Origin of the sequence: Bradyrhizobium sp. U87765 SZCCT0048 (assembly GCF_018131225.1) — a bacterium.
Lineage (GTDB): Bacteria > Pseudomonadota > Alphaproteobacteria > Rhizobiales > Xanthobacteraceae > Bradyrhizobium_A.
Genome location: NZ_JAFCMM010000001.1, coordinates 2942501 through 2996071, shown reverse-complemented (window position 1 = coordinate 2996071; position 53571 = coordinate 2942501). Strand labels below are relative to the sequence as shown.

Here is a 53571-nt window from a genome sequence, read left to right as displayed (position 1 = left end):
GGCAGGTCAGCCGCGAAAGCAGACGAACCCAGCGCGATCAGCGCCACGGTGCCCAGCAGGATCTTCTTCATCACGTAATTCTCCACTACATCCCCACGCACACTGAGACGGCGCGCTTGAATGGCCGGGTGATACAGGGATTCCATTAAAAAAGCTGTGACGCGGCAGCAACACCAAGACGGAGTCGTGCGGTCGAATGGAACCGCTAACTCCTTGAAAAAGACATCAAATTTCCAAATTTGCTGGAACCATTCCAAGTTCCGGAAACCCGCAATCGTTACGTCCAAAAGTTCAAATTGAGCGGATCTGCCAAGAGTTTGAAAACACACGCGGAAATAGTGAACGCCGATTGCTGCGACATTTTGCGCACCTCCCATGCATCTGGAGATCGCAGAGGCGCGGTCGAAAAAACAAATCAGGGGCCGCGCCGATGCGCAGGCCCCTGTTCACAGGAACGTGAGTGACGACGGCGTTCAGGAGCCGGACAGCGCTGCAATCAGGCGCGTGGCGTGATCTTCCAGCACCTTCGGCGATTCCTTGTGACTCATCGGCGGCAGCAGCGCGACGCCGGTGGTGCGCGGCATCACGTGCATGTGGAGATGAAACACCGCCTGGCCGCCGGCGTGTTCGCTGAACTGCTGCACGGTGATGCCATCAGCATTGAAGGCGCGGCGCGCGGCGCCAGCCATCCTGTGCGCGGTGCGGGCGACATGGGCGAAATCGTCGGCGGAAATGTCGAGGATGTTGCGCGCCGGCGTCTTCGGGATCACCAGCACATGGCCGGGTGAGCGCGGCATGATGTCGAGGAAGGCGAGGGTGTGCTCGTCCTCATAGACCTTGTAGCAAGGCACTTCGCCGCGCAGGATTTTTGCAAAGATGTTGTCGGGGTCGTACGCCGTCATCGGGACCTCTTGCTTGCGAACGTCGCGCGGCGTCACTGTCGCCGCGGTGCCAACGGCGGTCAAGCCGCTCAATCCTGACCGGCGGCGGCTTTGCGGAACGGGCCGGCTTCGGTGATCTCGCTGATATCATCAGCGATATGGCTGCGCTCCTGCGCCAGATATTCGCGCACCGCGCGGCGGAAACCGGGGTCGGGGATATAGTGAGCGGAGTGGGTCGTCTGCGGCAGATATCCCCGCGCCACCTTGTGCTCGCCCTGGGCGCCGGCCTCGACGGAGGCGAGACGGTTGGTGATGGCGAAGTCGATGGCCTGATAGTAGCAGACCTCGAAGTGCAGGAAGGGGTGATGCTCGATCGCTCCCCAGTTGCGGCCGAACAGCGTCTGCGAGCCGATGAAGTTGATCGCGCCGGCGATCCAGCGGCCCTCGCGCCTGGCCATCACCAGCAGCACGTGGTCGCGCATCGTCTCGCCGATCAGCGCATAGAACTTGCGGTTGAGATAGGGCCGGCCCCACTTGCGCGAACCGGTCTCCATATAGAAGTCGAAATAGGCGTCCCACGCCTCTTCGGTGATGGCATCGCCGGTGAGGTGATGGATGGTGATGCCGGCGGCGAGCGCGTCGCGGCGTTCGCGCCGGATTGCCTTGCGGTGGCGTGAGGCGAGGTTGCCGAGGAAATCCTCGAAGGTGGCGTAACCTTCGTTGTGCCAGTGGAACTGGCGGTCGGTCCGCTGCAGGAAGCCGTGCGTCGCAAGACGCTCCCATTCCGCTTCCTGGGCGAAGGTGACATGCACGGACGAGGCGTCGGTGGCCTCGCACAGCCCGATCAGGCCACGGGCGAGGATGTCGCTGACCGCATCGCGGTCGACACTGTCGCGGATCAGCAGGCGCGGGCCCGTAGCGGGCGTGAACGGCACCGTCGCCTGCAGCTTGGGATAGTAGCGGCCGCCGGCACGCTCATAGGCGTCGGCCCAGCCGTGATCGAACACGTATTCGCCCTGCGAATGGGACTTCAGATAGCAGGGCACGATGCCGACGATGGCGCCGTCGCGCCGGGCCACCAGATGGCGCGGTCCCCAGCCGGTGCGCGCGGTGGCCGATCCGGACGCCTCCAGCGCGGCGAAGAATGCATGGCTCACGAACGGATTGAAGACGCCGCCGGCCGGGGTGGCGCAGGCATCCCAATCCGCGGCCGGGATCTTGGCGACGGTCGGATAAGCCTCGAGCGTGAAGTCGGGATCAGGCATTCAGCGGGCGGGTCGGTTGCGGGCCGGGGACACGATCGGCGATGGTCATGGGAAGGCTGTCCTTCTCAGATCGGGACGCAGGGCCCACTTTGCAAGCCGGTGCGCCCGTCATGGCTCCGGCAGGAACCCCTCGAAAATCATCTGGTCGGCGAGCTGCGCCGCACGGCGGCGCTGTTCGTCGGTCCGCACCGTCCAGGTCAGCAGCGGGCAGCCGAAGACGTTGCGGGCGATCCACGGCGCTGGCGCCGGCAACTGGTCGATCCAGTAGGCGACGAAATGCGGCTGAGTCTGGAAGCCGTGGCGCAGCCCGACCATGGCATCGCGCTTCGCCGGAGGAAGATGCTGCCAGTAGTCGTGGTCATAGGTCCGTTGAGCGACGATGCCGCGCGGCAGCGCCGGGGCGATCTCGCGTACCGCCAGCACCTGGTCGGGGTCGAACGACATCGCGACCACCGGACCACGATAGTCCGCGAGCACCTGTGCCATCCGATGCACCAGCCGCCGGTCGCCGGTGAACGCGCTCTTGACCTCGACCACCAGCGGCACGCGCCCGGCCACCAGCGTGCAGAGATCACTGAGCGTCATCATGCGGTCGGTGGTGCCGCGAAAGACGACCTGCTTGAGCGCCGCCGCCGTCATGTCGGCGATCCGCTCCGTGCCGCCTTCGGTCAGCCGGCCGAGCACGGCGTCGTGGTGGACCATCGCCTCGCCATCGGCGGACAGCTGGATATCGACCTCGATGGCGAAGCCGCGATCGGCCGCGGCCGCGACCGCCGACGGCATGTTTTCGATGATGCCGTGCGCGCGGTCATGGAGGCCCCGGTGTGCGACCGGGCGTGCCGTCAGCCAGTCGGGAGCCCGCATCGGCGTCAGGCGATCTCGAAGATCGCTTCGACTTCCACGGCCGCGTCCGAGGGCAGCGCGGCGACGCCGACCGTGCTGCGCGCGTGGCGGCCCTTGTCGCCGAACACCTCGACCATCAGGTCGGAAGCGCCGTTCAGCACCTTGGGACCATCGATGAAGTCGGGCGCGGCGTTGACGAATCCGCCGAGGCGAACGACGCGCGTCACCTTGTCGAGGTCGCCGACTGCGGCCTTGACCTGGGCAAGCAGGTTGATGCCGCAGGCGCGCGCCGCGGCGACACCCTGTTCGATGCTGACGCCGGCGCCGAGCTTGCCCTTGGCGACGAGCTTGCCGTCGGCGCCGAAGCAGACCTGGCCCGACACCACCAGCAGGTTGCCGGTGCGCACGGAGCCGACATAATTGGCGACGGGCGCCGCCGGCGCGTGCAGGGTGATGCCCAAGGTCGCGAGTTTCTGCTCAACCGTTCCGGCCATTGCTCTGTCCTCGATTTCCAAAAAAACACGCGTCGGTCGGCTGCGATGTGCGCAAGGGTTGTCCAGGGCATTGGGCTCGACAGGAGCCCGGGCTCTCAAGCCGATTTGACCGGCGCTGGCCATATTTCGCCCATCAAGCAGCGTCATGCAAGCGTTGCCATGAAGGCCAACATGGCCGTTTTTTAATGGGGTCGCCCGGGTTTTGGAAGGCTGTGCGATTGCGGCGTCCGGGGGCGGCATCTATGGTTGATTCGTCTTTTCAAGGAGGCGGCATGCGTCGCTCGCAGCTTTTCGTTCGCCCAGGTGCCGTGACCGTGCGCAAGTTGGCGCCTCTGCTCGCCGCCGTGGTCGTCGCCTTCGCCGCCGGTGATACGGTGCGGGCGGCACCGGCCGGCGCGACCGTTGCGGCCAGCGTGCCCTTCCTCGCCCATCAGGCGGTCTATGACCTCAGCCTGCGCAAGGCGCGTGGCAACGCCGCCATCAACAGCGCGCGGGGCCGCATTCTCTACAGCTTCTCGGGCAGCAGCTGCGAGGGCTATACCACCGACTTCCGGCAGGTCTCCGAGCTCGACAGCGGCGAGAACAAGACCACGATGAGCGACCTGCGTTCGACCAGTTGGGAGGACGCCGACGGAAAGAGCTATCGCTTCAAGGTCGAGACGCGGATGAACGACAACGCGCCCGCCGCCGTCGATGGCATCGCGGAACGCACCGGCCACGGCATCACCGTCAAGCTCAAGCTGCCGAAGCAGAAGACCTTCACCCTCGGCGAGGAGACGGTGTTTCCGACCGAGCAGGTCAGGCGCATCATTGCTGCCGCAAAAGAAGGCAAGAGCATTCTCGAACTCGTTGTGTACGATGGCTCCGACGATGGCGAGAAGGTCTACAACACCCTGACCGTGATCGGCCAGCCGATCCCGGGCGAACGCAAGCCGGCGCAGCCCGATGCCGGCACCGACAGCGATGCGCTCAAGAGCATGACACGCTGGCCGGTGACCGTGAGCTACTACGACCGTGCCGCCAAGTCGGACATCGGCGAGCAGACGCCGGTGTACGCGATGTCGTTCGAACTCTACGAGAACGGCGTGTCGCGTGCGCTGGTGCTGGACTACAACGATTTCGTCATCGCCGGCGCGATGGGCAAGATCGACGTCAAGGACACCAAGCCCTGCAAGCCCTGATGGGAACGCCCGAAGGTGCGTCGTTGCGCGCTGCTCAGGAATGCCTTTCGTAGAGGCCTTCCACATATGAGTGCCCGAAACAGTTCGGACGCTAATCCGTCTTCGCCGGGCCGTTATAGGCGATGCCTCGGATCACCGCAGCGGCGCCGAATTTCTTCCTGAGATCGTCCATGGCGCGCTCGGCATGGGCGCTGCGGCGGTCGAGCAGGTCGCTGTCGCCAGCGGCGCCCGCGCCAGGCTTCAGCGCGCTGACGCCGGCGCCAATCAGGCGGAAAGGCGTGCCGTCGATCTCCCGCGCCAGCATGTCGCGGGCGGTCGCGAAGATCTTGCCGGCAAGCTGTGTCGGCGCGTTGATCGACTGAGCGCGCGTGCGCTGGCGGAAGTCCGCTGTCTTGAGCTTGAGCGTGATGGTCGAGCCGGCGAGTTCGCCGTTCTTGAGGCGACCCGAAACCTTCTCGCACAGCCGCCACAGCACCTTCTCGAGCGTGGCGAGATCGCGGATGTCGGTTTCGAATGTGGTTTCGCTGGAGATCGTCTTGGCGTCGCGATCGGCGACGACCTTGCGTTCGTCCATGCCACGCGCGAGCCGCCACAGGCGGCGGCCTTCCGGGCCGAACTGGCGCATCAGCTCGATCTCGTCGGCGCGCTGCAGGTCGGCGATCAGGCGAAAGCCGCGTTGCGCGAGCTTCGCCTCGGTCGCGGGACCGACGCCATAGATGAATCCGACGGGTTTCTTGGCCAGCATCTCCGCCGCCTGCGCCTGGTCGAGGGCGGCGAAGCCGCGCGGCTTGTCGAGGTCGGAGGCGATCTTGGCGATGAACTTGTTGACCGAGAGGCCGATGGAGACGGTGATGCCGACATCGCGTTCGATATCGCGGGCGAAGCGCGCAAGCACCTTCGCCGGAATCATGCCATGCAGCCGCTCGGTGCCGCCGAGGTCGAGAAAGGCCTCGTCGATCGACAGCGGTTCGACCAGCGGCGTCAGCGCCAGCATCGCTGTGCGCACTTCGCGGCCGACACGGACATACTTCGCCATGTTCGGGGCAATGACCACTGCGTGCGGGCAGTTTTCGAGCGCCTGGAACATCGGCATCGCCGAGCGCACGCCATAGGTGCGGGCGATGTAGCAGGCCGCCGACACCACGCCTCGCTTGCCGCCACCGATGATCACCGGCTGATCGGCGATGTCCGGATTGTCGCGCTTCTCGACGGTAGCATAGAACGCATCGCAGTCGATGTGGGCCAGTGTCAGGCCGGCGAGGCCGTCATGGCGGACGAGGCGCGGGGAGCCGCAGGCCGTGCAGCGCGTGGTTGTGCGGGGCAGGTCCGACAGACAGTCACGGCAGAAGCACTGCGGCCCCGTGGTCACGGATCCTCACGCTCCCATGTCGGCCCGCCGAGCACCTCGCGCGCGTTGGAGACGATTTTGGCGTCGAGATGCGACGATTCGCAGAAGGCCTTGAGAATTCCCTCGTCGCGCAGCAGGAAATCGAGCACGCCGGTGAGGAATTGCGGGTCCTTCGCAGCCGAGCGCAGGGTTTCCGGCCCGATGCCGGTCTCGGCCAGGAACAGGCCCAAACGCTCGGCGTCGCCGGCGACGAAAGAAAGCGCCTGAATCGCCACGATTTCAGCGACTTCGCGGGGATCGTGGGATCGCTTTGTCATCAATTCTGTTTGCCTTTCCGTAACTTATCGTCTCTATTTTGAATCATCATGCCCGAGTCAGCGGAGCCTTATCAAGCGATGAGGCGTTGTGATTTTGGGGCGTGATCGCGCTGTCCACTTGGTTCGAAGATCTGGCTGGCGGTGCGAAAGTGAATTGTTTGCCGATGACGGATGGATTGCACCGGATAGGAGGGACGGGATGGCCAAGACCGTCCTGATCGTGGAAGACAACGAGCTCAACATGAAGCTCTTCCGCGACCTGCTGGAAGCCCATGGCTATCAGACCGTCGGCACCAACCGGGGCACCGATGCGCTCGATCTCGTGCGCCGTCATCGCCCCGATCTCATTCTCATGGACATTCAGCTGCCCGAAGTCTCCGGGCTCGATGTCACGCGCTGGATCAAGAACGATCCGGAATTGCGCGCCATCCCCATCGTCGCCGTCACCGCGTTCGCCATGAAGGGCGACGAGGAGCGGATCCGCGAAGGTGGATGCGAAGCTTATTTGTCGAAACCGATCTCTGTCGGCAAGTTCATCGAAACGGTCCGGCAGTTCATCGGATAGGGTGAGGTGCGATGTCCGCGCGCATTCTGGTCGTCGACGACATTCCAGCGAACGTCAAGTTGCTGGAGGCACGCCTGTCTGCCGAGTACTTCGACGTCCTGACCGCCAGTTGCGGCGCGCAGGCGCTGGAGATCTGCGAGCGCGCCGAATGCGACATCGTGCTGCTCGATGTCATGATGCCGGACATGGATGGCTTCGAGGTCTGCCGCCGCCTGAAGTCCAATCCCAAGACCCATTTCATTCCCGTCGTGATGGTCACGGCGCTCGACCATCCGTCCGATCGCGTCAAGGGCCTGGAAGCGGGCGCCGACGATTTCCTCACCAAGCCGGTGTCCGACGTCGTTCTGATTGCCCGCGTGCGGTCGCTGACGCGGCTGAAGATGATGACGGACGAGCTGCGCATGCGCGCCATCACCTCGTTCGAGATCGGGATCCAGAGCCCGGAGCGCGAGGCGGTAGCCGATGTCGGCAAGGGCGGCCGCATCCTGCTGGTCGACGATCGCCCGTCGTCCTACGAGCGCCTCGCGCCGGTGCTCAGCACCGAACATACGGTGGATGTCGAAGCCGATCCGAACGAGGCGCTGTTCCACGCCGCGGAGGGCGGCTACGATCTCCTGATCGTGTCGCTGAGCCTGGAGAATTTCGACGGCTTGCGGCTGTGCAGCCAGGCGCGCTCGCTCGATCGCACCCGTCAGGTGCCGATCCTCGCGCTGGCGGATGCCGATAACAATGCGCGGCTGCTGCGCGGCCTCGAGATCGGGGTCAATGACTACCTGCTGCGTCCGGTCGACAAGAACGAGCTGCTGGCCCGTGCGCGCACCCAGATCCGCCGCCGCCGCTACACCGATCACCTGCGCGACAACGTGCAGAGTTCGATCGAGATGGCGATCACCGATGCGCTGACCGGCCTGCACAACCGCCGCTACATGGAGAGCCACCTCGCGACGCTCGCCGAACAGGCCGGAACGCGCGGCAAACCGCTGTCGCTGATGATGCTCGACATCGACTTCTTCAAGTCGATCAACGACACCTATGGCCACGACGCCGGCGACGACGTGCTGCGCGAGTTCGCGGTGCGCATTCGCAAGTCGATCCGCGGCATCGATCTCGCCTGCCGCTATGGCGGCGAGGAGTTCGTGGTGGTGATGCCGGAGACCGATATCAATGTCGCGGCGATGGTCGGCGAGCGGCTGCGCCGTTCGATCGCCGGCGAACCGTTCGCGATCGAGAAAGGCGCCAAGCGCATCGACGTGACCATTTCTATCGGCATTGCGGTGCTTGATCGCAAGGGCGAGCCGATCGGCGACGTCATGAAGCGCGCCGACCAGGCGCTGTACCGCGCCAAGCACGACGGCCGCAACCGCGTCGTCGCCAACGCCGCCTGAGCGGCGCAAACACCTTCCCCGGCAGGTTCGTCGTTCAGCTCGCGTGACCGCGCGATGCGCGCCCGAGACGCGCCGCCTTGCGCGGAGTGGCCGCGGCGCGCGCCACCTGCCGCGCCATCGCGGCGGGCGCATCGACGCGCACGCCGGCATTGCGCAGCAGCACCTGCGCCGCGGCCTTCGCCGCCTGCGCCATCGCCGGATCCCGCCGCACGAGGTCGGTGGTGATCGCGCCGTCGATCAGCACCACGATCTGGGTAGCGAGCGCATCGGCATCGGCGGCGCCGAGCTGGATGAGGAGGCCGCGCACCCACAGCCGCCGGCTTTCCTTGAAATCGAGGGCGATGCGTCGCGCGGTATGGTCCTCGTTGCCCAGTTCGGCGACCGCGTTGACGAACGGGCAGCCGCGATAGTCTGCCCGGCCGGAGGCGCGCGCGAGGCGGTCGAACGCGCCGAGCAACTGATCGAGCGGCGACTTGTCCGAGGGCGGCACCGGCACGGAGCGGCGCGACAGATAGGCCGCGACCAGCGCATCCTTCGACGGAAAGTGGTTGTACAGCGTGCGCTTGCTGATGCCGACTTCGGCCGCGACGGTGTCGACGCCGATCGCGCGAATGCCCTGCAGGTAGAACAGGCGGTCGGCGGCAGCGAGGATGCGCTCCTTCATGGCCTGACCGGGAGCTGCGGGACGTGCAGGGGTGAGCGGCATGACACAGACCTGTGTAGTTTTTCCTTGACGATCGGGGCGCGCCCCAATCTAATTACACCGATCTGTGTAATCAAGCCGCGCGAATGTCGCGGCTGGGGGAGGCCGCGGACTGTATCGGGTCGCGTGGGCACAACAACAAGAGCTCGGGAGAACGAGAACCATGCCGTCGGCCATGCTGCGAACCCTGCGCCCCGCGCTTCCCATCCTGATCGGCGCCTCGCTGATGCTGAGCCTCAGCATGGGGCTGCGCCAGAGCCTCGGCATCTTCATGCAGTCGCTCACCCATGACATCGGCATTTCGGTGTCGGACTTCACGCTGGCGATCGCGGTGCAGAACCTCGCGTGGGGTTTTCTGCAGCCGCCGGCCGGCGCGCTCACCGTCCGCTACGGGTTTCGGCCGATCATGATCGCCGGCGCGCTGTTCTACATCGCGGGGCTGGCGCTGATGGCGGCGTCGCACGGCCTCGTCACGATCATGCTCGGCGCCGGCGTGCTGATCGGCGTCTCGCTGGCCTGCACCGCGTCGGCGATCGCGATGTCGGTGGCGACACGGGCGACGCCGCCGGCGGTGCGCAGCACGGTGCTGGGCCTCGTCTCCGGGGCGGGCTCGCTCGGTGCGCTGATGGCGGCGCCGCTCGGCCAGATCCTCAACCAGACCCAGGGCTGGCGCATCGGGCTGATCGGTTTCGTCGTTCTTTCGCTGGCGCTGATTCCGGCGGCATGGTTTGCGGGCAGGATCGATCGCGTGCCGCTGCCGCGCGCCGCAGGCGCTGAGATTGGCGACGTGTCGGCGGGAGCGGCGCTGCGCGGCGCGCTCGGCAATGCCTCGTTCCTGGTGATGATGTCGGCCTATTTCGTCTGCGGCATGCAGCTGGTTTTCATCACCACGCACCTGCCGTCCTATCTGCAGTTCTGCGGCATGGACCCGATGCTGAGCGCGCAGGCGCTCGGGGTCATCGGCGGCTTCAACGTGCTCGGCAGCCTGTTCTTCGGCTGGGCCGGCGGGCGCTGGAACAAGCTGATGCTGCTCGGCCTGATTTATGTCGGGCGCTCGCTGGTGCTGGCGTGGTATTTCATGTCGCCGCCGACGGCTGGCAGCACGCTGGCGTTCGCCGCGATGATGGGCTTCCTGTGGCTCGGCGTCAGCCCGCTGGTCGCCGGATCAGTGGCCGAGATGTTCGGGCTGCGCTGGCAGGCGATGATCCAGGGCGTCGCCTTCATGAACCACCAGATCGGCAGCTTCCTCGGCGCCTATGGCGGCGGCGTCATCTACGACATGCTGGGATCGTACACGCTGGCCTGGCAGCTTGGCCTCGCGCTGGGGCTGACCGCCGGCGTCGTGCAGGTGGCGTTTGCGCTGGTGCGCCCGTCGGAGCCGCCGCTCGTGGCGGCGGGGCGCAGCTGAGGGCAGGGGCGGCGCTGACGCCCAAACGAACCAGGGCCAAATAAAACAGCGCCAAAATAAAAACGGGGCCGCAAGGCCCCGTCCCATCGATCGGCGGATGGCTCGCGCCGGAGGCGCGATCCGCGACCGCTTCCTTGAACTCTTACTTGATCTTGGCTTCCCGGAACTCGACGTGCTTCTTGGCGACCGGATCGTACTTCTTCTTGACGAGCTTGTCGGTCATCGTGCGCGAGTTCTTCTTGGCCACGTAATAGAAGCCGGTGTCGGCGCTGGAAACCAGCTTGACCTTGATCGTGACCGCTTTGGCCATGGCGAAACCCTCGGGTGTTCTGAAAAAGCGAAAAGCGGGCCAGCCACGCCGGACCCGCGTTTGGGCGGCAAACTAGCCGGGAACGCCGCAAAGTCAAGCTTTTGGCAATAAAATCGCGGTCTTTCCCGGCCGCCATGACGGGGAACCGGCGCGGGGGCGGATTCTGCGGCGGATTCAGGGGGTTGGCGAGCCGATTTGCCGCATCATCCGCGGCACGATCAGGCGGTGGAACGGCAGCACCAGGCACAGATAGGCGCGACCGAGTCGGTTGTGGGTGCGCACGAGAGTGGTTCCGGTGACCTCGCCAGTGCCGGGGGCCTCGATCACCAGGCGAAAATCGAGATGCCGGTCGTCGATTCCGAGCACGACCCGGTCGGGTGCTTCGCTGAGCACGGGGAAGATGCCGAGGCGGGTCATGCTCTCAGGCAGCGGCTCGCGGCCATGCTTGAGCCCGAACGGCGACACGAGGAGGTTGCGCAGCGCCAGCAGCGCCGCGACCCACGGCAGCGGCTGCGTGGCGCGCCGTGCGACGGTGAAGGCGTCGAGCTGCGGATCGACGGCGTCGATGCGGTAGGCATCGGCGAAATCGGCGCCCTGCAGCAGCGCCGCATGTCGGGGATCAGGAGATACGGGCTGCACCTTCATGATCTCTCTCCTCGCACCGGCCGGGGGAGCGCCGCGACATGCCGCGCGCGTCCGGACCGGGGTTTGCCGATCGTAGCAACCCTGGCGGGGCGCGCGCCGGACAAATTGTCCAAGGTGACAACCCACCGCAGACGCCCGTGAACGGCATTGTCACGATTCTGTCGTCGACGGGGGACTAGTGTCCGCGCCGTTTGCCGGCTTGCGGCGAGGGGAATGGATCCCGCGCGACCGGCTGCGCCAGGGAAGACTGCGTGCGTTGCGAATCCGAGCGGCCGTGTCGGGCCATTCCGCCCGCCTTCAATCGCGGCCGTGCCGGCTGGGCGGCCCTCTGGCTGATGCTCGCGCTGACGTCCGGGGCGATGCGGTCCGCCGTCGCGCAGCACGATGCGGCCGCGCCGTTCGATATTCCCGCCCAGCCACTCGCCGCGGCGCTCGACGCCTACAGTGCTGCGACCGGTCTCGTCGCCGTCTACAATGGACGTCTCGCCGAGGGGCGAATCTCCAACGCCGTCCGCGGCACCTTCGCGCCCGAGCAGGCGCTCCACCTGCTGCTGCGGGACAGCGGCCTCGTTGCCCAGTACACCTCGGCGGGGGCTTTTGTCGTCGTCGTCGCGCCGGACGATCCGGGACTGATGCGGACGCCCGCCGCGATCGCGCGCGCCGCATTGTCGGCGCAGGACGCCGTGGAGCGACGCTATTCTGCGCTGCTGCAGCAAAGCGTCAACGAAGCGCTGTGCGGCAGGCCGCTGACGCGGCCCGGCGACTACCGCGCCGCGCTCAGCCTGTGGGTCGGCGCGGATGGCGCGGTGACGCGGGTTCGCCTGTTGAGTTCGACCGGCGACGTGCAGCGCGATGCGCAGATCATTGACGGCGCCACCGCGGTCGCGGTCGGCGAGCCGCCGCCGGCACGGATGGCGCAGCCCTTCACCATGGTGCTGCTGCCGCGCGCCTCGGGCGGCGTCGTCGCCTGCACGGCCACGGAGAACCATCGCCGTGGCTGACGAGCGCGACGAAGCCGATGCGGCCGGCACGGGCCATGGCACCCCCGCGCTGCGTGCGCTGCTGACCGAGCGCTATGGCGACCTGAAATCGCGTCTGGCGCGGCGGCTGGGCTCGACCGAATGGGCGGAGGACGCGCTGCAGGACACCTATCTGCGCCTCGATGGCGCCGAGGCGGTCGGCAAGGTCCGCAATCCCGTCGCCTACCTGTTTCGCGCAGCCTTCAACATCGCACTCAACCAGCGCCGCGCCGAAGTCCGCCGTCTCGGCGCGGCGGAGGTCGAGGACCTCCTGCACATCGCCGACGACGCGCCGGACGCCCAGCGCATCATCGAGGGCCGCTCGGATATCGAGCGGCTGAAGCGCATCATGGCGGAACTGCCGCCGCGACCGCGCGCCATCCTGCTGGCCGCGCGCCTCGAGGGGCTGTCGCGGCAGGCGATCGCGCAGCGCTTTCGGATTTCCGTCAGCCTCGTGGAAAAGGAGCTGCGCCGGGCGCAGGAATATTGCGTCACCCGTTTTCGCCAGGGCCGCGGGAGGCGTTGACGATGATCCTTCAACAAATTGATGCGGGTTTGAGCATCCACAGGTGTCTATGCAACGGAGGGGTCTTGAGCCGCTCCGCCGGCAGGATTGCGACGGCCGGGGTGGACGCGAGAGGGCGATGGTGGTGACCGACGGGCAGACGGAGGAGCTGGCGGCCTTGCAGGCCGAGGCCCTGGCGTGGGTCCGGCGCCTGACCTCGGGCGAGGCGACGACGGCCGATGCGGCGGCGCTGCGGCAGTGGTGCGCGCGCAGCCCGGCCCATGCGGCGGCGTTGTCGGAGGCGCGCCAGTTCTGGGATGCGTTCGGTCCGGCTGGCCGCAGCCTGCTCGATGACGAGCGGGCGGCGGCGGATCGCGCGCGGATTGCGACGGCCTCCCGCCGCATCGGCCGGCGGGCGCTGATCGGCGGTGCGCTCGCGGCGTCCGCGGCGGGCGTGTTGGTGGTGCGGCCACCGCTCGGACTGTGGCCGTCGGTGTTCGAGCTGCGCGCCGACTATCGCACCGCCACCGGCGAGCAGCGTCACGTCACGGTCGCCGAAGGCATTTCGGTACAGATGAACACCCGCACCAGCCTGTCGGTCGGTGCCGGATCTGACGCCCGCACGGTGGAGCTGATCGCAGGCGAGGCCTCGTTCAACCTCGCGCAGCAGGCGCGAGCCACAGGCGCAGAGAGCGAAGGGCTGTTCCGCGTCGTCGCCGCCGGCGGCCGCACCACGACGCGCGGTGCGAAGTTCGACGTCCGCATGACCGGCGCGACGGTGTGCGTGACATGCTTTGCCGATGACGTGCGCGTCGAGGTGGGCGCGCAGGCGGTGACGCTGTCATCGCGTCAGCAGGTCGTCTACGGCGCCGACGGCCTGCGCCCGGTGGCGGCGATCGATCCCGCCGTCGTCGCGGCCTGGCAGCAGGGCCTGATCGTCTGCAACATGCAGCCGCTCGCCGAGGTCATCGACGAGCTCAACCGCTATCGTGCCGGACACATCGTCCTGCTCAACGCGGACGCGGGGCGCCTGCCTGTCAACGGCCGCTTCCGCATTGACCGCCCCGACGAGGCGCTCGCGCAGATCGAGCAGGCCTTCGGCGTGCGTCGGCGCGCGCTGCCGGGCGGGGTCGTGCTGCTGTCGTAACGGCGCACGCGATCCCCGCGAGCTGGTTCCCGCGGCGACATCGAACTTTCACAAAACTCCTGTGAGGCTTTGCAGCTCTTGCGGTGTCTCAGCATTGAGGCGTGCGTCGCGCACGCGGAATTGCTGAAAGGACGCGTTATGCCGCTTGTGAATGCAACCTTGCGTGTGAGGCGCTCGCGTCGGTTGCAGCGTCGCGGCCTGGGGGCTGTCCGGCCGTGCAGGGCGACGCGCCCGACGTGTGGCTCTGATCGTTGCTTCGGATGGGGCGCCGGGGCATGAACGCCGTGCCCTCCGTGACCCGAAAGAGTGAAGCTGTCGCCGAGGACGTGAACCCGGCCGAGGCGATCGACTATCAGGTGACGCCGTCGTTCGTGGCTCTGCTGGAGCGGCTCGGCTGCTCGCTGGTGATCACCAATTATCAGTCGAGCACGGTGATGACGTTCTCCAGCCTCGGCGAGGGGCGTCCGCTGCAGATGTTCGCGCGCTTTCCCGCGGCGATGGGGCTGGCGCTCGACGGCGATCGGCTCGCGGTCGCAGCGCGCACCGAGGTGGTCGTGATGACCAACATCCGCAAGCTGGCGCGGGCTCTGCCCAAGTTTCCCGGCGTCTTCGATGGCTACTTCGTGCCGCGGGCGCGCTATCTCACCGGCGAATGCAAGCTGCACGACATGGTGTTCGATGCCAGCGGCATTCTGGCGGTCAACACCGCTTATTCCTGCATCTGCCGGATCGACGGCTTTCACAGCTTCGTGCCGGTGTGGCAGCCATCCTGGATCAGCGAGATTCGTCCCGGTGACCGCTGCCATCTCAACGGCATGGCGGTGGTGGACGGGGAGGTGCGCTATGCCACCGCGCTCGGCACCACCGATACGCCGCGCGGCTGGACCGAGCGCCGACTCGACGGCGGCGTGCTGATGGAGGTGCCGAGCGGGCGCGTGCTCGCCACGGGTTTGTGCATGCCGCATTCGCCGCGGCTGATCGGCGACGACCTTTATATTCTTGAGGCCGGGACCGGCACGCTGCTGCGGATCAATCGCGCGAACGGCGCACGCACGCCGATCGTGACACTGCCAGGATTCGCGCGGGGCGTGGCCGTGCATGGCGGCTACCTGTTCGTTGGCCTGTCGCTGATGCGCGGCAGTCTGCCGTTCGAGGGCCTACCGGTCGAGCGCAGCGGTCGCGAGCTGATCTGTGGCGTGGTGGCGATCGAACTGTCGAGCGGACAGGTGGTGGGCACGCTGCGTTACACCGGCGGCTGCACCGAGATCCATGACATCCAGGTTGCCGCCGGTTTGCGCCGGCTCGGCATCAGCGGCCTCGACACCGATACCGCGACGCTGGCGATCGACATGCCGGAGATCGGCCTCTGGCTCGATCCGCCGCCCAACGATGACGACGCGGCCGTGTCGTCGCCGGCTTCCCTTTCATCTTGACGGGCGCCCGAGCGCCGTCCCTCGCACTGCTTGCCCAGAGGATTTCTCCCATGTCGTTCCGCGCCAAAGCCACCACGGGCGATGCCAAGGTCCGTCGTTCGCGCCGCGTCGTCTCGCGCAGCGCGCCGTTACCCCTGGCGCGGCCGACCGGGCTGATCTCGCGGGCCGCCTTGCTGGCCGGCACTAGCCTGCTGACGCTGCTGGTGGCCGCCGAGCAGGTCTCCGCGGCGCAGCTCGGCGGCGGCGTCGGCATTCCGGCGACGACCTATGTCACGGACGCTGCGGCGCTGGCGGCGCAGCAGGCGGCCGCCGCGGCCCAGCAGGGCCAGAGCGCGATGCGGCGGTCGATCGAGGCGATCCAGGCAATGCAGGGCGCGCAAGCCGCCGCGCGTGCTGCTGCGGCGGCTGCGCAGCGCTCGGCGACGCTGCCGCAGATCACCGTGCCCAATGGCCTTGGTGCAGGCGGCCTGCAGGTCGCGCCCAATGGAACCTGGAGCGGCGCCAATGCGCCGGTGCAGAGCGCGAATGGCAACGGGACAACCGTCACCATCAACCAGACCGCGCCGCAGGCGATCCTGAACTGGCAGACGTTCAATGTCGGCGCGCAGACCACGGTCAACTTCAACCAGCAGGCGGCGAGCTGGACTGCGCTGAACCGCGTCACCGGCAACACGGGCCCGAGCCAGATCCTCGGCCAGATCAATGCGCCGGGGCAGGTGCTGGTGATCAACCAGAACGGCATCATTTTCGGTGGCGCCAGCCAGATCAATGTCGGCTCGCTGATCGCCTCGACCGCGGGCATCACCGACCAGCAGTTCCTCACCAAGGGCATCTATTCGGATACGGGCGGCAGCAATGGCTATCTGCCGAGCTTCACCGGCGCGGGGGCCAAGATCATCGTCGAGAACGGCGCGCTGATCAGCACGAACGCCCCGGCGTCCGTGACCGCCGGCGGCGGCTTCGTGGCGTTGCTCGGCACCGAGGTGCGCAACGGCGGCACCATCGCCACGCCGAAGGGCCAGGCGCTGCTCGCGGCCGGCGACGACTTCGTGCTGCGCGCCGGCTACGGCACCGCGGGCAACCAGTTCTCGACCACCAACGGCAACGAGGTGGCGCCGATCCTCTATGCCGGCAGCGCGAGCGGCACCGTCGGCAACGCCGGCCTGATCCTGTCGCAACAGGGTGACATCACGCTGGCCGGCCGCACTCTGATCCAGGATGGTGCTCTGGTCTCGACGACGTCCGTCAACCAGCGCGGCACCATCCACCTGCTCAACTCGGCGAGCGATGCCAGTGGCAGTGTCACGCTCACCGGCAACAGCCTGAGCGTCATCCTGCCGGAGCGGAGCTCAGCCGATACCGCGCTGAACTCCCAGCGCGATGCGCTGATCGCAGCGTCCGGACCCAACGGGGCAGCCATCGGTCTGTTCGACAATCTGTCGACGGTGAGGGATCGCAAGGACCAGTCCCGTGTCGAGATCGTCACCGGCGGTCTTGTCAACTTCCAGAACGGCTCCGTCACCATGGCCCAGGGCGGCCAGATCGCCGTGTCGGCCGGCAAGCGCGTGTTCACCGAGAACGGCGCGACGCTCGACGTCTCCGGCGTGCGGGGCGTGCTGCTGCCGATGGACGCCAACGCCATCAGCGTCAACATCCAGGGCAACGAGCTGCGCGACTCGCCGCAGAATCGCGACAGCGGGCTGCTGTTCAACCAGAACGTCTGGATCGATGCGCGCAACCTCACGCTGGTGCCGGCCGGCACTGGCGGCTACGCCACGGATCGCTATTATACGGCTGGTGGTCTCCTTGAGGTCTCGGGCTATCTCAGCAACACGCGGCACACCATCGGCGAATGGACCGCGGTCGGCGGCACCATCACGCTGTCGGCGCCGGAGGTGGTGGCGCAGCAGGGCTCGATCTTCAACATCTCCGGTGGTTCGGTCACCTACCAGGGCGGTTTCCTGTCGCAGACCTATGTGCTCGGCAGTGACGGCCGCGTCTACAACATCAACAGTGCCCCGGCCAATCTGACCTATTCCGCGGTGGTGAGCGGCTTTGTGGTGCTGCATAACCAGGGCGGCAAGAACGATCCGAAACTGACCGAGATCTATGCCAGCCCGCTCGGCGTCGGCGGCGGCATCTGGCAGGACGGTTACACCATCGGGCGTGATGCCGGCCAGCTCATCCTGTCGACGCCGACTTCGGTGTTCGAGGGCAAGATCGTCGCCGATGTCGTCACCGGATTGCGGCAGGCCAACGCGCGCGCCGCGGCCGTGACCGACGGCTATAAGCAGACGCAGAACAGCGCACCGCTCGCGGGCACGCTGGCGCTCGGCCAGTACAATACCTACGGCCTGGCCGGTGCCTACAACACCGACGTGAAGTTCGACCGCGTCACGCCGGCCACCAGGCAGATCGGCGCGACCGATGCGCTGTCGGCAGATCGCGCCAACACCGCGTATTTCGATGCGCCGACCCTGAACAGCTATGGTCTCGGCGGCCTCAACATCAACACCGGCAACAAGATTGCGGTCGATGCGCCGCTGAACCTTGCGCCGGGCGCGCAAGTCAAGCTGACCGCGCCGGTCGTGGACATCGCCGCCAATGTGACCGCGCCCTCGGGCAGCGTCCGGATCAGCAACATTCTCAACGGCGCCCAGGGCGATACCGTGCTGACGCCAGCGGTCGGCAACGTCCAGCTGACCCTGGAAACCGGCGTCACCATCGACACGCGCGGCCTGTGGGTCAATGGCGCGGCGGATCCCGCCAGTCTTTCGCAGCTTGCCTTCCTCAACGGTGGCAACGTCACCTTCGACGCCACCGGCAACGTCACGCTCGCGGGCGGCAGCACCATTGACGTGTCGTCCGGCGGCGCCATCCTCGCCAACGGCAAGACGCAGGGCGGCAAGGGCGGCAATGTCACGGTCATCGCCGGCGATACCTTCGGAGGCGACCCAGGGAACGTGACTCTCTCGTTCGGCAGCGCGATCCGTGCCTATGGCGTGACGGGCGGCGGCACACTCACCATTTCCTCGCCCGGCAACATCCTGATTGGCGACAATGCCTCATTGGCGGGCGGCGTGCTGGCGGCCGGCACGGCGGCGCCCGTCGCGCTGAAGCTGACCGCGCCGCTGACCATTCCGGCAGGAACGCCGCTGCCGTTCACGCTGATCGATCGGCACACGGTCCTTACCTACGACGTGCCGACGCCCATCGCTATCGCGATAGGCGACCTGCCCATCGGGCCGACCGCGAAGGGCTGGACGGTGCCGAAGGGCATGCAGTTCGATGCAACGGTCAACGGCGTAAGGCAGACCTATCCGGAGGGCTCTTGGCTGCCGGCCGGTGCGACCATCGTCTATTACCAGGGAAATTTTTCGACCATTCCAGCCGGAACCACTATTCCTTCGAGCGTCTTCTCGAGCGGCTTTCCGATCCAGCCTTATCAGTTGGTCTACACAGCCGGCTCGGTGCAGACGCAGCCCATTACTTACATCACGGGCACCGTGATTCCGATCGGGATAGTCTTGCCGCTGGCAGCCAATGTTGCGCCGGCCAATGTGCTCGGCGTTTCGCTGTTCAGCTCGGGCTTTGCGAACTACGACATCAATGGCGGGTTGGGCGTGCTGGTGAGCGCCGGCACTGCTGTCGCACCCACGATGCCGGTCTACCGCTTCACGGATGCGAGCTTCAGCACGCGCGCCGGCAGCGATCCGGCGTCCGCCCTATCGGTGTGGCTACCTCCGCTGTTCTTGGAAAATCCACAGGCCGCGGCGCTCACGCAGCGCGCCGGCGCAAGCATCGCGCTTCGTTCGGTGGTCAAGTCCGGTAACGGCAGCGGCGGGGCGATCGTGATCGGCGACCGGGCATCGATCGCCGTCGATCCGGGGCAAGGCATCACGCTCGATGCCTTCGGGCAGATCACGGTCAACGGCAATCTGACCGCGCGCGGCGGGACCATCACCATGGTCAACGAGGCCAATGGCGCCGTGGACGCGACACGCAATTTCGACGTGGACGGCAACGCCCGCGGCGTGTCGATCTGGATCGGCGCCGATGCCACACTTGATGTCTCCGGACTGGCCTATCGCGCGACTGACGCCGCGGGGCGGCCCTATGGTGTCGCATCCGATGGCGGCACGATCAGCCTGAACGGCGGCGGCGCGTTCGTGGTCCTGCGTCCGGGCGCCGAGCTCAATGCCGACGGGACGCAGGTTGCGATCGATCTGTCCGCCGGCACGAGGGGCAGCACGCCGTCTCAGCCGCTGAATCTTGCCAGCAACGGCGGCTCGATCTCACTCAGCTCGTGGAGCGGCCTGTATCTCGATGGCGACATTCATGCCGGCGCGGGCGGTACGGGCGCGGCGGGCGGCAGCCTGTCGATCGCGCTCATCACGCCGGTGTTCCCCGACACCAGCTTTCCGCGCGATTCAAGCTGGTCGTTGATCCTGCCGCCGAATGCGATACTTCCCAGCGTGATGACCGTTCAGACGGAGCGGCCGTCGCCATTGTCGGTGGCAAGCATGACGCCGGGGATGCCGACGTCCTCGCTCATCTTCGGCCAGACCACGGTCAGCACCAAAATGGTGAAGGATGGCGGGTTCAGCTCGCTGTCGCTGAGCTCCGGCGACTACATGCAGTTTGCGGGCGATGTCTCGCTCACGCTCGACCGGAGCCTGACGCTCAACGCGGCCGCGTACACGTCGGGACCGGCCGTGGCCGGTGGCCCCGCTCCGTCCGCGCCGCCCGCAAGCGGCACCGTGCGGCTGTCGGCGCCTTACATCCGGCTGCAGGGCAATTACGTCGGCAATCTGGACAACAAGGTAACCGGCACCATTCAAAACCCGCCGCCGTCCGGATCACCGACCATCGCCACCTTCGAGGCGGATGCCAACCAGATCGACATCCAGGGCCTGGTCGCCTTCTCGGCGGCGGCGCCGAACAGCATGCGCGCGCCCGGCTTCTCTTCGGTCAGGCTGGTCAGCCAGGGGGACATTCGTTTCCTGTCGACCACGGCTCCGCAGGGGACGATGCTCCAGACGGACTGGAATCTGGATCTGATTGCGGCGCAGATCTATCCGGCGACGAACGTCGTCGCCACGGTCTATGTCGGACAGAACAATATCAGCTACGACCCGGACAGTCCGCCGACCCTGACCATCGGCCGGAGCACCGCGACCATTCCGGATGCACCTCTGTCCGTGTTCGGCAGCCTGACGCTTGGCGCGCGGGTCATCGAGCAGGGGGGTGTCCTTCGGGCTCCGTTCGGCAGCATCCAGCTCGGCCAATTCATGTCGGGGTCCGCGCGGGCGATGGTGTCGCAACGGGTCGACCTGCTGCCGGGCAGCCTCACTTCCGTCTCGATGGCGGGCGTGACCATTCCTTACGGCGGCACGCAGGACGGCGTGACCTATACCTACAACGGGGCCGGCGCCACGTCGAAGCCCCTGACGAACATGGGCACCCAGGCGTCCGGCATCACGATCGACACGCAATTCGGCAACGTCCAGAGCGGGGCGATCCTGGATCTGTCGGGGGGCGGCACGCTTGCCGGCGCCGGGTTCGTCTCGGGACGCGGCGGGTCGGTCAACGTGCTGAACACGCCGCTGGCCAGCGCCAATCCGGCGATGACGCTGAGCAAGGCCTCGGACAAGGTCTATGCCATCGTGCCGGGCTATGGTTCGGCATACGCCCCCGTTGCTTCCGAAAACGGTGCGGGCGACCCGGCGATCGGCCAGCAGATCACGATCCCCGCGGGCGTGCCGGGCCTGCCGGCCGGCACCTACACGCTGCTGCCGTCCAACTACGCGCTGCTGCCGGGCGCCTATCGCGTCGAGCTTGGCGCGCCCACCACCACGCCGGTCCCGGGGGCGGTCGCCACCGGCAACGGCACCTATGTGACCTCGGCCTATACCGGCATCGCCAACACCGGCATCCGCAGCAGCCTGACGTCGCTTGCCCTGGTCACGCCGGGAACGTCGGTTCGCCGCTATTCCCAGTACAACGAGCAGAGCTACAGCGACTTCATGGTCGCCCAAGCGGCGCAGTTCGGCAACATACGCCCGCTGCTGCCCGCCGACGGCAAGACCTTGTTCCTGCAGTTCGAGACGCCGACGCAACAGCTTTCGGGATCCGCGCTGGCGTTCGACGGCACCGCTCTGTTCCAGGCCGGAGCAGGTGGCGCCGCAGGGCAGGCGTTGCTCAAGAACGTCGGTGAAATCTATGCGGATGCGCCGACGCAGGGCTTTGCCAATCCGTCGGTGCGTGCGTCCGATCTCAATGCCATCGCGGCGCCGCGCCTCCTGATCAACGGCCTGGCGGCGATCATCGATGGCGTCATGGTATTGTCGGGTGGCAGCGATCTGTTCATTCGCGATGGCGTCACGCTCAGGGCTGGCGAGCTGTTCCTGATCGGCGGAAATATCAGCATCGGCAACAATGTGGCGCTGACGACCGTCGGCCAGGGGCCCGCGCCTTACGATTCCGCCTCGCTCGGCGTCGGCTATGGGACCAGCGTGGGCACGACCGTGCTGGCGCTGTCGAATGGCGACCTCCAATTCCTGGGTTCGAAGGGAACAGGAGCGATCACGGTCGGGGCCGGATCGCAGCTCTATTCCGAGGGAACGTTGGCGTTCGCCACCAATGGCGTGTCCACCCTCGATCCATCGGCCCACTTCGGCTCGCGCAACATCACGCTCGCGGTCGGCACGATCAACATCGGCGATGATGCCACCATCGCGGCGGCCGGATCTCCGGCGGGGCTGCTGTTCAACCAGGCGCTGTTCAACACGCTGGTCAATGGCGACCCGACCCACGGTGCGCCGGCGCTGCAGACCATCACGCTGGCCGCAGCCAATGCCATCAATGTGTTCGGCTCGACCGGCCTCGATGCGACCGCGGCGGGGATCAACCTCACCTTCAACACGCCGGCGATCTACGGCTATGGCTCGGCCGGCGACAGCGCGACCATCGCCGCCGGCAGGATCGCCTGGAACGGCATCACCGGCGCGACGCTCCCGCCGGTGCTTGCGGGAGGGGCAGGGACCGGGAGCGGGACGCTCAATCTTGTCGCGAATGAGATTGACTTCGGCAAGTTCGTCTCACTCGACACCACCTCGGCGAGCCGGGTCATCTACGGCTTCGGCAACGTCAACCTTGTCGCCCGCACGCAGATCGTCTCGGCCGGCAACAGCTCGCTGTTCGTCTACCAGGCGCCAAGCACCGCGGCAGGCGCGGTGTTCGGCCAGAGCGGCACCGGCGGCAACCTGACCTTGTCGACGCCGCTGCTCACCGGCGTGCAGAAGTCGATCATGGCCTATGCGGCAGGCGGCGCGCTCAATGTCGTCACCCCCGCGGGTCTCGCGCCGAGCACCGCAAGCTCCACGGTGTCGGGCGCCGAGATCGACCTTAGCGGTGACAGCGTCGCCATCGCCAGCACCATCCTGCTGCCCAGCGGCAAGCTGGTGGTCAATGCCACCAACGACATCACTCTGAACGCCGGCAGCCGCCTCGACTTGTCAGGCCAGCCGTCGATGATCCAGCGCGCGACCGTCTACGGTTTCGGCGGCGCCGTCATCCTCAACAGCGTGCAGGGCAATGTGACCCAGGCGGCTGGATCGGTGATCGATGTCTCGGCGATCCATGCCAATGCCGGCTCGATCACCGTCAATGCCGGCAATGGAGCGGTCGCGTTCGGTGGCGCTTTGAACGGTGCCGCCACCGCCGGGGCCACCAGCGGCGCGTTCAGCGTCACCGCCGGTACGCTCGCCGATTTCGCCGGCCTCAACGCCACGCTCAACCAGGGCGGCTTCTTCGACAGCCGCAGCTTCGATATCAAGTCCGGCGATCTTGTCATCGGCGACGGCGTCAGGGCGCACAACATCACCGTCTCGGTCGATGGCGGCAGCCTCACCGTTGTCGGCACCATCGATGCATCGGGCGCGATGCCCGGCACCATCCGCCTGTCGGCCATCAACGGCCTGACGCTGGCCTCGACCGCGGTGCTCGACGCCCACGGTACCGTGCTGCAGGTCGACAGCTACCGCCAGCCGATCGAGGCCAAGAACCGCGGCCATGTCGAACTGACCGCGACCCGCGGTCAGCTCGTGCTGGCGGGCGGCGCGACCATCGACCTGTCAACGCCGGACGGCGTCGCCTATGGCGAGATCAATCTCAATGCCTCGCGCACCGGCGAAACATCGGGCGACATCAACATCAATGCGTCTGGTCTGCTCAACATCCGCGGTGCGCAGAGCATCGCGGTCAACGGCTTCTGGACGTATGCGCCGACCGATGCCTACGGCACCATCGTCCAGGACAATGGCGACACCAGTCCGGTGTCGGTCTCGACGGGCTTTGTCGGCCTCAACCAGATCGACGTACAAAATCAGGCTTTCATGACCGCGGCGCTTGCCAACGGCGGCCTGCAGGGGCGTCTTGCGGGATTGAGAGCTTACACGTCTGCCTTCCATCTGCGCCCCGGCGTCGAGATCGACGGTGTTCCCAGCGCAGCGAACCCGACCGGCACCCTGACAGTGGCCGGCGATCTCGATCTCGCCGGCCTGCGCTACCAGAGCATCAACCCGAATTTCCAGAAGACCGGCGTTTATGGCTCAGGTGAGCCTGGCGCGCTGGTGCTGCGGGCCAGCGGCAATCTCGATATCGTCGGCAGCGTTTCCGACGGCTTTATGCCTGCGCCGACGCCCGCATCGCCGGACGACAACAGCTGGCTGCTCTGGACCGGCGTGCAGAGGGGCAGCGTGGAGACGTTGCTGCCGTTGGTGCTCAGCAGCGGCACCAGCTTCCCCAACACTGCAGGGTTGTCGCTGCGCTATGCGATCAATATCAACCCGGCGACCATCAGCGCCAATACCGCGATCCCGGTCCCGGTGACGCTGGCGGCCGGTGTGACGCTGCCCGCGGGCACGCGGCTCACCGGTAACGTGCTCGATGGCAGCGGCAACGTGCTGTATCCGGCCGGCACGGTGCTCGGATCGGCGACGACGATCCCGGCGGGCGCGCAGCTTGCTTCGGGTTCTGTGCTGCCGACAACCGTCAGCATCACCGCGATGACCTGGCCCGCCGGAGTTTCGCTTGGCGTGTTCACGGCGGCGGTGACGACCAACAGCGACACCCATGTGCCGTTCGAGGGGATCATCCCGGTCGGCACCAACGTGCAAATGGCGAGCTCGACCGCTCCGACCCGCCTGCAAGGCGGGCTCGTGGCCATCGCGCCGATGCTGCCACAGGGCTCACTGTCATGGTCTGTCCGCGGCGTTGCCGGCGCCGACCTTGCGGCTGCCGACACGCGCATCGTCCGCCCGGCGAGCGGCCTCAAGGCGTCGGGTGTCAGCGGCAATCTCACGCTCACGGACGCTCATAGCGCTGTCAAGCACACCAAGAGCTATTTCTACTATTATGGAGGCACCAGATATAGCGCGAACGGCCCTAACGACTATGGGTGCTCGCACTACGGCAACACGGCTTGCGTCGTGGTCGACAATTCGACATTGCTTGGCATGGTGCCCAGTGTGCTGCGGACGGGGACGGGAAATCTCGACCTGATCGCCGGTGGCAGCTTCAGCGAGCAATCGCTCTATGGCGTCTATACCGCCGGCACGCAGTCGGCGCCGGTCACGGCGTCCGATGGCAGCAATCCCTTCAACCAGCCGCGCGGCTTGCAAAACGATGGCACGTTGCTTGGCGCAAGCAACGCCGGCAAGGCGGCAGTCGCACAGGCCGCATATCAAGCCTGGTATCCCGAGCATGGCGGCGACGTGCTGGTCTCCGCCCAGGGCGACGTCACCGGCAACATCGCGGTCTCCGATAACACCATCCGCTGGGCCGACACCGACCGAACTGGCAACTGGCTGTGGCGGCAGGGCGGTGGCGGCTTCGCCACGCAGCCGACGTCGTGGTGGATCAATTTCGGCACCTATGCCGCGACAAACGGCAGTGCGACGTCCCCGGACGCCAGCGTGGTCGGCTTCCAGGGCATCGGTACGCTCGGCGGCGGCAACCTGACGGTTATCGCGGGGCGAAACGCGGGGGTGCTGAACCTCAATAGCGTCAACGGTTCGACTGGCCTCGATCTCGCCGTCGCGTCCACCGGACGCGTGCTGTCGGATGGAACGCTGGTGCAGACCGGCGGCGGCGATCTCGTCGTGAAGATCGGTGGCGTGCTCAATCCAGTCATTCCCACCGGCCCGTCGGGTCTGCGGGCCGACTATTTCGGATCGATCGCCGATTTGCGCGGCAACATCACGATCACTGCGGGTGCGGTCGGCGCGCTCGCTCAAGCCACCAGCGGCGCCTATTTCTCGTCGCTGGATCCGCGCGCGCTCGACGCCAACACGTTCAGACGTTCGCTCAAAACGCCTGGTCCGATGGTGACGCCGGGCGACGGCAACGTCAGTATCGTCACCCGCGGGGATCTCGTTCTCGGCGGTGCTGCGGATGCCGGCATGGGCGTGCCGGTCGACCAGAACGGCACGCCCTACACGCTCAGCGCGAACGGGACGTTCTATGCCGGCGGGGGGGCTTCGAGCTTTGCCTTGTGGACCCCCGCGACGTCGATCAGCCTGTACGCGGCTGGCGGCGACGTCGCGCCCTTGAACGTCAACAATGCGGGGCAGGGCGCCACGCAGAACGGCAATGGCTTCTATCCCGGCACGCTGATCGTGGCGGCTGCCAATGGCAATATCCGCTTCGCAGAGCCCTGGTCCGGGCTCTCCTTCCCGGCCATCGAGCTGATGCCGTCGCCGTTCGGCCAGCTCGAATTGCTGGCGGCCGGCTCGATCTATGGCTCGACCCAGGTCGTGGCCATGTCCGGTGCGGCGATGAGCAGCGTGGCCACCCCGTTCCATCCGGTTTTTGCCCAGACCTTTGGCAATGTGGCCGCGGGCACGACCAACGCCAGTCCGGACTCGGGCTATGCCATGACCGGGACCAGCCCGATCGCGTTCGGGCCGGATACCGCGACCAACCTGCATGCCGGTGACACGCGGCCGGCGCTGATCTACGCCGGTGTCGATATCGTCGACCTGATTGTTGGCCAGGCCTTGCAGAACTTCCCGACGCTCGACTTCAGGCCGGCGCTGACGACATGGTACACGGTCGCCAAGCCGTTCCAGATGATCGCGGGGCGCGACATCGTGGGCACAGGGACGACGCCGGATGTGTTCTTCAACGTCGGACCGAACGACATTTCGCTGATCCGGGCCGGGCGCGACATCATCTATCAGTCGGTGACGATCGCCGGTCCGGGATTGCTCGATGTGGAAGCGGGCCGCAACCTGTATCAGGGATATTACGGCACGCTGGCGAGCGTCGGCGACCTGCTCAACAGCTCGCTGAGCAAGTCCAACGGTGCGGGCATCACGACAGTCGTCGGCGCCGGCGCCAACGGTCCTGATTATGCCGCCTTCGCAAAATTGTACTTCAATGCAGCCAATCAGTTGCCCGGCGATGGCACGGCGCTCGCCGGCAGCGGCAAGGTGGTGCACGCCTACGACCAGGAGTTGCTGACGTGGCTGCAGCAGCGCTTCGGTTACAAGGGAACAGCAGCTGACGCGCTGAGCTATTTCCTGGCCCTCCCGGCGGAGCAGCAAGGTGTATTCGTCCGGCAGGTCTATTACGCCGAGCTGACCGCCAGCGGTCGCGAATACAACGACCCGACGAGCAAGCGCTACGGCAGCTATCTCCGCGGCCGTGAGGCCATTGCAACGCTGTTCCCGAGTGTCGACGGCCAAGGCAAGCCGATCACCTACGCCGGTGGCATCACGATGTTCAGCGGTCTGGCACCCAACGGTTCGGGCGGGACATTCCTCGCCGATGCCGGCATCCGGACGGAGTTCGGCGGGGACATCCAGATCCTGGCGCCGGGCGGGCAGACGCTCGTCGGCGTGGAAGGCGTCACGCCCGGCGCCAAGGCCGGCCTCATCACCCAAGGCGCGGGCAGCATCGACATCTACTCGCTCGGCAGCGTGCTGCTCGGACAGAGCCGTGTCATGACCACGTTCGGCGGTGACATCCTGGTGTGGTCGGCGACCGGCGACATCAACGCCGGCCGCGGCTCGAAGACGACGACGATCTTCTCGCCGCCGAAGCGCGTCTACGACGGCTATGGCAATGTGACGCTGGCGCCGACGGCGCCGGCATCCGGCGCCGGGTTCGCGACGCTGCAGCCGCTGCCGCAGGTGTCCCGCGGCAATATCGATCTGGTGGCGCCGCTCGGCACCATCGACCTCGGCGAGGCGGGTGTCCGCTTCTCCGGCAATCTCAACCTCGCTGCGCTGCAGGTGCTGAATGCCGCCAACATCAGCGGGCAGGGGACGGTTACCGGGGTCGCCACCGTTCAGGGACCGCCGACCGCGGCGCTGACGGCAGCTTCCAATACGACGGCTGCAACCCAGCAGGCGGCGGCGCCGCCGCCGCGCAACGATGGCCAGCCATCGATCATCATGGTCGAGGTGCTGGGCTATGGCGGCGGTGACGGATCGGCGTCGCCGAAGCGCGATGACGATGATCGGAAGCGTTCGCGCGACCAGAGCTACAACACCAACAGCGTGCTGCAGCTGGTCGGCAACGGTACGCTGTCACCGATCCAGCAGGAGGCGCTGACGGAGGAGGAGCGGCGCAACCTCGCCGCGCGCTGATCGATCAAGACGCAGGGCCGGACGTGCTGCGTCCGGCCCTTTGGAGCGTCGTCGAGGGATGGTGTTCGGCTGACCGGCAGCAACGCCGGCTGACGATCAGTCGAAAAAGCGGTTCTTCGGCCGCGGCAGGCCGAGATGCTCGCGCAGCGTCGCGCCCTCGTAGTCGCGGCGGAAGATGCCGCGGCGCTGCAGTTCCGGCACGACGCGATTGACGAAGTCGTCGAGGCCTTCCGGCAGGTAGGGGAACATGATGTTGAAGCCGTCGCTGGCTTCGCTCACCAGCCATTCCTCCATCTGGTCGGCAATGGTCTTCGGCGTGCCGATGAACTTCAGGCCGGAATAGCCGCCGAGCCGGCGGGCTAGCTGGCGCACCGTGAGATTGTCGCGCCGCGCTGCCTCGACGACGCGGGCGCGGCCGCTCTGGCTGGCGTTGGTCTCCGGAATCTCGGGCAGCGGGCCGTCGGGATCGAAGCCCGAGGCGTCGTGCCCCAGTGCGATCGACAGCGAGGCGATGCCGGAATCGTAGTGCACCCTGCTGTCGAGCAGGGCGAGCCTTTCACGCGCCTCCTCGTCGCTGTCGGCGACCAGCACGAAGGCGCCGGGCAGGATCTTGAGATGGTCGCGGTCGCGGCCGAGCTTGTCGAGGCGGCCCTTGACGTCGGCGTAGAACTGCTGGCCGGCGGCAATGTTGGCGGAAGCGCCGAAGATCACTTCCGCGGTCTCGGCGGCGAGCTGCCTGCCGGCTTCCGATGCGCCGGCCTGCACGATCACTGGCCAGCCCTGCACCGGGCGCGCGATGTTGAGCGGACCGCGCACTGACAGATACTTGCCCTTGTGATTGAGGACATGCATGCGCTGTGGATCAACGTAGATGCCGCTCTCGACGTCGCGGACGAAGGCATCGTCGGCGAAGGAATCCCACAGGCCGGTGACGACATCGTAGAACTCGCGGGCGCGGCGGTAGCGCTCGTCATGCTCCATGTGGTCGTCGAGGCCGAAGTTCAGCGCGGCGTCAGGATTGGAGGTGGTGACGATATTCCAGCCGGCGCGGCCGCCACTGATATGGTCGAGCGAGGCGAAGCGCCGGGCGATGTGATAGGGCTCGTCAAATGTTGTTGATGCTGTGGCGACGAGGCCGATGCGCTCGGTCGCGCCCGACAGTGCCGAGAGCAAGGTGAACGGTTCGAACGACGTCACCGTGTGGCTGCGCTTGAGCGCGTTGATCGGCATGTTGAGCACGGCCAGATGGTCGGCCATGAAGAACGCATCGAATTTTCCACGCTCGAGCGTCTGGATGAAACGTTTGATGTGCGAAAGGTTGAAATTCGCGTCGGGAAACGCGCCAGGATAGCGCCAGGCGCCGGTGTGAATGCTGATCGGGCGCATGAACGCGCCGAGGTGCAGTTGACGTTGGCCGGCCATCCAGAATTCCCCCGCGAAATGATCACCTCAGTGACGATGGGAACTGATCTATGCCGTCGGCGGTTGCGCGCAAGGGTGTGCCCCGGCATCGCGATGCAGGGTTGCACGAGGCTTTTTCATCGCGCCGAAAGGCGAGGGTGTCAGAGCGTCGCGGTCAGCGTGTCCATGCGCATGGCGCCGTCGTACCAGTGGAAGAACGGGATCGGTGCGTCGTGGCGCAGCGGGCCATTGGCGAGGCGAATCTCGAGCTGGCGCAGAACCGCCTTGGTCATGTTGTGCGCATCCGCCAGCGGCTCCGACCCGATCTCCACCCATACCAGCTCGACGAGCTCGGCGTCGGCATGCACGACGCCGGGAATGCGATGGGTGATGGCGGAGGCCTCGGCCGAGAAGAAGCGGGTGTCGAAGCGCCGCACGCGTCCCGGCGGGGTGATGGCCCGGGCGATCAGGAACAGGCCCGACGGATCGGGCAGCAGGCCGTTGTCGGTGAACGACTTCCACACGCCGTCGAGTTTGACGGCGCGGCTGTCGTCGACCTTGCGGCCGAGGCAAAGGCCGGTCTCCTCGCAGGCTTCGCGGATCGCGGTGACGGCGAGCGAGCGGGCGCGCGACGGCTCGGTCTTCGGCCGGCCGCGCAACAGGCTTGCTTCGAGCGCGGGCGGGATCGGCGCGGCCACCGGCACGCGGTTGTCGGTCTTGTCGACGCGGCCGCCGGGAAACACGTACTTGCCCGGCATGAACACCACCTTGTCGTGGCGTTTGCCGACCAGCACCTTCGGCCGGCTGCCGCTGCGATCGATCAGGATCAGCGTCGCGGCATCCTTGGGGCGGACATAGGGATGGCTGTCGTCTTCCTTGTCCTTGTTGTTCGGAAAAGCCAGTGGCGCGTTCATCCCGGATCCTGCGTGTTGTTCTTGAAGTGTTGTCTTTTTTGAATTGCCGTCCTCGGGCATGCCGGCGATCGCTAATTCTGCGAGGCGGAAGCGTCCGGCTTGGCCTCGTCGTCGAAGCCGTGCATCCGGAACGCCCATTGCAGCGCCACCACCGCGCCCTTGACCGGCTGCAGCAGAGCAAGCGAGGCGATCACCGTCAATGGCAGATAGATCGCGAGCTGCAGCGCCACCGGCGGCGCATAGTCGGTCTCGATCCACAGTGCCAGCGGCACCACGATGTGGCCGACGATGACGATCACGAGATAGGCCGGCAAGTCGTCGGCGCGATGATGGCTGAAGTCCTGGCCGCACACCGAGCAGCGGTCGGCGACCTTGAGGAAGGCGCGGAACACCTTGCCTTCGCCGCAGCGCGGGCAGCGGCAGCGGAAGCCGCGCTTGATTGCGAGCCAGGCGTCGCGCCTGGGAGGCTCGGCGTCTTTCGGGGTCCAGGTGGACAGCGGGTCCGGTGTCATCGCTTGCCCTTCTTTGGCTTGCCCTTGCGCGCAGTATGCTTGCCGGCCTTGCTCTTCGGCTTGCGCTTGCGGTCGGTTTTGTCGTTGTGGCCGGCCGCCTTGCGGAACTCGGCAGGGCGGGCGTCGGGCGCCCGGCCGCGTTCCGGCCGGCGGCGGCTCCTCGCTGTGGTGCCTTCGGACAGCAGCTCGAAGCGCAATGCACCGGCGACCGGTGCGGCTTCGACGAGGCGCACCTCGACGACATCGCCGAGGCGATGCATGGTTCCGCTGCGCGAGCCGATCAGCGCGTGGCGGGCCTCGTCATAGTTGTAGAACTCGGTGCCGAGCGTGCGGATTGGAATGAGGCCGTCGGCGCCGGTGTCGGTCAGCTTGACGAACAGCCCGGCGCGCGTGACGCCGGAGATCCGCCCCGTAAAGGTCGCGCCGACGCGGTCGGCGAGGAAGTGTGCGATCAGGCGGTCGGCGGTCTCGCGCTCGGCCTTCATCGCGCGCCGTTCGGTCAGCGAGATGCTGGCGGCGATCTCGTTGAGGGTCTCGACGGTTTCGTTATCGGGCAGGGCGCCGGCGCCGAGGCCGAGCGCGCGGATCAGGCCGCGGTGCACGACGAGGTCGGCGTAGCGGCGGATCGGCGAGGTGAAGTGCGCGTAGCGGCGCAGGTTCAGGCCGAAATGGCCGTAGTTCTCCGACGCATATTCGGCTTGCGACTGCGACCGCAGCACCACTTCGTTGACCAGCGGTTCGGCGTCGTGTCCCTTGACCTGCGCCAGCACGCGGTTGAACATTTCGGGACGCAGCGCGCCGCTCTTGGCGAAGTTCATGTCCAGTGTCTTGAGGAATTCCTGAAGATTGTGGACCTTCTCCGCCGTCGGCTGGTCGTGCACGCGGTAGATCAGCGGCAGCGACTTCTTCTCCAGCGTCTCCGCGGCGGCGACGTTGGCGAGGATCATGAATTCCTCGATCAGGCGGTGGGCGTCGAGGCGCTCGGGCACCACGACACGGTCGACGGTGCCGTCGGCCTTCAGCAGGATCTTGCGTTCCGGCAGGTCGAGATCGAGCGGGTCGCGCGCGTCGCGGGCCTGCTTGACGCAGGCATAGGCGGCATAGAGTGGCTCGAGGATGGTCTTGAGCAGCGGGCCGGTGATGTCGTCGGGCCGGCCGTCGATCGCCGCCTGGGCCTGTGCATAGTTCAGCTTCGCCGCCGAGCGCATCAGCACGCGGTGGAAGGTGTGCGAGATCTTGCGGCCGTCGGGGCCGATCACCATGCGTACCGCGAGGGCGCCGCGCGGCTCGGATGGCTTCAGCGAGCACAGGTCGTTGGAGATGCGCTCGGGCAGCATCGGCACGACGCGATCGGGGAAGTACACCGAGTTGCCGCGCTTGAGCGCTTCGCGGTCGAGCGCAGAGCCCGGCCGCACGTAGAACGCGACGTCGGCGATGGCGACATGGACGATGAAGCCGCCGCGGTTGGCCGGATCGGGATCCGGTATCGCGTGCACGGCGTCGTCATGGTCCTTGGCGTCGGGCGGATCGATGGTGACCAGCGCGATGTCGCGCCAGTCCTCGCGGCCTTCCAGCGTCGCAGGGCGCGCGGCCTCGGCTTCGTCCAGCACGGGCCTCGGAAATTCCAGCGGAATCTCGTGGGCATGGATCGCGATCAGGCTGACGGCCTTCTCGGTGCTCAGCGAGCCCAGCCGCTCCTTGACCCGGCCCGCGGGCAGGCCATAGCCGCGGCTGCGCAGCAGGTCGACGCTGACGAGGTCGCCATCCCTGGCGCCGGCGCTGTCGGCCTCGGCGATCGACAGCTCGCGGCCGGCCTGCTTCTTGTCGACAGGAATCAACCGGCCGCCGCCATGGGGCAGGGCGCGGTAGATGCCGAGCACGCGGTTGCGCGCCTGGTCGAGGATCTTGATGACGCGGCCGCGATAGGCGGCGACGTCGTCGCCCTCGATGCGATCGATGCGCAGCAGGGCGCGGTCGCCGACGGCGGCCGCGGTGCCCGGCTGGGGCCGCCGGGGCAGGTAGAGACGGATTTTCGGCGGTTCGCCGTCCTCGCTCCATTCGGCGGGTACGGCGAGCAGCTCGCCGTCCTCGTCCTTGCCGGTGACGTCGGCCACGATGGTCGGCGGCAGCGTCGCCGTCTCGTGCAGGGCCTTGCCCTTCCTGGCGATGACGCCGGTCTCGCGGAGTTCGCGCAGGATGCGCTTGAGCTCGACGCGGGCGGCATTCTTGAGCCCGAATTCGCGGGCGATTTCGCGCGTCCCGACCTTGCCGGGCTGGGCGCGAATGAACGCGACGATGCTGTCCCGGTCAGGGAACGCATCGTGCGCGCGAGGGGTCTTCTTCAATGAGGTCTTGTCTTTCGTTGCTTTGGACATGCGCCGAAAACCGATTCCCCGATTTTCGGATCATGCCTCATCCGCGGGCTTTTCCCGCGGCTTTCTTTGCAATGGGTTTGGCCGGCGCCTTGACCGCCTTCGGCGCCGCAGCGGTGCGGGGCTTGGCCGTCTTGGCGGCGGATTTGGCCGCCGGCTTGGCCGTGGACTTGCCCTTGGCGGCCGGCTTGCCGTCCTCGCCGTCGGCGGCCTTGGCGGTCTTGCCCTTGGCCGGGGCCTTGGCCTTGGCGGCCTTCTTCGGCGCGGCCTTCTTGCCGCCGCTCTTGCCGCCACCCTTGGCCGCGCGCTCGTCGATGAGCGCGATGGCCTCGGCCAGCGTCAGCGCGTCCGGCGCCTTGTCGGACGGGATGGTGGCGTTGATGCCGGCAGCGGTCACATAGGCACCATAGCGGCCGCTCTTGAGGCTGATGGTGCCGTGCTCGGGATGCTCGCCCACGGGCTTGCCGGGATCGGCGCCGAACCGGCGCTTGCTCGGGCCCTTGGCGATCTTGTCGGCGATCAGCGCCACCGCCCGGTTGAGGCCGATGGTGTAGACGTCGTCGCCGGCCTCGAGGCTGGCATAGGTCTTGTTGTGCTGGACGTAGGGACCGAAGCGGCCGATGCCGGCCTTGATCGGCTCGCCATCCTCGGGATGGATGCCGACCTGGCGTGGCAGCGCCAGCAGCTTGAGCGCGAGCTCGAGCTCGACATCGCCCGGCGACATGCCCTTGGGAATGCCGGCGCGCTTGGGCTTCTCCTCCTCGGCGTAGTCCTTCTGCTCGCCGAGCTGGATGTAGGGTCCGAACCGGCCCGACTTCACCGCGACGTCGAAGCCGGTGTCCGGATCCTGGCCGAGCACGCGGTCGCCGCCGCCTTCGCCGCCAGAGGCGAGCGGGCGGGTGTAGCGGCATTCCGGATAGTTCGAGCAGCCGACGAAGGCGCCGAACTTGCCGGCCTTGAGGTTGAGCCGGCCGGTGCCGCAGGTCGGGCACTGGCGCGGATCGCCGCCGTCCTCGCGCGGGGTGTAGATGTGCGGACCCAGCATCTCGTCCAGCACGTCAAGCACCTGCGAGACGCGCACGTCCTTGATGTCGTTGATGGCGCCGACGAAGTCCTGCCAGAAGTCCTTGAGGACCTGCTGCCAGGAGATCTCGTTGTTGGAGATGCGGTCGAGCTGCTCTTCGAGGTTCGCGGTAAAGTCGAACTCGACATAGCGCGCGAAGAAGTTTTCCAGGAACGCGATCACGACGCGGCCCTTGTCCTCGCCGTGCAGCCGCTTCTTGTCGAGCTTCACATAGCCGCGGTCCTTGAGCACCTGAATGATCGAGGCGTAGGTCGAGGGGCGGCCGATGCCGAGCTCTTCCATGCGCTTGACCAGCGAGGCTTCGGAGAAGCGCGGCGGCGGCTCGGTGAAATGCTGGTTGACCGCGAGGCCCTCGCGCTTGAGCGCTTCGCCCTCGCTCATGGCAGGCAGGCGGCGGCTGTCGTCGTCGTCGCCGGCGTCGTCGGTGCCTTCGGTATAGAGCGCGAGGAAGCCGTCGAACTTGACCACCTGGCCGGTGGCGCGCAGCTCCAGCGTGCGGGCGCCGGCCTTGGCGGTGATGTCGACGGTGGTGCGCTCGAGCTCGGCCGATTCCATCTGGCTGGCGATGGTGCGCAGCCAGATCAGCTCATAGAGCTTGGCCTGGTCCGGATCGAGCTTCTTGGCCATGTCGCGCGGACGGCGCGACAGGTCGGTCGGGCGGATGGCTTCGTGCGCTTCCTGGGCGTTCTTGGCCTTGGTCTGGTACTGGCGCGGCTGCTCCGGCACGTACTCGCGGCCGTAGTCCTCGCCGATCACCTTGCGCGCCTGGACGATCGCCTCGTTGGCGATCTGCACGCCGTCGGTACGCATATAAGTGATGAGGCCGGTGGTTTCGCCGCCGAGATTGACGCCTTCATAGAGGCGCTGGGCGATGCGCATGGTAATCGCCGGCGCGAAGCCGAGCTTGCGGCTCGCTTCCTGCTGCAGCGTCGAGGTCGTGAACGGGGCGTAGGGGTTGCGGCGCGCGGGCTTGGCTTCCACCGTGGACACGGTGAAGTTCGCCGCCTCGATCGCCTTCTTGAAGTCTTCGGCTTCCGCGCCCGAGCCGATGTCCAGGCGCTGGATCTTCTTGCCGTCGGCGCCGACGAGGCGAGCCTCGAAATTGTCGCCGCGCGGCGTCGACAGCGTCGCGACCAGCGACCAGTACTCGCGGGCGACGAACTTCTCGATCTCCAGCTCGCGGTCGCAGACGAGGCGCAACGCCACCGACTGCACGCGGCCGGCGGAGCGGGCGCCGGGCAGCTTGCGCCACAGCACCGGGGAGAGGTTGAAGCCGACCAGGTAGTCGAGCGCCCGGCGCGCCATGTAGGCGTCGACCAGGGCGCCGTCGATCTGGCGCGGATGCTTCATCGCCTCGGTGACGGCCTGCTTGGTGATGGCGTTGAACACCACACGCTCGATTTCCTGGTCCTTGAGCGCGCGCTTTTCCTTGAGCACCTCCAGGACGTGCCAGGAAATGGCTTCTCCCTCGCGATCAGGGTCGGTCGCCAGGATGAGCTTGTCGGCGCCCTTGACGGCGCGGGCGATGTCGTTGAGCCGGCCGGCCGCCTTGGCGTCGACTTCCCAGATCATCTTGAAATTGGACTCTGGATCCACCGATCCATTCTTGGCCGGCAGGTCGCGAACATGGCCGAACGAGGCCAGAACCTCGTAGGACGACCCCAAATACTTATTGATCGTCTTGGCCTTTGCGGGCGACTCGACAATAACGATATTCATGTCTTTCCAATAACTTATGGGAAGAATGCAAGCCGATTCCGCGAGAGTCGCGCCGGCCACGCTGGCCGATACATGGGTAAATCGGCCGGTCCTGTCAAATGGACATCCGGTGATCGCTTAAGGAACCGGCAAGGCTGCAGGCCGATTTCAGGCCAATTTCATATACATATGGTTTTGCGTTCAGAGATTCACAACCTGTGGACGTGTCGTTTTTAGCGGTATTTTAGCACCGCAGATGGGCCGGGGGTATCCGTCCGTCAGCTGCGCTCGTCCGTGGCGAGCGGCAAAACTGCAGCTGCCTGAATTGTCGGGCCACAACGCGGCAGCATCTTTCTGGCGTGATGACGACAGCCGGGGCAGTCCGCGATCAGCCGCGCAGTGCGGCGAGGCTGCCGCCGGGCCGTTCGAGCCGGCCAGCGAGCTCGAGCTCCAGCAACACCGTACGCACCACGGCGGGCGAACTGCCCGACAGGCGGATGAGATCGTCGATGCTCACGGGCGTGGGACCGAGCAGGGCGACGATGCGGCTGCGCTCGCCTGTGTCCGGATCGATGCCGGGCGGATCGGCGTCGGGCTCGCGCATCGCCGGCTGCCACTGCCCGAGGATCGGCTGCACGACATCGATGACGTCGGCGGCCGAGGTGATGAGCGCCACGCCCTGCTTGATCAGGCCGTTGGTGCCGGCGCAGCGCGGATCGAGCGGCGATCCCGGCACCGCGAACACCTCGCGGCCCTGTTCGGCGGCGAAGCGTGCGGTAATCAGCGAGCCGGAGCGCTCCGCCGCTTCCACCACCACGACGCCGAGCGACAGGCCCGAGATCAGGCGGTTGCGGCGCGGAAAGTCGTGGGCGCGTGCGGTATGGCCGAGCGCCATCTCCGAAACAGCGCATCCCGCCGACCGCGTGATTGCGGCAAACAGGTCGGCATGCTCAGGCGGATAGATGCGGTCGAGGCCGCCGGCCAGCACCGCGACCGTGCCGCCGGCGAGCGCGGCGCGATGCGCGGCCTGGTCGATGCCGCGCGCGAGTCCCGAGACGACGACGAAGCCCGCGTCGCCGAGATCGTGGGCCAGCGTCTGCGCGAACTTCTGCCCGGCAGCGGAGGCATTGCGCGCGCCGACGATGGCGAGCATCGGCCGCTGCAGCGCCTCGATCGCGCCGTGCACGGCAAGCAGCGGGGGCGGATCGTCGATCTGTACCAGGCGGGACGGGTAGGTGGTCTCGGTGCAGGCGAGCAGGCGTACGCCGAGCCGCTGCGCATCAGTGAGCTCGCGGTCCGCGTCCGCGACGCTGCAGACCCGGCCCGCCCGCACGGCGCCGCCGCGGCGTGCCAATTCAGGCAGGGCGCCGAGCGCGGCGGATGCGCTGCCGCAGCGGCGCAGCAGCATGTGGAAGGTCCGGGGGCCGACATGCTCGCTGCGGATCAGCCGCAGCCAGTCGCGCCGCTCCGTGTCGGTCAGCGATGAAACGTCGAGCGGCTGGCTGTCCACGTCGATCTCCCCGGCGGGAGATCAGTGTCGCGCAACTTTGTCATGGCGACAATCGCTTCGGGGAGACCAGGTCAGCCCTTGCCGCCGATCCGGCTCTCGGTGCCGTTCATCAGGCGCTCGATGTTGGGGCGGTGCTTCCACCACAGCAGCAACGTCAGCACCACGAACAGAACCGCCAGCGGATAGTGGCCGAACCACCACAGCGACAGCGGCGTCACTGCGCTGGCGACCAGCGCCGCGAGCGAGGAGTAGCGGGAGGTCGCGGCGGTGGCCAGCCAGACCACGGCGAAGGCGAGAGCCGCCGGCCAGAACAGCCCGAGCAGCACGCCGATATAGGTGGCGACGCCCTTGCCGCCCTTGAAATTGAGCCACACCGGGAAGAGATGGCCGAGGAAGGCGCCGAGCGCCGCCGCCATGGCGGCCTCCGGCCCGGCCGTGAAGCCGGCGATGATCACCGCGACCGTACCCTTGAGCAGGTCGCCGACCAGGGTGGCTGCGGCGAGGCCCTTGCGGCCGGTGCGCAGGACGTTGGTGGCGCCGATGTTGCCGGAGCCGATGGCGCGGATGTCGCCGCCGCCGGCGAGCCTGGTCAGGATCAGCCCGAACGGGATCGATCCCAGGAGGTAGCCGAGCGCGAGAGCCGCCAGCAGCATCAGTTCACGCGACATTGCATTTCCTTGCGGTGGAGCCGAGCGATCGGGACATCCTGCCACATCATTGGATATTTCTCCTCATGATTGGTGAGGAGATCTGGTTCACTGCGCACCGCAGCACATGTCCGGCCGCGTCAGACCAGCTCGAACACCGTGCGGCCGCCGATGATGGTGCGCTCGACCCGGCCTGAGAATTTCGCCTCGTCGAAAGGCGTGTTCTTGCAGGCCGACTTGAGGTCGGCGGGATCGAGCACCCACGGCACCTCGGTGTCGATCACGATGATGTCGGCCGGCGCGCCGGGGCGCAGCGTGCCGCCGGGCAGGCCGAGCAGCTCGGCCGGCCGCGTCGACATGGCGCGGATCAGGGCGGGCAGCTTGAGGCCGTCATTGTGCACGAGGCGCAGCGCCGCCGGCAGCATGGTCTCGAGCCCGATGGCGCCGGCCGCGGCCTCCGCGAACGGCAGGCGCTTGGTCTCGACATCCTGTGGATTGTGGTCCGACATCACCACGTCGATCAGGCCCGACGCCACCGCGGCGGCGAGGGCCAGGCGGTCGTTCTCGCTGCGCAGCGGCGGCGCCAGCTTGAGGAAGGTGCGATAGGGGCCGATGTCGTTCTCGTTCAGCGTCAGGTGGTTGATCGAGACCGAGGCGCTGACGTTGAGGCCGGCGTCGCGGGCGCGGCGCAGGATCTCCAGCGACTCCGCGCAGGAGATCGAGGCGGCATGGTAGCGGCCGCCGCTCAGCGCCACGAGGCGCATGTCGCGCTCCAGTACCACGGCCTCGGCGGCCGTGGGGATGCCGAGCAGGCCGAGGCGCGAGGCGAATTCGCCTTCGTTCATGACGCCGTCGCCGACCAGCTGCGGGTCCTCGGTGTGGTGCACGATCAGCGCGTCGAAGTCGCGGGCGTAGGTCAGCGCGCGGCGCATCACCTGGGCGTTCATCACGCTGTGGCTGCCGTCGGTGAAGGCGACGGCGCCTGCGGCCTTGAGCAGGCCGATCTCGGTCATCTCCTCGCCGCGCATCCCCTTGGTCAGCGCCGCCATCGGATGGATGTTGACGATCGCGGTGTCGCGGGCGCGGCGCAGCACGAAGTCCACCGTCGCCGAGTTGTCGATCACCGGCGAGGTGTCGGGCTGGCAGATGATGGTGGTGATGCCGCCGGCGGCAGCGGCGCGGCTCGCGGACGCAAAGGATTCGCGATGGCTCGCGCCGGGTTCGCCGACGAAGGCGCGCATGTCGATCAGGCCGGGGGCGACGACCTTGCCGGCGCAGTTGACGATGTCGGTGCCCTCGGGGACGCCGGCGGCGCCGATGCCGCGGCGAGCGTCGCGGATGACGCCGTCGGCGATCAGCACGTCGCCGGGGCCGTCGAGGTCGCGCGACGGATCGATGATGTGCGCGTTGGCGAGCAGGATGGGGCGGCGGTCGGTCAGCATGGCATCACGCGTTCGGCAGGTTGCGGGCGAGCGCTTCCAGCACCGCCATGCGCACGGCGACGCCCATCTCGACCTGTTCGCGGATCAGCGACTGCGCGCCGTCGGCCACGATGGAGTCGATCTCGACGCCGCGGTTCATCGGTCCGGGGTGCATCACCAGCGCGTCCGGCTTGGCGTAGGACAGCTTCTTCTGGTCGAGCCCGAAATACTGGAAGTACTCGCCGCTGGAGGGGATCAGCGAGCCGTTCATGCGCTCGCGCTGCAGGCGCAGCATCATGACGATATCAGCGCCGTTGAGGCCCTCGCGCATGTCGCGCGCGACCTCGACGCCCATGCGCTCGATGCCCGGCGGCAGCAGGGTGGAGGGGGCGACGACGCGCACCCGCGCACCCATGGTGTTGAGCAGGATGATGTTGGAACGCGCCACGCGCGAATGCATGACGTCGCCGCAGATCGCGATCAGCAGGCCCTCGAGCCGGCCCTTGTTGCGGCGGATGGTCAGCGCGTCGAGCAGCGCCTGGGTCGGATGCTCGTGGGCGCCGTCGCCGGCATTGATCACCGAGCCGTCGACCTTGCGGGCGAGCAGTTCCACTGCGCCGGAGGCGTGGTGGCGCACCACCAGAATGTCCGGGTGCATCGCGTTCAGCGTAACCGCGGTGTCCATCAGGGTCTCGCCCTTGCGCATGGAGGACGATGACACCGACATGTTCATGACGTCGGCGCCGAGACGCTTGCCGGCGATCTCGAACGACGACTGGGTGCGGGTGGAGGCCTCGAAGAACAGGTTGACCTGGGTGCGCCCGCGCAGGTCGGAGCGCTTCTTGTCGACCTGGCGGTTGAGCTCGACATACTCTTCGGCGAGGTCGAGCAGGCCGGAAATGTCGTGATGGGAAAGGCCTTCGATCCCCAGCAAATGCCGGTGGGCGAAGACAAAGGACGATTTCGGTGCTGCGGTCATTAAAGCAAGACCTATAGGGACAGTTGCAAAGCGGGGCAAGGTGGAATTCCCGGCCGCCGACTTATCCCCCGTTTGCGCGCCGCAAGGGCCGCCGCCGCGCCGGCTTGCTTTTGCCGGGCCTGCGTGGTCGGTGACTTTTCCTTGATCGGGAGATGAAAATGGAACGCGCCGCAGTCCACGGTTTCGCCGCCGTTTGCCGGCGGTGGGGCGCATGGGCGGCGCTGGCGGTGGTTCTGGCCGGCGCGACCGGCGCGGCGACCGCCCAACGGTTGCCGGATGACTTTATTTATCTGCGCGCCGTCGCCCCGACCATCCGCCAGGATATCCGCTATGCCGGGGTCAACAATTTCGTCGGCCGGCGGCTGCCGGGCTACGAGGCCGCCGAATGCATCGTGAAGCGGCCGGTGGCGGAGGCACTGTCACTGGTGCAAGGCGATCTCGCGCGCCAGGGGCTGTCGCTGAAGGTCTACGACTGCTACCGGCCGGTGCGAGCGGTGCAGGCGATGGTGGCGTGGTCCCGCGATGGCGTCGAGACGCCGGCCCAGCACGCCTACAATCCGGCGTTCCGCAAGGCGGACCTGTTCCGCCTCGGCTACATCGCCGAGCGCTCCGGTCATTCCACCGGCGCCGCCGTCGATCTGACGCTGGTGCAGCGCGCCGCATCCGTGGCGGCCCCGTTCGATCCGAACCGCCTCTACGGCGATTGCACGGCGGACGCCGCCCGCCGCGCGCCCGATGACAGCGTCGACATGGGAACCGGCTACGACTGCTCGGACATCAAGGCGCACACGGCAGCCGCCGGCATCACGCCGGCGCAGCGGCGCTGGCGGCAGCTGCTGGTCGCGGCCATGGCGAAGCACGGCTTTGTCAACTACGCCAAGGAGTGGTGGCACTTCTCGCTGCCGGGGGCGGCCGGCGCGGCGCAGGATTTCGCCATCAGGCCGGCCACGCGCTGACCGCGCCCGTTCGCCGCGAGCGGTCCTGATGCAAAGCGGGCGCGAAAGGCATAGTCTCCTGCAACCATTCGTTTCGACAGGACCCAGCTTCATGACGAACGCGCCGTTCGCGACCCACGAAGTCCTCAACCAGTCCCCGCCATTCGAGGACGTCAACCTGTTCGCGCTGGACCGGCCGCTGGTCGAGGCGGTGCGGGCGGCGGCGGGCGATGGCGCGCAGGACGAGCTCGCGGCCTTCGGCGGCCACTGGGGTTCGGCGGCGATGGCCGAGCGCGGTCGCATCGCCAACGAGAACGGTCCGAAGCTGCGCCTGTTCGACGCCAAGGGCTTTCGCCGCGACGTCGTCGAATTCCACCCGGCCTACCACGAGCTGATGGCGCACAGCGCCCATGGCGGCCTGCATAACTCGACCTGGAGCGCACAGGGCGGCCCGGCGGGCGGCAGCGCGGAGGTGATCCGCGCGGCGAAATTCTTCATCGCCTCCCAGGTCGAGACCGGGCACCTGTGTCCGATCACCATGACGCGCGCCGCGGTCGGAGCGCTGGCGACCGACCCGGCGCTGCTCGCTGCGGTGATGCCGGTGCTCGGCACCCGCAGCTACGATCCGGCGTTCGCGCCGTGGCCGCAGAAGCGTGGCATGACCATGGGCATGGGCATGACCGAGAAGCAGGGCGGCACCGACGTGCGCGCCAACATGACCCGTGCCGAGCCCGACGGCGACGCCTACCGCATCACCGGCCACAAGTGGTTCATGTCGGCGCCGATGTGCGACGCCTTCCTGGTGCTGGCGCAGGCCAAGGGCGGGCTGACCTGTTTCTTCATGCCGCGCTTCACGCCTGACGGGCGGGTCAACGAGATCCATTTCCAGCGCCTCAAGGACAAGCTCGGCAACCGCTCCAATGCATCGTCCGAGGTCGAGTTCACCGGCGCGTATGCGCTGCGGCTCGGCGAGGAGGGGCGCGGCGTGCCCACCATCATCCAGATGGTGTCGCTGACGCGCCAGGACTGCGCCATCGCCTCCAGCGGCCTGATGCGCTCGGGGCTCGCGCATGCGCTGCATCACGCGCGTCACCGCAGCGTGTTCCAGAAGCATCTCGCCGACCAGCCGCTGATGCGCAGCGTGCTCGCCGACATGGCGCTGCATGTCGAGGCGTCGACGGCCTTGACGTTCCGCCTCTGTCATTCCTTCGACCGTGCTCCGGCCGACGCCGGCGAGGCGGCGCGGATGCGGCTGCTGACGCCGGTGGTGAAGTACTGGACCTGCAAGAGCGCGCCCGGCTTCCTCTATGAGGCGATGGAGTGCCTTGGCGGCAACGGCTATGTCGAGGACGGCATTCTGGCGCGCCATTACCGCGAGGCGCCGGTCAACGCGATCTGGGAAGGCTCGGGCAATGTCATGTGCCTCGATGTGCTGCGGGCGCTGGCGCGCGAGCAGGACGCGGCACAGGCGGTGCTGGCTGGGCTCGCCGGCGAGACGCTGGGCCTGTCGGGCGCCGCAGACGCCGTTGCGTTCGTGGCGAAAGCCTTGCGTGGCGCCGACAGTGAGCGTCTCGCGCGCGCCGCGGTCGAGAAGCTGGCGCTGCTGGCTGCCACGGCGGCCTTGAACGGCATTCATCCGGCGCATGCCGAGCTATTCGCCCGCACCCGCCTGACGGATGCACGCGGCGATTTCTATGGCTCGGCCGATCTGTCGGTTGATGAGAGCCGCGGCCTGCTGGCGCGGGCGCTGCCGGAGGGGTAGGCCGCGCGGCCAAAGTAATCCGTCATCCTGACCTTATACTCCGTAACTCCGTCATCTTGAGGTGCGCGCTCTTGCGCGCCTCGAAGGATGGAAGGCCCGGACCTCGCAGCTTGGGTCGTCCCACCTTGCAGCTCGGGCCGTCGCCCTTCGAGGGCCATGCTTTGCATGGCCACCTCAGGGTGACGGATTATGTCGTTTCAAATCGCGGTTTAACGCACCAAGGCCAGCGCGAGCGGCATGGTGATCGCGGCCAGCGCGGTCTGCAGGGTGATGATCTGCGCCAGCAACGGCGCGTCGCCGCCCATCTGGCGCGCCAGCACATAGGCGCTCGACGAGGTCGGCACCGCGGCGCAGCAGACGACGACCGCGAGATTGGCGCCGTCGAGGTGGAACACCAGCGCCAGGCTGGCGGCGATCAGCGGCATGACCGCGAGCTTGAGCACGACGGCCGCGACCGTCGCCGGCCCGACGCGCAGCAGGCCATCGAGCCGCAGGCCGGCGCCGGTGACAAGCAGGCCGACGGCGAGCGAGGCGCTGCCGAGCGCATTGCCGAACTGAAAAACCGGTGCAGGAACCGGCCGGCGCGTCAGGCTGATGGCGATGCCGATCAGGCAGGCCCAGATCAGCGGATTGCGCACGATGAGGCCGAGCACCTGCCAGCGCGTCAGCGGCGTCGACGCCGCATAGCGCGTCATCACCGCGACGCTGAGCACGTTGAGGATCGGCACCATCGCGACCGTGGCGACGGAGGCCAGCGTCAGGCCGAGGGCGCCATAGAGATTGCCGACGACCGACAGCGCCACATAAGTCTGGAAGCGCGTCGCGCCCTGGAACACGGAGGTGAAGGCCGGGCCGTCGACGCCGAGGCGGGCGAGCAACGGCCGGATCACGAGGCTCAGCGCGGAGGTGGCGAGCGCGGCGAGCAGGAGCGCGAAGCCGACGTCCGCGGCCGGCACGGACGCGAGGTCAGCGCGCGCCAGTGTCACGATCAGCAGCGCCGGGAACAGAACGTAGTAGACGATGCGTTCGAGGCCGAGCCAGTGGCCGTCTTCGGGCAGCAGCGTGCGGCGCAGGACGAGGCCGAGAGCGATCAACATGAACACCGGCAGCAGGGCGTTCAGGACGACCAGCATGCCTCAGGCCGTCTCACCGGAGCGGCGCAGCGTGGCGAGGCGGTCGAGCGCGCCCTGCAGGATGAAGATCGCGGCATGCTCGTCGATCACCTTGGCGCGCTTGGCCCGGCTGGCGTCGGCGGCGATCAGCTCGCGCTCGACCGCCGCGGTCGACAGCCGCTCGTCCCACAGGCCGATCGCAAGATCCGTCAGCCGGGCGAAGTTGCGGGCGAAGGCGCGGGTCGACTGCGCGCGCGGGCCTTCGCTGCCGTCCATGTTGATCGGCAGGCCGAGGATGAAGCCGACGACGCTGCGCTCGGCGGCGAGCGCCAGCAGGCGGTTGGCGTCGGCGGTGAAGGCGGTGCGGCGCACCGTTTCGACGCCGGTCGCGACGCGGCGGTCGGGATCGCTGACCGCGACACCGATGGTCTTGGTGCCGAGGTCGAGGCCGATCAGCGCGCCACGTTCAGGCCAGTGCGTGGCGGCGTCGATGAGAGGAAGGATTGGCGCGGGCATCGCTATCGCTTAACACGTGCTCCGCAATCGACGCAAAGCGGGAATGGCGCTGTGGATGCATTGACCTGGTTCGGACTGTTCGCGGTGTCGGCGATGCTGGTGTGCTATGCGCTGGAGCAGCGCAGTCCCTGGTTCGTGCTGGGCTTCGCAGCCGCCTGTGCTCTGGGGTCGGCGTACGGCTTTCTGCAGGGCGCCTGGCCGTTCGGCGTCGTCGAGGCGATCTGGTCGCTGGTGGCCCTGCGGCGCTGGTGGACCAGGCCTCGGGCCTGACGCATGGCGACGGCCGTCGGCGCGCCCGCCGGTTCCCGCCGCGGCAATATGTAAAATGCTCCGCAGATCAGCATGTTGATGGCCGGCTGGGGATAGGCCGGCCGCCGATGGAGTTGGCGTGCGCCGCCGAAATGCTCTATACGGCGGCTGAATGCGGCCCGATGGCCGCCAGGCTTGACCATCGGATGCGGCTCCCGGCCTCGCATGGGCGGAGAGGGCATCCGGACCTTGAGGATCACGTTGATGTCAGTCGATGCGGCCACCGTGCGCAAGATCGCCCATCTCGCACGGATCGCGGTCAAGGACGAGGAGGTCGCCCACCTGCAGGGCGAACTCAACGCCATGCTGGCGTTCGTCGAGCAGCTCTCCGAGGTCGACGTCGCCGGCGTCGAGCCGATGACGTCGGTGACCCCGATGAACATGAAGAAGCGCCACGACGTGGTCAGTGACGGCGAGATCGTCGACCGGGTGGTCGCCAACGCGCCCGCCACCGAGGATCACTTCTTCCTGGTGCCGAAGGTGGTCGAGTAACCGGCGAGCCCGGAGAGATCGCAATGTGCCTGCTGTGCGACGACGAGAAAGCCTATCAGGCCTACATGGCCTACCTCGACGCGATGGAGCGTCAGGGCAAGGACGCCGACCAGGACAAGGCGATGGACGCCGCGCTCGCGGTGCTGACCTCCTCGAAGCCGATTCCGGACACCACGCTCTCGACTCATACGCCCGCGGTCTCCGTGCCGCCCCGCTCTCCTTTCTCCTGCGATCCGGTTGATGAATGACTGATCTCACCTCGCTGTCCCTGTCGGATGCCCGCGACGGACTTCAAGCCAAATCCTTCACCGCTCTCGAACTGACCGACGCGCACATCGTGGCGATCGAGCAGGCGCGGGCGCTCAACGCCTATGTGCTGGAGACGCCGGAACAGGCGCGCACGATGGCGCGCGCCGCCGATGGCCGGATCGCCAGCGGACAGGCCGGTCCCCTGGAGGGCATCCCGCTCGGCGTGAAGGATCTGTTCGCGACGAAGGGCGTGCGCACCACGGCCTGCTCGAACATTCTCGGCAACTTCGTGCCGCCCTACGAATCCACCGTGACCTCGCAGCTGTGGCGCGACGGTGCGGTGATGCTCGGCAAGCTCAACAATGACGAGTTCGCCATGGGCTCGTCGAACGAGACCTCGGCGTTCGGTGCGGTGGTCAATCCATGGCGCCGCGAGGGATCGGACACGCGGCTCGTGCCCGGCGGCTCGTCCGGCGGCTCGGCCGCGGCGGTCGCCGCCAACCTCTGCCTCGGCGCCACCGGCACCGACACCGGCGGATCGATCCGCCAGCCGGCGGCGTTCACCGGCATCGTCGGTCTCAAGCCGACCTATGGCCGCTGCTCGCGCTGGGGCGTCGTCGCCTTCGCCTCGTCGCTCGACCAGGCCGGTCCGTTCGCACGGACCGTGCGCGACACCGCGATCCTGATGCGCTCGATGGCCGGCCACGATCCCAAGGATACGACCTCCGTGGACGTGCCGGTGCCGGACTACGAGGCCGCCGTCGGCCGTTCGGTGAAGGGCATGAAGATCGGCATTCCCAGGGAGTACCGTATCGACGGCATGCCGGCGGAGATCGAGAAGCTGTGGGGCGAGGGCGCCGAATGGCTGAAGGCCGCGGGCGCCGAACTCGTCGAGGTGTCGCTGCCGCACACCAAGTACGCGCTGCCGGCCTACTATATTGTCGCGCCGGCGGAGGCGTCGTCGAATCTCGCCCGCTATGACGGCGTGCGCTATGGCCTGCGCGAACCCGGCCGCAACATCGTCGACATGTACGAGAACACACGCGCCGAGGGGTTTGGCGCCGAGGTGCGCCGCCGTGTCATGATCGGCACCTATGTGCTGTCGGCCGGCTACTATGACGCCTACTACCTGCGCGCCCAGAAGGTGCGCACCCTGATCAAGAAGGACTTCGAGGACTGCTTTGCCAGGGGCGTCCACGCCATCCTGACGCCGGCGACGCCGTCGGCGGCGTTCGGCATCGGCGAGCGCGGCGGCGCCGATCCGGTGGAAATGTACCTCAACGACATCTTCACGGTGACCGTGAACATGGCGGGCCTGCCGGGCATCGCGGTTCCCGCGGGCAAGGACAGCCAGGGGCTGCCGCTCGGCCTGCAGCTGATCGGCCGGCCGTTCGACGAGGAGACGCTGATCTCGCTGGGGTCGGTGGTCGAGAAGTCGGCCGGGCACTTTACGCCCAAGCGGTGGTGGTGACGGTTACGCGCACGCGCGCATTAACCTGGAGTTCTGGTTTTCGCCTCACGCTGCGGCGGGATTGCGAGACACGGTGACGGATCGCGCCGATGGCGCGGGACGGAATGCGGGGGCGGCGGGGGCGTCGGCTCGGGAGTGGGTAGAGTGCGTTGGTGGCGTTTTGCGGCAGTCATGGTGGTCAGCGCGCTGGCGGTGGCCGGCTGCGCCTCGGTCTACAACCTGCCGTCCAACCAGCCGCTCGGCACGGCGCAGCCCGCCAATATCGGTGTCGGCACCGAGCCGGCGTTCGATGGCGACGTAGTTTTGGCGCTGTCGTTCTCGGGCGGCGGAACCCGAGCTGCCGCGTTCTCGTTCGGCGTGCTCAATGAACTCGAGCGGGTGCGTTTCGGCAAGGAGACGCTGCTCGACCGCGTCGATTTCGTGTCCGGCGTGTCCGGCGGGTCGGTCACTGCAGCCTACTATGGCCTGAAGCGGCGCAACGCGCTGGCCGACTTCCGCGAGCGCTTCCTGCTGCGCAATGCCGAGGAGGGGCTGCGCACCGAGCTCAGCCTCGGCAATCTTGGCCGCGCGCTCGGCGGCGGTGTCAACGACAGCCAGTTCTCGCGCTGGCTCGACCACAACGTCTTCGAGGGGACGACCTTCTCGGCGTTCCGGGGGGATCGCCCGACCGTCTGGATCAACGCCTCCGACATCTACAACCGCGTGCCCTTCATTTTCGGCAAGGACACGTTCGATGCGCTGTGCAGCGACATCTCGTCCTATCGCATCGCGGATGCAGTCGCGGCCTCTGCCGCGGTGCCGGTGGCGTTCGCGCCGATCGTGCTGCAGACGTTTCCCGGCGGATGCGCGACGCGGCTGCCCGACTGGGTCGAGCGTGCGCGCAGCAATGCGGCCACGCAACCGTTGCTGCGGTCCTATGCGTCGGCGCTCGGGCGCTACCACGATGGCGACATGAAATTCGTGAAGCTGCTCGATGGTGGCCTCGTCGACAACTACGGGCTCTCCGGGCTGAGCATCGGCATCCTGGCCGCGCAGCGGCCGTTCGAGCCGATGACCGAGCATCAGGCGGCGCGGGTGCGGCGGATCATGTTCCTGGTGGTCGATGCCGGACGTGGCGTGTCCGGCGACTGGGCGAACCGTCTCGAAGGGCCGTCAGGCGTCGACCTTGTCGCCGCCGCCGCCGACACCGCGATCGATGCCAGCGTGCGGTCGAGCTACGCGGCGTTCAGCGCGCTGATCAACGACTGGACGTTCAAGGTGCGCCGCTGGCGCTGCGGGTTGTCTGCCGCCGAGCGTGCCCGGCTCGGCCTGCCGCCGGGCTGGAAGTGCAACGATGTGGTGGCGTTCGTCGACCGCATCGGTTTCGACCGGCTGGGCGCGCCGCGCTCGGGACTGCTGGAAGCGATCCCGACGCGCCTTGCGCTGCCGCCCGAGCAGGTCGATATGCTGATCGAGGGCGGCGCCGACGCGCTGCGCCGGAGCACGGCGTTCCAGTCGTTCCGGCAGGGCCTGTGACGCATCGGCCGCGGGGCGGAAGCGCCGCCGGACTTGACTGGCTGCCGCCGTTGCGCGAAGCGAAACTGAACATTGGCCCGGACGCCGTCCGGCGCGCCCGAACCTGGACAATGCCATGAACGCACCCGTGAAATCCTCGAAGCTGATCAAGGGCGCCACCGGCGACTGGGAGGTCGTGATCGGGCTGGAGATCCATGCCCAGGTCACCTCGAAGTCGAAGCTGTTCTCTGGCGCCTCGACCGAATTCGGCGGCGATCCCAACAGCCACGTCTCGCTGGTGGATGCGGCGATGCCGGGCATGCTGCCGGTAATCAACGAGGAATGCGTGGCGCAGGCGGTGCGCACCGGGCTCGGCCTCAAGGCCCGGATCAACCTGTCGTCGGTGTTCGACCGCAAGAACTACTTCTATCCGGACCTCCCGCAGGGCTACCAGATCAGCCAGTACAAGTCGCCGATCGTCGGTGAGGGCACCGTGATCGTCGACCTGCCCGAGGGCGAGACCTTTTCGGTCGGCATCGAGCGGCTGCACCTCGAGCAGGATGCCGGCAAGCTGCTGCACGACCAGCACCCGACCATGACGTTCGTCGACCTCAATCGCTCCGGCGTCGCGCTGATGGAGATCGTGTCGAAGCCCGACCTTCGTTCTTCGGAACAGGCCAAGGCCTATGTCAGCAAGCTGCGCACCATCCTGCGCTATCTCGGAACCTGCGACGGCGACATGGAGAAGGGCAGCCTGCGCGCCGACGTCAACGTGTCGGTGCGCCGCCCCGGCGAGCCGTTCGGTACCCGCTGCGAGATCAAGAACGTCAACTCGATCCGGTTCATCGGCCAGGCGATCGATTACGAGGCGCGCCGCCAGATCGGCATCATCGAGGACGGTGGGGTGATCGAGCAGGAGACGCGCCTGTTCGACGCCGGCAAGGGCGAGACCCGCTCGATGCGCTCCAAGGAAGAGGCGCACGACTATCGCTACTTCCCCGATCCGGATCTCTTGCCGCTCGAGTTCACGCAAGCCTATGTCGACGACCTCGAGGCCCATCTGCCGGAGCTGCCCGACGAAAAGAAGGCCAGATTCATCAGCGACTTCGGTCTCAAGGCGGATGATGCTGGCGTGCTGGTGAGCGAGCGCGAGAGCGCCGACTTCTATGAAGCCGTGCTGGGGACGCTCGCCGACAAGGCGCGCGACGGCAAGCTTGCCGCCAACTGGGTCATCAACGAGCTGTTCGGGCGCCTCAACAAGGAAGGCAAGGATATTGCCGCCTCGCCGGTGTCGGCGGCGCAACTCGGCGCGATCATCGACCTGATCGGAGAAGGAACCATCTCCGGCAAAATCGCCAAGGACCTGTTCGAGATCGTCTGGACCGAGGGCGGCGATCCGCGCGCGGTGGTCGAGGCGCGCGGCATGAAGCAGGTCACCGATCTCGGCGCGATCGAGAAGGTGGTCGACGACATCATTGCAGCCAACCCGGACAAGGTGGCGCAGGCGCAGGCGAAGCCGGCGATGGTCGGCTGGTTCGTCGGCCAGGTGATGAAGTCGTCCGGCGGCAAGGCCAATCCGCAGGCGGTCAACGATCTTCTCAAGGCGAAGCTCGGTCTCTGAGCGAACGCATCGCTCACTGAGCGATCGCGCGACGGCGCCAATGTCGCGCCGTCGTCGGAGCGCGCGCGTCCATCATCATCACGACGACGCGTCGTCGCGACACCTCAACGACGATTTCACAACGTCGCTCGCTCGCGAATCGGTCGCAGCGATTCGCGCCGGCGCGACGCGTTTGACCAGTGCTGCGGGTGCATGGCGGCGCAACGACTGAAAATAAATTTGTTGCCAACTTTGCCGACTCAGAGTCCGCGACGGGCGATTTTGCGAGTCGCCGCGACTCGCCGCAATCGTTGGTGAACGAACATGCGCAACGAAGCTGATTCAGGATAGGCCTTAATTTAAGGCACTTATTCGATGTTGACACGCTGCTGTCGGGACTTCTTGCACGTCGCGACGATGAAGTCGCGCGTTTGCTGCGGTGTCGCTCGCGAACGTGCGCGTCGTAACGCGCGGCGCAGGCGTCAACACTTCCTTAAGCGGGACACTGTTTTTTTCCATGTGTTGGTGTAATCCAAGAGAAGTGCATTTCGATTCCCGAATGCACGAAGCGATTAAGCCATCTCACATCTGACGGAGGGCAACATGGCCAAGAAAGCGAAGAAGGCGAAGAAGGCAGTGAAGAAGGTCGCGAAGACCGCGGCGAAGAAGACTGCCAAGAAGACCCGCAAGGTCGCCAAGAAGAAGAAGTAAGGCTTCGCCTTATGGATTGCTGGCGGCTTTGCCGGCATCGTCTTGAGGGCGCCTTTCAGGATCCGCGCAAGCGGCGATCGGACAGCTCGCTCTGAATGACGAAAGAGGGTGTCGGCGAGACATCAGGTCAGGCGACCAGATCGTCACTTTCATCGGGGTATGCTCGGATGAAGGCCGGTCTGGTGGAAACGATCACAAGTCGTTTGCGGACTCCGGTTCGCAATTTCACCAGCGGCTTCGTCTGCGTGAGATCTCGATCCTGACGTGTTCACCGACGCCCTCGTTCTTCCGCAGCCGGTCCGAGGGCCGGCTTTTTTATTTTGATCCCCGCACATCGTCGTTCTGGTCTCCGGTTGCATGCAGCCGGTGCGTGTTCGCGTGCGTCACGCGGCGCGCGGACGACGGGTTGGCGCGATGGTTACCGCGACGGCAAGGCGGACGGTAAACCGAATCCTGCCGAATCGCGGAAGGCCTTGTAATCGGACAGCTTTTTGCCCCCGGGGCGCGGCCATGTGGCGCCTGCTTTCACCTTCGATTCATCGCGATACTTAAACTGCTCTTCAAATTTGATGGGTCATCATCCCTGCAACACGCCGGGCCAAACCGGCGGTCAGGGAAGGCGGCACTCGGACAATTGGACAGGAGCCGCGGCGGTGTTTTCGGCGGACGGTCGTTGCGGACCGCGCCGGCAAAAGATGGGGAAGTGTCATGTTGCAGTTCGAGATCGATGTCGCCGCGGCGATTCCTGCCGAAGCCAGCAATGATCCTGACGTTCTGTTCGACCTCGGCATCGTCTGCTCGAGCGGCCGGACCGGCGTCGTCGACCTGGTGTCCGCCCACAAGTGGTTCAACCTCGCCGCGCTGAAGGGCCGTTCGGACGCGGTGTCGATGCGTCGCGAGATCGCGGCGATGATGTCGGACGCCGAGATCGCGCTGGCGCAGCGCGAAGCCCGCGCCTGGGTGACCACGCACTGAGGCCTGCTCAGGTCCGGCGCACGGCGGGACGTTGCGTCCGGCCGAACTGATCTGTCGCCGAGACGGCGACAGATCAGGCGAACCGGCCAGCGAAATCCAGCAGCACACGATTGAACAGCGCCGGCCGTTGCAGCGGCGCGAAGTGGCTGACGTCCGGCAGCACGATCAGCTCAGCTCCCGGGATCGTTCGGGCGAGGTACGCCGCGTGCTCGGGCTTGATGAACTCGTCATGCTCGCTCTGCACGATCGTGACCGGCACGCGGATGGCGGCGAGATCACGCGCGGACGCGTTGGGCTGTGTCGCCATCATCAGGGTGACGGCCTCGCTGAAGGCCTTGAACCGGTCCGGCGTCGCCGACAGGGCCGCATAATCCATGGCGTGCCGCTCGAGGCAGCGGCTGATGACCGGACCGAGACCCTCGATGGGCCTGGCGCCGCTCGGATCCATGTTGCAGCCGAAAAAGAACACCGCCGAGACGCGGGAGGGCACGGTCATCGCCAGGATGAGGGCGATACAGGCGCCGTCGCTCCAGCCGACGAAGGCGGCCTTGCCGAGCTGCAGCTCGTCCATCACCGCCACGACATCCGATGCCATCAGCTCGTAGGAGAACGGACGTTCATCGCGGGTGCTGCGGCCGTGACCCCGGCTGTCGATGACCACGACCTGATACCCCGCTTCGACGAGCGCCGGAACCTGATAACCCCAGTTGCCGCTGTGGCCGAGACCGCCGTGCAGCAGGATCACCGGCGCGCCCGCGCCATAGACGGCATGCCAGATCCGCGCTCCCCCGGTTGCGACATGGCCCTGATGACGGGCCGGCGGCAGCGAGGGAGCGCCGCTGGCTGCAAACTGGACGAGGTCGTCGTCGTGATCGATCGCCATGGCAGGGCTCCTTGTGTGGTCGAGGCGCCGTTTCGGGGCTGGCACTCAGCCGCGCTGACGCTGGTATTGCCGGGGTGAACAGGCCATCGTCCTCTTGAAAGCCGTGCTGAAGGCGCTTTCGGAATCATAGCCCAGCGAGAATGCGATCGCCGCGATCGTCTCGCCGGACTGGCGCAGCCGGTCGCCGGCGATGAGCATCCGCCATCGCGTCAGATAGGCCATCGGCGTTAAGCCGACACGCTGCCTGAACCGCTCGGCGAAAATCGTGCGCGACATGCCGGCCAGTTGCGCGAGCTCCTCCAGGGACCAGCGACGGGCCGGCTCGGTGTGCATGGCGCGCAGCGCAGCGCCGAGCTGACGGTCGGCGAGGGCGAAGAACCATCCGACACGCGGGTGCGGCGTTGTCTGGCCCGATGTCT

41 protein-coding genes (1 of these 41 running past the window's edge) are annotated in these 53571 nt (G+C 67.1%); 18 read left to right on the top strand and 23 right to left on the bottom strand.

The window, feature by feature from the left end; all coding sequences use genetic code 11:
• The 5 genes from JQ639_RS13285 to JQ639_RS13265 all read right to left on the bottom strand — a co-directional run.
• A partial coding sequence (locus tag JQ639_RS13285; protein ID WP_211970828.1) for a hypothetical protein occupies positions 1-377 on the bottom strand: 377 nt, incomplete at its 3' end.
• Between the two features lie 96 nt (positions 378-473).
• A complete protein-coding gene (locus tag JQ639_RS13280) occupies positions 474-902 on the bottom strand; it encodes an HIT family protein (protein WP_211970830.1) in 429 nt (142 codons plus the stop codon).
• 68 nt (positions 903-970) lie between these two features.
• On the bottom strand, positions 971-2146 hold the full coding sequence (locus JQ639_RS13275; protein ID WP_211970832.1) for a GNAT family N-acetyltransferase: 1176 nt from the start codon (positions 2144-2146) through the stop codon (positions 971-973).
• Positions 2147-2254: 108 nt separating this feature from the next.
• Positions 2255-3010: a glycerophosphodiester phosphodiesterase gene (locus JQ639_RS13270; RefSeq protein WP_211970834.1), complete on the bottom strand. Its 756-nt coding sequence runs from the start codon at positions 3008-3010 to the stop codon at positions 2255-2257.
• Positions 3011-3015: 5 nt separating this feature from the next.
• The gene (locus tag JQ639_RS13265) at positions 3016-3483 is read right to left on the bottom strand and encodes a RidA family protein (RefSeq protein ID WP_211970836.1); all 468 of its coding nucleotides are present in this window, start codon (positions 3481-3483) and stop codon (positions 3016-3018) included.
• Positions 3484-3755: 272 nt separating this feature from the next.
• On the opposite strand from JQ639_RS13265, the gene JQ639_RS13260 reads away from it, so the two are divergent.
• The gene (locus tag JQ639_RS13260) at positions 3756-4664 is read left to right on the top strand and encodes a cell envelope integrity EipB family protein (protein ID WP_211970838.1); all 909 of its coding nucleotides are present in this window, start codon (positions 3756-3758) and stop codon (positions 4662-4664) included.
• 91 nt (positions 4665-4755) lie between these two features.
• Here JQ639_RS13260 and JQ639_RS13255 read toward each other — a convergent pair whose 3' ends face one another.
• Together JQ639_RS13255 and JQ639_RS13250 are read right to left on the bottom strand one after the other, a co-directional pair.
• Entirely contained in the window at positions 4756-6033 is a 1278-nt protein-coding gene (locus JQ639_RS13255; protein ID WP_211970840.1) for a DNA polymerase IV, read from the bottom strand.
• Positions 6030-6329 (bottom strand): DUF3572 domain-containing protein, encoded by a 300-nt coding sequence (locus tag JQ639_RS13250; RefSeq protein WP_211970848.1) that lies wholly within the window; start codon positions 6327-6329, stop codon positions 6030-6032. Before JQ639_RS13250 ends, JQ639_RS13255 begins: the two co-directional genes overlap by 4 nt.
• 199 nt (positions 6330-6528) lie before the next feature.
• Between JQ639_RS13250 and JQ639_RS13245 the strand changes: the two genes are divergently transcribed.
• Together JQ639_RS13245 and JQ639_RS13240 are read left to right on the top strand one after the other, a co-directional pair.
• Positions 6529-6894, top strand: coding sequence for a response regulator (locus JQ639_RS13245; protein ID WP_211970850.1), 366 nt, complete (start codon positions 6529-6531; stop codon positions 6892-6894).
• Positions 6895-6905: 11 nt separating this feature from the next.
• Complete coding sequence (locus tag JQ639_RS13240; RefSeq protein WP_211970852.1) at positions 6906-8279, top strand: PleD family two-component system response regulator; 1374 nt, start codon at positions 6906-6908, stop codon at positions 8277-8279.
• 34 nt (positions 8280-8313) lie between these two features.
• Here the strand turns inward: JQ639_RS13240 and JQ639_RS13235 are convergent, their stop codons facing one another.
• Positions 8314-8985 carry a TetR/AcrR family transcriptional regulator gene (locus JQ639_RS13235; RefSeq protein WP_249123719.1) on the bottom strand — a complete coding sequence of 224 codons (672 nt, stop codon included), beginning with the start codon at positions 8983-8985 and terminating at the stop codon, positions 8314-8316.
• Positions 8986-9145: 160 nt separating this feature from the next.
• On the opposite strand from JQ639_RS13235, the gene JQ639_RS13230 reads away from it, so the two are divergent.
• Positions 9146-10390 carry an MFS transporter gene (locus tag JQ639_RS13230; RefSeq protein ID WP_211970854.1) on the top strand — a complete coding sequence of 415 codons (1245 nt, stop codon included), beginning with the start codon at positions 9146-9148 and terminating at the stop codon, positions 10388-10390.
• A gap of 142 nt (positions 10391-10532) precedes the next feature.
• Here JQ639_RS13230 and rpmG read toward each other — a convergent pair whose 3' ends face one another.
• Complete coding sequence (gene rpmG, locus JQ639_RS13225) at positions 10533-10700, bottom strand: 50S ribosomal protein L33 (RefSeq protein WP_002712167.1); 168 nt, start codon at positions 10698-10700, stop codon at positions 10533-10535.
• A 174-nt stretch (positions 10701-10874) separates the two neighbouring features.
• Positions 10875-11345 (bottom strand): DUF2867 domain-containing protein, encoded by a 471-nt coding sequence (locus tag JQ639_RS13220; RefSeq protein WP_211970856.1) that lies wholly within the window; start codon positions 11343-11345, stop codon positions 10875-10877.
• 251 nt (positions 11346-11596) lie between these two features.
• Here JQ639_RS13220 and JQ639_RS35280 point away from each other — a divergent pair, with 251 nt between their 5' ends.
• The 5 genes from JQ639_RS35280 (at position 11597) to JQ639_RS13200 (ending at position 28105) form a co-directional block, all read left to right on the top strand.
• Positions 11597-12346, top strand: a complete 750-nt coding sequence (locus tag JQ639_RS35280) for an STN domain-containing protein (protein ID WP_249123720.1) — start codon at positions 11597-11599, stop codon at positions 12344-12346.
• Positions 12339-12890: an RNA polymerase sigma factor gene (locus tag JQ639_RS13215; protein ID WP_349644777.1), complete on the top strand. Its 552-nt coding sequence runs from the start codon at positions 12339-12341 to the stop codon at positions 12888-12890. The genes JQ639_RS35280 and JQ639_RS13215 overlap by 8 nt, the downstream gene beginning before the upstream one ends.
• Before the next feature lie 118 nt (positions 12891-13008).
• Positions 13009-14016, top strand: coding sequence for a FecR family protein (locus JQ639_RS13210; RefSeq protein ID WP_211970860.1), 1008 nt, complete (start codon positions 13009-13011; stop codon positions 14014-14016).
• Between the two features lie 293 nt (positions 14017-14309).
• Entirely contained in the window at positions 14310-15449 is a 1140-nt protein-coding gene (locus JQ639_RS13205; RefSeq protein ID WP_211970862.1) for a TIGR03032 family protein, read from the top strand.
• Positions 15450-15499: 50 nt separating this feature from the next.
• Positions 15500-28105, top strand: a complete 12606-nt coding sequence (locus tag JQ639_RS13200; protein WP_211970871.1) for a filamentous hemagglutinin family protein — start codon at positions 15500-15502, stop codon at positions 28103-28105.
• 96 nt (positions 28106-28201) lie between these two features.
• Here the strand turns inward: JQ639_RS13200 and JQ639_RS13195 are convergent, their stop codons facing one another.
• The 9 genes from JQ639_RS13195 to JQ639_RS13155 form a co-directional block, all read right to left on the bottom strand.
• On the bottom strand, positions 28202-29527 hold the full coding sequence (locus JQ639_RS13195) for an LLM class flavin-dependent oxidoreductase (protein ID WP_211970873.1): 1326 nt from the start codon (positions 29525-29527) through the stop codon (positions 28202-28204).
• Between the two features lie 140 nt (positions 29528-29667).
• The gene (locus JQ639_RS13190) at positions 29668-30420 is read right to left on the bottom strand and encodes an NUDIX hydrolase (protein WP_211970875.1); all 753 of its coding nucleotides are present in this window, start codon (positions 30418-30420) and stop codon (positions 29668-29670) included.
• Positions 30421-30491: 71 nt separating this feature from the next.
• Positions 30492-30932 (bottom strand): DUF983 domain-containing protein, encoded by a 441-nt coding sequence (locus JQ639_RS13185; protein WP_211970880.1) that lies wholly within the window; start codon positions 30930-30932, stop codon positions 30492-30494.
• Complete coding sequence (gene rnr, locus JQ639_RS13180) at positions 30929-33307, bottom strand: ribonuclease R (RefSeq protein WP_211970894.1); 2379 nt, start codon at positions 33305-33307, stop codon at positions 30929-30931. Before rnr ends, JQ639_RS13185 begins: the two co-directional genes overlap by 4 nt.
• Before the next feature lie 37 nt (positions 33308-33344).
• The gene (gene topA / locus JQ639_RS13175; protein ID WP_211970896.1) at positions 33345-36107 is read right to left on the bottom strand and encodes a type I DNA topoisomerase; all 2763 of its coding nucleotides are present in this window, start codon (positions 36105-36107) and stop codon (positions 33345-33347) included.
• Between the two features lie 367 nt (positions 36108-36474).
• Positions 36475-37602, bottom strand: coding sequence for a DNA-processing protein DprA (gene dprA / locus JQ639_RS13170; protein WP_371745190.1), 1128 nt, complete (start codon positions 37600-37602; stop codon positions 36475-36477).
• Positions 37603-37667: 65 nt separating this feature from the next.
• Entirely contained in the window at positions 37668-38264 is a 597-nt protein-coding gene (plsY, locus tag JQ639_RS13165) for a glycerol-3-phosphate 1-O-acyltransferase PlsY (protein WP_371745189.1), read from the bottom strand.
• 119 nt (positions 38265-38383) lie between these two features.
• Positions 38384-39685 carry a dihydroorotase gene (locus tag JQ639_RS13160; RefSeq protein ID WP_211970902.1) on the bottom strand — a complete coding sequence of 434 codons (1302 nt, stop codon included), beginning with the start codon at positions 39683-39685 and terminating at the stop codon, positions 38384-38386.
• A gap of 4 nt (positions 39686-39689) precedes the next feature.
• The gene (locus JQ639_RS13155) at positions 39690-40643 is read right to left on the bottom strand and encodes an aspartate carbamoyltransferase catalytic subunit (RefSeq protein ID WP_211970904.1); all 954 of its coding nucleotides are present in this window, start codon (positions 40641-40643) and stop codon (positions 39690-39692) included.
• Between the two features lie 158 nt (positions 40644-40801).
• Here JQ639_RS13155 and JQ639_RS13150 point away from each other — a divergent pair, with 158 nt between their 5' ends.
• A complete protein-coding gene (locus JQ639_RS13150; protein WP_211970906.1) occupies positions 40802-41599 on the top strand; it encodes a M15 family metallopeptidase in 798 nt (265 codons plus the stop codon).
• A gap of 91 nt (positions 41600-41690) precedes the next feature.
• Positions 41691-43340 carry an acyl-CoA dehydrogenase family protein gene (locus tag JQ639_RS13145; protein WP_211970908.1) on the top strand — a complete coding sequence of 550 codons (1650 nt, stop codon included), beginning with the start codon at positions 41691-41693 and terminating at the stop codon, positions 43338-43340.
• A gap of 209 nt (positions 43341-43549) precedes the next feature.
• Here JQ639_RS13145 and JQ639_RS13140 read toward each other — a convergent pair whose 3' ends face one another.
• Together JQ639_RS13140 and ruvX are read right to left on the bottom strand one after the other, a co-directional pair.
• Complete coding sequence (locus JQ639_RS13140) at positions 43550-44473, bottom strand: AEC family transporter (RefSeq protein ID WP_211970910.1); 924 nt, start codon at positions 44471-44473, stop codon at positions 43550-43552.
• Between the two features lie 3 nt (positions 44474-44476).
• Positions 44477-44968 carry a Holliday junction resolvase RuvX gene (gene ruvX, locus JQ639_RS13135; protein ID WP_211970912.1) on the bottom strand — a complete coding sequence of 164 codons (492 nt, stop codon included), beginning with the start codon at positions 44966-44968 and terminating at the stop codon, positions 44477-44479.
• 51 nt (positions 44969-45019) lie between these two features.
• On the opposite strand from ruvX, the gene JQ639_RS13130 reads away from it, so the two are divergent.
• The 7 genes from JQ639_RS13130 to JQ639_RS13100 all read left to right on the top strand — a co-directional run bounded on the left by JQ639_RS13130 (position 45020) and on the right by JQ639_RS13100 (position 52269).
• A complete protein-coding gene (locus JQ639_RS13130; protein ID WP_211970914.1) occupies positions 45020-45238 on the top strand; it encodes a hypothetical protein in 219 nt (72 codons plus the stop codon).
• 243 nt (positions 45239-45481) lie between these two features.
• Positions 45482-45769 (top strand): Asp-tRNA(Asn)/Glu-tRNA(Gln) amidotransferase subunit GatC, encoded by a 288-nt coding sequence (gene gatC, locus JQ639_RS13125; RefSeq protein ID WP_211970916.1) that lies wholly within the window; start codon positions 45482-45484, stop codon positions 45767-45769.
• A gap of 23 nt (positions 45770-45792) precedes the next feature.
• Positions 45793-46017 carry a hypothetical protein gene (locus tag JQ639_RS13120; RefSeq protein ID WP_211970940.1) on the top strand — a complete coding sequence of 75 codons (225 nt, stop codon included), beginning with the start codon at positions 45793-45795 and terminating at the stop codon, positions 46015-46017.
• Positions 46014-47489: an Asp-tRNA(Asn)/Glu-tRNA(Gln) amidotransferase subunit GatA gene (gatA, locus tag JQ639_RS13115; protein WP_211970918.1), complete on the top strand. Its 1476-nt coding sequence runs from the start codon at positions 46014-46016 to the stop codon at positions 47487-47489. Before JQ639_RS13120 ends, gatA begins: the two co-directional genes overlap by 4 nt.
• A gap of 171 nt (positions 47490-47660) precedes the next feature.
• Positions 47661-49004 carry a patatin-like phospholipase family protein gene (locus JQ639_RS13110; RefSeq protein WP_211970938.1) on the top strand — a complete coding sequence of 448 codons (1344 nt, stop codon included), beginning with the start codon at positions 47661-47663 and terminating at the stop codon, positions 49002-49004.
• A 115-nt stretch (positions 49005-49119) separates the two neighbouring features.
• Positions 49120-50604: an Asp-tRNA(Asn)/Glu-tRNA(Gln) amidotransferase subunit GatB gene (gene gatB / locus JQ639_RS13105; RefSeq protein WP_211970920.1), complete on the top strand. Its 1485-nt coding sequence runs from the start codon at positions 49120-49122 to the stop codon at positions 50602-50604.
• A gap of 1398 nt (positions 50605-52002) precedes the next feature.
• A complete protein-coding gene (locus JQ639_RS13100; RefSeq protein ID WP_211970922.1) occupies positions 52003-52269 on the top strand; it encodes a hypothetical protein in 267 nt (88 codons plus the stop codon).
• A 73-nt stretch (positions 52270-52342) separates the two neighbouring features.
• Here JQ639_RS13100 and JQ639_RS13095 read toward each other — a convergent pair whose 3' ends face one another.
• Positions 52343-53152: an alpha/beta fold hydrolase gene (locus JQ639_RS13095; protein ID WP_211970924.1), complete on the bottom strand. Its 810-nt coding sequence runs from the start codon at positions 53150-53152 to the stop codon at positions 52343-52345.
• Positions 53153-53197: 45 nt separating this feature from the next.
• Positions 53198-53571 carry the end of an AraC family transcriptional regulator gene (locus JQ639_RS13090; protein ID WP_211970926.1) on the bottom strand. The gene runs 571 nt beyond the window's last position, so only the last 374 of its 945 coding nucleotides appear in the window; the start codon falls outside the window, past its right edge; it ends in the stop codon at positions 53198-53200.

What these genes read in the sequence shown, in the direction of transcription:
- JQ639_RS13280 (WP_211970830.1), bottom strand. Translation starts at nt 902, where the DNA reads ATGACGGCGTACGACCCCGACAACATCTTTGCAAAAATCCTGCGCGGC.
- JQ639_RS13275 (WP_211970832.1), bottom strand. Translation starts at nt 2,146, where the DNA reads ATGCCTGATCCCGACTTCACGCTCGAGGCTTATCCGACCGTCGCCAAG.
- JQ639_RS13270 (WP_211970834.1), bottom strand. Translation starts at nt 3,010, where the DNA reads ATGCGGGCTCCCGACTGGCTGACGGCACGCCCGGTCGCACACCGGGGC.
- JQ639_RS13265 (WP_211970836.1), bottom strand. Translation starts at nt 3,483, where the DNA reads ATGGCCGGAACGGTTGAGCAGAAACTCGCGACCTTGGGCATCACCCTG.
- JQ639_RS13260 (WP_211970838.1), top strand. Translation starts at nt 3,756, where the DNA reads ATGCGTCGCTCGCAGCTTTTCGTTCGCCCAGGTGCCGTGACCGTGCGC.
- JQ639_RS13250 (WP_211970848.1), bottom strand. Translation starts at nt 6,329, where the DNA reads ATGACAAAGCGATCCCACGATCCCCGCGAAGTCGCTGAAATCGTGGCG.
- JQ639_RS13245 (WP_211970850.1), top strand. Translation starts at nt 6,529, where the DNA reads ATGGCCAAGACCGTCCTGATCGTGGAAGACAACGAGCTCAACATGAAG.
- JQ639_RS13240 (WP_211970852.1), top strand. Translation starts at nt 6,906, where the DNA reads ATGTCCGCGCGCATTCTGGTCGTCGACGACATTCCAGCGAACGTCAAG.
- JQ639_RS13235 (WP_249123719.1), bottom strand. Translation starts at nt 8,985, where the DNA reads ATGCCGCTCACCCCTGCACGTCCCGCAGCTCCCGGTCAGGCCATGAAG.
- JQ639_RS13230 (WP_211970854.1), top strand. Translation starts at nt 9,146, where the DNA reads ATGCCGTCGGCCATGCTGCGAACCCTGCGCCCCGCGCTTCCCATCCTG.
- rpmG (WP_002712167.1), bottom strand. Translation starts at nt 10,700, where the DNA reads ATGGCCAAAGCGGTCACGATCAAGGTCAAGCTGGTTTCCAGCGCCGAC.
- JQ639_RS13220 (WP_211970856.1), bottom strand. Translation starts at nt 11,345, where the DNA reads ATGAAGGTGCAGCCCGTATCTCCTGATCCCCGACATGCGGCGCTGCTG.
- JQ639_RS13210 (WP_211970860.1), top strand. Translation starts at nt 13,009, where the DNA reads ATGGTGGTGACCGACGGGCAGACGGAGGAGCTGGCGGCCTTGCAGGCC.
- JQ639_RS13200 (WP_211970871.1), top strand. Translation starts at nt 15,500, where the DNA reads ATGTCGTTCCGCGCCAAAGCCACCACGGGCGATGCCAAGGTCCGTCGT.
- JQ639_RS13195 (WP_211970873.1), bottom strand. Translation starts at nt 29,527, where the DNA reads ATGGCCGGCCAACGTCAACTGCACCTCGGCGCGTTCATGCGCCCGATC.
- JQ639_RS13190 (WP_211970875.1), bottom strand. Translation starts at nt 30,420, where the DNA reads ATGAACGCGCCACTGGCTTTTCCGAACAACAAGGACAAGGAAGACGAC.
- JQ639_RS13185 (WP_211970880.1), bottom strand. Translation starts at nt 30,932, where the DNA reads ATGACACCGGACCCGCTGTCCACCTGGACCCCGAAAGACGCCGAGCCT.
- rnr (WP_211970894.1), bottom strand. Translation starts at nt 33,307, where the DNA reads ATGTCCAAAGCAACGAAAGACAAGACCTCATTGAAGAAGACCCCTCGC.
- topA (WP_211970896.1), bottom strand. Translation starts at nt 36,107, where the DNA reads ATGAATATCGTTATTGTCGAGTCGCCCGCAAAGGCCAAGACGATCAAT.
- plsY (WP_371745189.1), bottom strand. Translation starts at nt 38,264, where the DNA reads ATGTCGCGTGAACTGATGCTGCTGGCGGCTCTCGCGCTCGGCTACCTC.
- JQ639_RS13160 (WP_211970902.1), bottom strand. Translation starts at nt 39,685, where the DNA reads ATGCTGACCGACCGCCGCCCCATCCTGCTCGCCAACGCGCACATCATC.
- JQ639_RS13155 (WP_211970904.1), bottom strand. Translation starts at nt 40,643, where the DNA reads ATGACCGCAGCACCGAAATCGTCCTTTGTCTTCGCCCACCGGCATTTG.
- JQ639_RS13150 (WP_211970906.1), top strand. Translation starts at nt 40,802, where the DNA reads ATGGAACGCGCCGCAGTCCACGGTTTCGCCGCCGTTTGCCGGCGGTGG.
- JQ639_RS13145 (WP_211970908.1), top strand. Translation starts at nt 41,691, where the DNA reads ATGACGAACGCGCCGTTCGCGACCCACGAAGTCCTCAACCAGTCCCCG.
- JQ639_RS13140 (WP_211970910.1), bottom strand. Translation starts at nt 44,473, where the DNA reads ATGCTGGTCGTCCTGAACGCCCTGCTGCCGGTGTTCATGTTGATCGCT.
- ruvX (WP_211970912.1), bottom strand. Translation starts at nt 44,968, where the DNA reads ATGCCCGCGCCAATCCTTCCTCTCATCGACGCCGCCACGCACTGGCCT.
- gatC (WP_211970916.1), top strand. Translation starts at nt 45,482, where the DNA reads ATGTCAGTCGATGCGGCCACCGTGCGCAAGATCGCCCATCTCGCACGG.
- JQ639_RS13120 (WP_211970940.1), top strand. Translation starts at nt 45,793, where the DNA reads ATGTGCCTGCTGTGCGACGACGAGAAAGCCTATCAGGCCTACATGGCC.
- gatA (WP_211970918.1), top strand. Translation starts at nt 46,014, where the DNA reads ATGACTGATCTCACCTCGCTGTCCCTGTCGGATGCCCGCGACGGACTT.
- JQ639_RS13110 (WP_211970938.1), top strand. Translation starts at nt 47,661, where the DNA reads ATGGTGGTCAGCGCGCTGGCGGTGGCCGGCTGCGCCTCGGTCTACAAC.
- gatB (WP_211970920.1), top strand. Translation starts at nt 49,120, where the DNA reads ATGAACGCACCCGTGAAATCCTCGAAGCTGATCAAGGGCGCCACCGGC.
- JQ639_RS13100 (WP_211970922.1), top strand. Translation starts at nt 52,003, where the DNA reads ATGTTGCAGTTCGAGATCGATGTCGCCGCGGCGATTCCTGCCGAAGCC.
- JQ639_RS13095 (WP_211970924.1), bottom strand. Translation starts at nt 53,152, where the DNA reads ATGGCGATCGATCACGACGACGACCTCGTCCAGTTTGCAGCCAGCGGC.